The sequence below is a fragment of the Bradyrhizobium sp. SEMIA genome (assembly GCF_014844175.1).
Classification (GTDB): Bacteria; Pseudomonadota; Alphaproteobacteria; order Rhizobiales; family Xanthobacteraceae; genus Bradyrhizobium; species Bradyrhizobium arachidis.
This window is the reverse complement of sequence record NZ_CP046601.1, coordinates 1531883-1589553: the sequence shown is the minus strand read 5'-3', so window position 1 is coordinate 1589553 and position 57671 is coordinate 1531883. Positions and strand designations below refer to the sequence as shown.

Annotated in this window: 44 protein-coding genes and 2 pseudogenes (2 of these 46 running past the window's edge); 20 read left to right on the top strand and 26 right to left on the bottom strand. The window is 63.6% G+C overall.

Annotated features, from left to right (window positions below; all coding sequences use genetic code 11):
* Positions 1-366, top strand: the 3' end of a protein-coding gene (locus FOM02_RS07560; protein WP_265441544.1) for an MFS transporter. It extends 864 nt beyond the left edge of the window; the window shows 366 of its 1230 coding nt (coding positions 865-1230); its start codon lies beyond the left edge, outside the window; the stop codon is at positions 364-366.
* 18 nt (positions 367-384) lie between these two features.
* On the opposite strand, the pseudogene FOM02_RS07555 reads toward FOM02_RS07560, so the two are convergent.
* From FOM02_RS07555 to FOM02_RS07535, 5 genes and pseudogenes are all read right to left on the bottom strand, one after another.
* Positions 385-1850 (bottom strand): annotated as a pseudogene (locus FOM02_RS07555) (flavin-containing monooxygenase).
* A 50-nt stretch (positions 1851-1900) separates the two neighbouring features.
* Entirely contained in the window at positions 1901-2320 is a 420-nt protein-coding gene (locus FOM02_RS07550; protein WP_265441543.1) for a nuclear transport factor 2 family protein, read from the bottom strand.
* Positions 2321-2484: 164 nt separating this feature from the next.
* On the bottom strand, positions 2485-3906 hold the full coding sequence (gene ahcY, locus FOM02_RS07545; protein ID WP_027564898.1) for an adenosylhomocysteinase: 1422 nt from the start codon (positions 3904-3906) through the stop codon (positions 2485-2487).
* 123 nt (positions 3907-4029) lie between these two features.
* Positions 4030-5226: a methionine adenosyltransferase gene (metK, locus tag FOM02_RS07540; RefSeq protein ID WP_027564899.1), complete on the bottom strand. Its 1197-nt coding sequence runs from the start codon at positions 5224-5226 to the stop codon at positions 4030-4032.
* A 65-nt stretch (positions 5227-5291) separates the two neighbouring features.
* A complete protein-coding gene (locus FOM02_RS07535) occupies positions 5292-6647 on the bottom strand; it encodes a hypothetical protein (RefSeq protein ID WP_027564900.1) in 1356 nt (451 codons plus the stop codon).
* Positions 6648-6814: 167 nt separating this feature from the next.
* Between FOM02_RS07535 and FOM02_RS07530 the strand changes: the two genes are divergently transcribed.
* The 3 genes from FOM02_RS07530 to FOM02_RS07520 all read left to right on the top strand — a co-directional run bounded on the left by FOM02_RS07530 (position 6815) and on the right by FOM02_RS07520 (position 10489).
* The gene (locus FOM02_RS07530; protein WP_265441542.1) at positions 6815-8533 is read left to right on the top strand and encodes a caspase family protein; all 1719 of its coding nucleotides are present in this window, start codon (positions 6815-6817) and stop codon (positions 8531-8533) included.
* Between the two features lie 301 nt (positions 8534-8834).
* Positions 8835-9764 (top strand): DUF2167 domain-containing protein, encoded by a 930-nt coding sequence (locus FOM02_RS07525; RefSeq protein WP_265441541.1) that lies wholly within the window; start codon positions 8835-8837, stop codon positions 9762-9764.
* Positions 9761-10489 carry a site-2 protease family protein gene (locus tag FOM02_RS07520; protein ID WP_027564903.1) on the top strand — a complete coding sequence of 243 codons (729 nt, stop codon included), beginning with the start codon at positions 9761-9763 and terminating at the stop codon, positions 10487-10489. Before FOM02_RS07525 ends, FOM02_RS07520 begins: the two co-directional genes overlap by 4 nt.
* Positions 10490-10700: 211 nt before the next feature.
* Here FOM02_RS07520 and FOM02_RS07515 read toward each other — a convergent pair whose 3' ends face one another.
* From FOM02_RS07515 to FOM02_RS07490, 6 genes are all read right to left on the bottom strand, one after another.
* Entirely contained in the window at positions 10701-11819 is a 1119-nt protein-coding gene (locus FOM02_RS07515) for a cobalamin-independent methionine synthase II family protein (protein ID WP_027564904.1), read from the bottom strand.
* A 20-nt stretch (positions 11820-11839) separates the two neighbouring features.
* Positions 11840-12556, bottom strand: coding sequence for an ABC transporter ATP-binding protein (locus FOM02_RS07510; RefSeq protein WP_027564905.1), 717 nt, complete (start codon positions 12554-12556; stop codon positions 11840-11842).
* Entirely contained in the window at positions 12549-13304 is a 756-nt protein-coding gene (locus FOM02_RS07505; RefSeq protein WP_027564906.1) for an ABC transporter ATP-binding protein, read from the bottom strand. The genes FOM02_RS07510 and FOM02_RS07505 overlap by 8 nt, the downstream gene beginning before the upstream one ends.
* Positions 13301-14329 (bottom strand): branched-chain amino acid ABC transporter permease, encoded by a 1029-nt coding sequence (locus FOM02_RS07500; RefSeq protein WP_092213229.1) that lies wholly within the window; start codon positions 14327-14329, stop codon positions 13301-13303. Before FOM02_RS07500 ends, FOM02_RS07505 begins: the two co-directional genes overlap by 4 nt.
* Before the next feature lie 8 nt (positions 14330-14337).
* Positions 14338-15207, bottom strand: a complete 870-nt coding sequence (locus FOM02_RS07495) for a branched-chain amino acid ABC transporter permease (protein ID WP_027564908.1) — start codon at positions 15205-15207, stop codon at positions 14338-14340.
* Between the two features lie 135 nt (positions 15208-15342).
* Positions 15343-16521: an ABC transporter substrate-binding protein gene (locus tag FOM02_RS07490; RefSeq protein ID WP_265441540.1), complete on the bottom strand. Its 1179-nt coding sequence runs from the start codon at positions 16519-16521 to the stop codon at positions 15343-15345.
* 523 nt (positions 16522-17044) lie between these two features.
* Here FOM02_RS07490 and FOM02_RS07485 point away from each other — a divergent pair.
* On the top strand, positions 17045-17329 hold the full coding sequence (locus tag FOM02_RS07485; RefSeq protein ID WP_265441539.1) for a hypothetical protein: 285 nt from the start codon (positions 17045-17047) through the stop codon (positions 17327-17329).
* Positions 17330-17426: 97 nt separating this feature from the next.
* On the opposite strand, the gene purU is transcribed toward FOM02_RS07485, so the two are convergent.
* Entirely contained in the window at positions 17427-18290 is an 864-nt protein-coding gene (purU, locus tag FOM02_RS07480) for a formyltetrahydrofolate deformylase (RefSeq protein WP_027564911.1), read from the bottom strand.
* Positions 18291-18434: 144 nt separating this feature from the next.
* Here purU and FOM02_RS07475 point away from each other — a divergent pair, with 144 nt between their 5' ends.
* On the top strand, positions 18435-19274 hold the full coding sequence (locus FOM02_RS07475; protein WP_265441538.1) for a uroporphyrinogen-III synthase: 840 nt from the start codon (positions 18435-18437) through the stop codon (positions 19272-19274).
* 34 nt (positions 19275-19308) lie between these two features.
* On the opposite strand, the gene FOM02_RS07470 is transcribed toward FOM02_RS07475, so the two are convergent.
* Positions 19309-19989, bottom strand: coding sequence for a redoxin family protein (locus tag FOM02_RS07470; RefSeq protein ID WP_265441537.1), 681 nt, complete (start codon positions 19987-19989; stop codon positions 19309-19311).
* Between the two features lie 21 nt (positions 19990-20010).
* A complete protein-coding gene (locus tag FOM02_RS07465) occupies positions 20011-23319 on the bottom strand; it encodes an adenylate/guanylate cyclase domain-containing protein (RefSeq protein ID WP_265441536.1) in 3309 nt (1102 codons plus the stop codon).
* A gap of 296 nt (positions 23320-23615) precedes the next feature.
* Between FOM02_RS07465 and FOM02_RS07460 the strand changes: the two genes are divergently transcribed.
* Positions 23616-24878: an MFS transporter gene (locus FOM02_RS07460; protein WP_265441535.1), complete on the top strand. Its 1263-nt coding sequence runs from the start codon at positions 23616-23618 to the stop codon at positions 24876-24878.
* On the opposite strand, the gene FOM02_RS07455 is transcribed toward FOM02_RS07460, so the two are convergent.
* Positions 24875-25549: a Crp/Fnr family transcriptional regulator gene (locus tag FOM02_RS07455; RefSeq protein WP_027564916.1), complete on the bottom strand. Its 675-nt coding sequence runs from the start codon at positions 25547-25549 to the stop codon at positions 24875-24877. The two genes, FOM02_RS07460 and FOM02_RS07455, sit on opposite strands and share 4 nt — an antisense overlap.
* 335 nt (positions 25550-25884) lie before the next feature.
* On the opposite strand from FOM02_RS07455, the gene FOM02_RS07450 reads away from it, so the two are divergent.
* The 7 genes and pseudogenes from FOM02_RS07450 to FOM02_RS07420 all read left to right on the top strand — a co-directional run bounded on the left by FOM02_RS07450 (position 25885) and on the right by FOM02_RS07420 (position 33036).
* Positions 25885-26706 carry an ABC transporter ATP-binding protein gene (locus FOM02_RS07450; protein WP_027564917.1) on the top strand — a complete coding sequence of 274 codons (822 nt, stop codon included), beginning with the start codon at positions 25885-25887 and terminating at the stop codon, positions 26704-26706.
* A complete protein-coding gene (locus tag FOM02_RS07445; RefSeq protein ID WP_265441534.1) occupies positions 26703-28634 on the top strand; it encodes a long-chain fatty acid--CoA ligase in 1932 nt (643 codons plus the stop codon). Before FOM02_RS07450 ends, FOM02_RS07445 begins: the two co-directional genes overlap by 4 nt.
* Before the next feature lie 5 nt (positions 28635-28639).
* Positions 28640-28756 carry an ABC transporter gene (locus FOM02_RS07440; RefSeq protein ID WP_156950839.1) on the top strand — a complete coding sequence of 39 codons (117 nt, stop codon included), beginning with the start codon at positions 28640-28642 and terminating at the stop codon, positions 28754-28756.
* A complete protein-coding gene (locus tag FOM02_RS07435; protein ID WP_027564919.1) occupies positions 28753-29646 on the top strand; it encodes a branched-chain amino acid ABC transporter permease in 894 nt (297 codons plus the stop codon). Before FOM02_RS07440 ends, FOM02_RS07435 begins: the two co-directional genes overlap by 4 nt.
* Positions 29647-29649: 3 nt before the next feature.
* Positions 29650-30723, top strand: coding sequence for a branched-chain amino acid ABC transporter permease (locus tag FOM02_RS07430; protein ID WP_027564920.1), 1074 nt, complete (start codon positions 29650-29652; stop codon positions 30721-30723).
* Between the two features lie 45 nt (positions 30724-30768).
* Positions 30769-32051: pseudogene (locus FOM02_RS07425) on the top strand (ABC transporter substrate-binding protein).
* A 145-nt stretch (positions 32052-32196) separates the two neighbouring features.
* Complete coding sequence (locus FOM02_RS07420) at positions 32197-33036, top strand: ABC transporter ATP-binding protein (protein ID WP_265441533.1); 840 nt, start codon at positions 32197-32199, stop codon at positions 33034-33036.
* 3 nt (positions 33037-33039) lie between these two features.
* On the opposite strand, the gene FOM02_RS07415 is transcribed toward FOM02_RS07420, so the two are convergent.
* The gene (locus tag FOM02_RS07415; RefSeq protein ID WP_265441532.1) at positions 33040-34179 is read right to left on the bottom strand and encodes an AGE family epimerase/isomerase; all 1140 of its coding nucleotides are present in this window, start codon (positions 34177-34179) and stop codon (positions 33040-33042) included.
* 86 nt (positions 34180-34265) lie between these two features.
* On the opposite strand from FOM02_RS07415, the gene FOM02_RS07410 reads away from it, so the two are divergent.
* The 3 genes from FOM02_RS07410 to FOM02_RS07400 all read left to right on the top strand — a co-directional run bounded on the left by FOM02_RS07410 (position 34266) and on the right by FOM02_RS07400 (position 37125).
* Entirely contained in the window at positions 34266-35489 is a 1224-nt protein-coding gene (locus tag FOM02_RS07410) for a phenylacetate--CoA ligase family protein (protein WP_265441531.1), read from the top strand.
* Between the two features lie 442 nt (positions 35490-35931).
* A complete protein-coding gene (locus FOM02_RS07405) occupies positions 35932-36513 on the top strand; it encodes a TVP38/TMEM64 family protein (protein ID WP_265441530.1) in 582 nt (193 codons plus the stop codon).
* A 105-nt stretch (positions 36514-36618) separates the two neighbouring features.
* The gene (locus FOM02_RS07400) at positions 36619-37125 is read left to right on the top strand and encodes a D-glycero-alpha-D-manno-heptose-1,7-bisphosphate 7-phosphatase (RefSeq protein WP_265441529.1); all 507 of its coding nucleotides are present in this window, start codon (positions 36619-36621) and stop codon (positions 37123-37125) included.
* 124 nt (positions 37126-37249) lie between these two features.
* Here the strand turns inward: FOM02_RS07400 and FOM02_RS07395 are convergent, their stop codons facing one another.
* From FOM02_RS07395 to FOM02_RS07370, 6 genes are all read right to left on the bottom strand, one after another.
* Positions 37250-38887 carry a carbamoyltransferase gene (locus tag FOM02_RS07395; protein WP_265441528.1) on the bottom strand — a complete coding sequence of 546 codons (1638 nt, stop codon included), beginning with the start codon at positions 38885-38887 and terminating at the stop codon, positions 37250-37252.
* Positions 38888-39215: 328 nt separating this feature from the next.
* The gene (locus tag FOM02_RS07390) at positions 39216-41342 is read right to left on the bottom strand and encodes a bi-domain-containing oxidoreductase (RefSeq protein WP_265441527.1); all 2127 of its coding nucleotides are present in this window, start codon (positions 41340-41342) and stop codon (positions 39216-39218) included.
* A complete protein-coding gene (gene wecC, locus FOM02_RS07385) occupies positions 41339-42604 on the bottom strand; it encodes a UDP-N-acetyl-D-mannosamine dehydrogenase (protein WP_265441526.1) in 1266 nt (421 codons plus the stop codon). Before wecC ends, FOM02_RS07390 begins: the two co-directional genes overlap by 4 nt.
* Positions 42601-43860 carry a non-hydrolyzing UDP-N-acetylglucosamine 2-epimerase gene (gene wecB / locus FOM02_RS07380; RefSeq protein WP_322596953.1) on the bottom strand — a complete coding sequence of 420 codons (1260 nt, stop codon included), beginning with the start codon at positions 43858-43860 and terminating at the stop codon, positions 42601-42603. Before wecB ends, wecC begins: the two co-directional genes overlap by 4 nt.
* Before the next feature lie 56 nt (positions 43861-43916).
* Positions 43917-45191, bottom strand: coding sequence for a glycosyltransferase family 4 protein (locus FOM02_RS07375; protein WP_265441525.1), 1275 nt, complete (start codon positions 45189-45191; stop codon positions 43917-43919).
* A gap of 1 nt (position 45192) precedes the next feature.
* Positions 45193-46656 (bottom strand): heparinase II/III family protein, encoded by a 1464-nt coding sequence (locus tag FOM02_RS07370; RefSeq protein ID WP_265441524.1) that lies wholly within the window; start codon positions 46654-46656, stop codon positions 45193-45195.
* A 396-nt stretch (positions 46657-47052) separates the two neighbouring features.
* On the opposite strand from FOM02_RS07370, the gene FOM02_RS07365 reads away from it, so the two are divergent.
* Positions 47053-47862, top strand: coding sequence for a class I SAM-dependent methyltransferase (locus FOM02_RS07365; protein WP_265441523.1), 810 nt, complete (start codon positions 47053-47055; stop codon positions 47860-47862).
* Between the two features lie 140 nt (positions 47863-48002).
* Entirely contained in the window at positions 48003-48923 is a 921-nt protein-coding gene (locus tag FOM02_RS07360; RefSeq protein WP_265441522.1) for an NAD-dependent epimerase/dehydratase family protein, read from the top strand.
* A 20-nt stretch (positions 48924-48943) separates the two neighbouring features.
* Here FOM02_RS07360 and FOM02_RS07355 read toward each other — a convergent pair whose 3' ends face one another.
* The 4 genes from FOM02_RS07355 to FOM02_RS07340 all read right to left on the bottom strand — a co-directional run bounded on the left by FOM02_RS07355 (position 48944) and on the right by FOM02_RS07340 (position 55928).
* Positions 48944-50134 (bottom strand): oligosaccharide flippase family protein, encoded by a 1191-nt coding sequence (locus tag FOM02_RS07355; protein ID WP_265441521.1) that lies wholly within the window; start codon positions 50132-50134, stop codon positions 48944-48946.
* Between the two features lie 17 nt (positions 50135-50151).
* Complete coding sequence (locus tag FOM02_RS07350) at positions 50152-51834, bottom strand: alginate lyase family protein (RefSeq protein WP_265441520.1); 1683 nt, start codon at positions 51832-51834, stop codon at positions 50152-50154.
* Positions 51835-52159: 325 nt separating this feature from the next.
* The gene (gene asnB / locus FOM02_RS07345; RefSeq protein ID WP_265441519.1) at positions 52160-54190 is read right to left on the bottom strand and encodes an asparagine synthase (glutamine-hydrolyzing); all 2031 of its coding nucleotides are present in this window, start codon (positions 54188-54190) and stop codon (positions 52160-52162) included.
* A 43-nt stretch (positions 54191-54233) separates the two neighbouring features.
* Positions 54234-55928 (bottom strand): glycosyltransferase, encoded by a 1695-nt coding sequence (locus FOM02_RS07340; protein WP_265441518.1) that lies wholly within the window; start codon positions 55926-55928, stop codon positions 54234-54236.
* A gap of 532 nt (positions 55929-56460) precedes the next feature.
* On the opposite strand from FOM02_RS07340, the gene FOM02_RS07335 reads away from it, so the two are divergent.
* Positions 56461-57671, top strand: the 5' portion of a protein-coding gene (locus FOM02_RS07335) for a hypothetical protein (RefSeq protein WP_265441517.1). Its footprint extends 106 nt past the window's final position; 1211 of the gene's 1317 nt are visible here — the first part of the coding sequence; it begins with the start codon at positions 56461-56463; its stop codon lies off the right edge, out of view.

Below are 57671 nucleotides of genomic sequence, written 5' to 3'. Positions count from 1 at the left end.
GGTCCGGCCCTGCGCGCGGCATTCCTGATCGAGGCGGCTGCCGTGCTGCTGCCCACCGTCAGCACCGCGCCGCTCTCGCTGATCGTCTCGAGCGTCGTGGTCGGCGGCTTCACGCCGGGGATCGTACCGCTGGTGCTCGGACGCATCCATGAGCTCGTGCTGCACTCCACCGAGCAGCAGCGCGCGACATGGAGCCATGCCACCACCAGCTTTGCGCTGTTCCAGGCAGCCGCCGCCTACGGCTTCTCCTGGATCTACGCGCAGACCGGCGGCGACTATCTCGTGCTGTTCGCCCTCGGCGGCGGCGCCGTGGTGCTCGCGCTCGCGATCGACCTCGGTCTCGCGCTCATCATGCGCAGGGCATAGAGGCAGGCGTCGGCGTGATCAGGAATACTGCATCACGCCGTCGTCGATCCGGCCGAAACGCAACGAGACGATGTCGAGCGCGTAGTTCTGGTAGAGCCGCCACGGCCGCTTCGAGCCCTGCTTCGGCATTTTTGCGACCGAGCGCTGCACATAGCCCGAGGTGAAATCGAGCGACGGCTGCGCGGTGATATCAGGTCGTCATTGTGCGGCATGCACTGGCGGAAATTGTGCCGGTCCATGTAGTTGATGAGCCGGCAGACATATTCACAGGTGAGATCGCATTTCAGCGTCCAGGACGCGTTGGTATAGCCGAAGGCCGAGGCCATGTTCGGCACGTCGGCATACATCATGCCCTTGTAAGTCAGCGTCTTGGCGAAATCGACGGCGCGGCCGTCGACGCTGACCTCGAGACCGCCGACAACCTGGAGCACCAGCCCGGTCGCCGTGACGATGATGTCAGCGGCAAGCTCGCTGCCGTCCTTCAGGCGGATGCCGTCGCGGGTAAAGGTGTCGATCTCGTTGGTCATGACAGCGGCGCGTTTTTCGCGGATCGCCTTAAAGAGGTCGCCGTCGGGCACGAGGCACAGCCGCTGATCCCAGGGATTGTAGCGCGGCGTGAAATGGGTCGCGACGTCGTAGTCGGGCCCAAGTGCCATTTGCACGCCCTTGAGGATGAGGTCCTTCACCTTGGCGGGCCGGCGCCGGCTGAGCTGGAAGAAGAACATCCCCCACATCACATTGCGCCAGCGGATGACATGATAGGCCAGCCGCGTCGGCAGATTTCGGCGCAGCTTGTTGGCGACGGGATCCTGCGCCGGGCGGGACACCACATAGGTCGGCGAGCGCTGCAGCATCGTGACCTGCGCCGCTTTCTTGGCGAGCTCCGGCACCAGCGTCACCGCGGTCGCACCGGAGCCGATCACAACGATGCGCTTGCCCGGATAGTCGATGTCCTCGGTCCATTTCTGCGGATGCACGATGCGGCCGACGAAATCGGCAACGCCCTTGAATTCCGGGGTGTAGCCCGCCTCATATTTGTAGTAGCCAGAGCACATGAACAGGAAATTGCAGGTGAAGCGCACCAACTCGGTCGCGCCCTCACCCGTGATGTGCTCGGCCTCGATGGTCCAGCGCGCATCCTGCGTCGACCACGCCGCGCGTTTGACGCGATGACGGAAGCGGACGTGCTTCTCGATGCCGTTCTCGCTAGCGGTTTCGCGCACATAGTTCAGGATCTGCGGCCCGTCCGCGATCGCCTTCGAATCGGTCCACGGCTTGAAGGAATAGCCGAGCGTGAACATGTCGCTGTCGGAGCGGATGCCGGGATAGCGAAACAGATCCCAGGTGCCGCCGATGCAGTCGCGTCCCTCCAGGATGACGTAGCTCTTGGCCGGGCATTTGGTCTGAAGGTGATAGCCCGCGCCGATGCCGGATAGCCCGGCGCCGACGATGAGGACGTCGAAATGTTCTTTGGCTTCGGTCATGGCGTTCTCTCTCGCCGTAGCATGGGCAGCATCACGCCAAACTGCAAGCGTCAGGGGACAGTGGCGGTGTAGACCGTGGCCGTGTCGAAGTACTCGTGGAATTCGACCGCCTTGCCGTCCTTGAAGCGCCAGTAGTCGACCTTCGGTGTCTTCGCGACCTTGTTGGTCCTCTTGTTGGTCCACGCGCATTCGCCGCGCGCGACGACCGTGTCGCCCTGCGCGACGAATTCGTTCATCGTGTAGTACTGCATGCTCCAGTCAGCCAGCAGACCATCGAAATAGCCGCGCAGTGCGCTGCGATCGTCATACCGCTTGGCAAACGGCATCGCCGCAGCCCCCTGCGGAATTGAATCGAATTTGATCTGCGGGCCGATGACGTTGTCGAACCAATAGTCAACGTTTAGCCCCTTGCTGTCGTGCCACTGCCGATAGGCTTCTTTTAACAGCTGAACATTGGCTTCGCTGGACATCGCATTCCCTCCATATGCATTCTGACAATGAACGTGGGAAAAGCGGCCGCCCGCTCCAGAAGTGGCAGGCTTGTTTCGGCTCTACCTGCAAGCGTACCACAGGTGGGCCCGACAAAAAAAGCCCCGGATCGCTCCGGGGCCTTTGCGTCGCAACTGCGTGCGGATCAGTACCGATAGTGGTCCGACTTGTACGGGCCTTCCTGCTTCACGCCGATGTAGTCGGCCTGGTCCTTGCGCAGCTCGGTGAGCTTGACGCCGATCTTGGCGAGGTGCAGGCGCGCGACCTTCTCGTCGAGCGACTTCGGCAGCACGTAGACTTCCTTCTTGTACTTGCCGTCCTTGTTGTTGGCGAACAGCTCGATCTGCGCCAGCGTCTGGTTGGTGAAGGATGCCGACATCACGAAGGACGGGTGGCCCATCGCGTTGCCGAGGTTCACGAGACGGCCTTCCGACAGCAGGATGATGCGGTGCTTGTCCGGGAACTCGATCTCGTCGACCTGCGGCTTGATATTGGTCCACTTCAGGTTACGCAGACCCGCAATCTGGATCTCGTTGTCGAAGTGGCCGATGTTGCAGACGATGGCGCGATCCTTCATCGCGCGCATGTGGTCGATGGTGATGATGTCCTTGTTGCCGGTCGCGGTGACGAAGATGTCGGCGCGGGGCGCGGCGTCTTCCATGGTCACGACCTCGTAGCCTTCCATCGCGGCTTGCAGCGCGCAGATCGGATCGACTTCCGACACCATCACGCGGCAGCCGGCCTGGCGCAGCGAGGCGGCCGAGCCCTTGCCGACGTCGCCGAAGCCCGCGACCATCGCGACCTTGCCCGACATCATCACGTCGGTGCCGCGGCGGATGCCGTCGACCAGCGATTCACGGCAGCCATAGAGGTTGTCGAACTTCGACTTGGTGACGCTGTCGTTGACGTTGATGGCGGGCCACAGCAGCGTGCCGGCCTTCTGCATGTCATAGAGACGATGCACGCCCGTGGTGGTCTCTTCGGAAACGCCCTTGATGCTCTTGGCGATCTCGGCGAAGTAGCCCTTCGGCTTTTCCTTGAGCTGCTTCTTCAGCAGCGCGAAGAAGACTTCCTCTTCCTCGGAGCCGGGCTTGTCGAGGAAGGCGGTGTCGCCGTTCTCGGCGCGCAGACCGAGATGGACGTACATCGTGGCATCGCCGCCGTCATCGAGGATCATGTTCGGGTGACCGCCGCCGTGCCAGTCGAACAGCTTTGCGGTGTAGTCCCAGTAATCCTTCAGCGTCTCGCCCTTGACGGCGAAGACGGGAATGCCGGCGGCCGCGATCGCCGCCGCGGCATGGTCCTGCGTCGAATAGATGTTGCAGGAGACCCAGCGGATGTCGGCGCCGAGCGCGGCCAGCGTTTCGATCAGCACGCCGGTCTGAATTGTCATGTGCAGCGAGCCGGCGATGCGCGCGCCCTTCAGCGGCTGCTTCGGGCCGAACTCCTCGCGGGTGGCCATCAGGCCGGGCATCTCGGTCTCGGCGAGCGAGAGCTCCTTGCGGCCGAAATCGGCGAGCGAAATGTCCTTGACGATATAATCGGTGAAGCCGGGCTTCGCGTTCATAGGGGGTTCCTGTTTGTTTGGCTCGTCATTCCGGGGCGCTCGTAAAACGAGCGAACCCGGAATCCGGTGGTTCGAGATTCCGGGTTCGCCGCTGTCGCGGCGCCCCGGAATGACGCAAGTGACTTAGAGCGCGCGCTTGAGCGGCTCGACGAGATCGGTCTTCTCCCAGGAGAAGCCGCCCTCGTTGTCCGGCGTGCGGCCGAAATGGCCGTAGGCCGAGGTGCGCGCGTAGATCGGGCGGTTGAGGTCGAGATGAGTGCGGATACCGCGCGGGGTCAGGTCCATCGCCTTGGCGGCAGCCTTCTCGAGCTGATCCTCCGACACCTTACCGGTGCCGTGGGTGTCGATGTAGATCGACAGCGGACGCGCAACGCCGATGGCGTAGGCGAGCTGCAGCGTGCAGCGGTCGGCAAGACCGGCCGCGACGATGTTCTTGGCGACGTAGCGGGCGGCATAAGCCGCCGAGCGGTCGACCTTGGTCGGGTCCTTGCCGGAGAACGCGCCGCCGCCATGCGGGGCCGCGCCGCCATAGGTGTCGACGATGATCTTGCGGCCGGTCAGGCCGGAGTCGCCGTCGGGACCGCCGATGTAGAACTTGCCGGTCGGGTTGATGTGCCAGATCGTCTTCGGCGTGATCCAGTCCTTCGGCAGCGCTTCGCGCACATAGGGCTCGACGATGTCGCGGATCTGCTTCGACGACAGGTCCTCGACCAGATGCTGATGCGACACCACGATCTCGCGCACGCCGACCGGCTTGCCGTTCTCGTACTGCACGGTGACCTGGCTCTTGGAGTCCGGACCGAGCACCTTCTCCTTGCCGGAGTGGCGGGCTTCGGAGATGAGACGCAGGATCTTGTGGGCGTAGAAGATCGGCGCCGGCATCAGGTCAGGCGTCTCGTTGGTGGCGTAACCGAACATGATGCCCTGGTCGCCAGCGCCCTCTTCCTTGACCTCGCCCGGCTGCAGCGCATCGACGCCCTGCGCGATGTCGGCCGACTGCGGATGCAAGAGGATCTCGATGTCGCAGGTCTTCCAGTGGAAGCCGTCCTGCTCGTAGCCGATGTCCTTGATCGCGTTGCGGACGACGCTTTCGATGTGGTCATTGGTGACCGACTTCGGGCCGCGGGTCTCGCCGGCGATCACGACCTTGTTGGTGGTCGCCAGCGTCTCGCAGGCGGCGCGGATCTGCCAGGGGTCGATGCCAGCCTTCGGCCCTTCGCGGTAGAACAGATCGACGATTTCATCGGAGATCCGGTCGCAGACCTTGTCGGGATGGCCTTCGGACACGGACTCGCTGGTGAAGAGATAGGACGCGCGCATCAGTAACCCCTTGTTCCGCCGCCGCTAAGCTGGCGGGTGTTTGCGATGTTTAGACTTGGATTATGTCAATCACGCCGTCGCGAGATGACGTAGGATTCGTCGAGAAACCAGAGCCCGTTGTACTTGCGCAGCACGTCCCGGGCGGCATCCAGAGTGCGGCCGTTTTGAGTCATTTCTGTCAATCGGTCGTCCTCGATCTGCGCCACATACACCGCCGCATTCCACGCTGCAAAGGCCGTCGAGGTTCCGATGGTACCCGTTACCTCGTTGGGCAGCGCTTCCATATCATACCTGAAGATCGAGCGGTTGTCCGCATAAGCATTAAAATTTAGGTCGCGGCCCAACGACCCGAGCTCATACTTAACCGCGCGCAATATCTCATGCCGGCTGACCGCGAAAGGGTTTTCTCCAGGCCAGATCGCCTGGATCATTTCCATGCCCGGATCCTGGCCATGGGAGTGGATTCCGATCAGTCTCCCGCCGGGCCGAAGCGCCCGCGCCAGGGGCGCGATGATCCGTTTTGCCCGGAAATTAACCGAAGATAGGGCCCGGTATGGCTGGGATGCAATAACGAGGTCGAAATTGGCCTCGGTCTGGCCCGGCCGCGGAATGGTCGAATCCAGCAGGAAACGGTGGTCCTCGCGATAGAGCACGAGGACGACGGGCCGCTCATAGAGTGGCATTGCCGTGCGCGGGCTGATGGCAGCGCGCCAGTTTTGCTCCAGGAACGGCCTGAGCTCGGCGATCTGCTGCTCGAACTCGCCCGATGAGGCGCCGCGCAGCGGGACCTCGTGCCAGACGGTGGCGGCGGCCGCCGCAGGCGACGCCGGCGTGAGCCAGGGCGCCTCCGAGTAGAACATGTTGGTGAAGACGAACACCGACGCCGGATGCTCGAAAATGCGGTCAGGCACCTTCTCCAACGTCAGGCGCAGATCCTCGAGGCTGAGCTCCTTGCCGGCGACATAGAACGGCATGTGCGGATAGCGCTGGTGCGTCGCACGCAGCACCCGCGCCAGCACCGTGCCATCGCCGACGCCTGCGTCGAAGATGCGCAGGGCCGGCGGGCGCGGATGGATGCTGGAGAGTTCCAGCGCCACGCGCTCGGCGATCACCCGCTTCTCGCTGCAGGTGTGGACGAACAGCAAATATTTCTGCCGGTTCTCGAAGAAGCGGAAATTGCCGCGCGGATCGCGCTTTTCGGGGGGCACCTGGAGGCCCCGCGGCGGCGGCAGGCCGCCGGTCGTTGATGCCGCGATATAGGCCTGGATCCGCTCCAGCGTGTCGATGGTGATGCGCTTGCCCTCGCGCAGGCGATGCACGAGCTTCCCATCGTTCACCGCGCGGCGGCCGAAGGTCGATTCCGCCATGTCCGCCTTGCGGCAGAACTCGGTGATCTGGCTCAGGATTTCGTCGTTTTTCATCGGTGGGAAGGCAGTGGGCAGCGGCGTTGGGCTTCCACCTCGTAGCAAATTCTGCCCACCGAGGGAATAGCCCTCCCTGCTGTACTCCACGTCCAATGACGAGAGCGTGAACCCCGGGGCACCGCCGGGCAACAAACAGGCGCCGCTCCTCTTATGGGACCACCGCCATGCGTCGCCTGCTCGCCGCACTCTGCCTGCTCACTGCCGCGCTGTGGGCCGCGCCCGCCCTGGCGCAGACACGCAGCCAGCTTGGCCCGCTCTGCACCACGGAGACCACGCCGGCGGACCAGATGGTCGACGCTTGCACCAAAATCATCGCTCTGAAGGTGTTCAAGGGCGAGCAGCTCGCGACCGTCTATTTCTGGCGCGCGGTGGGCTGGAACAAGAAGGGCGACTACGCCAAGGTCATCGCGGATACCACCGAAGCGATCCGGCTGAAGCCGAGCCAGGCGGTCTACAACTTGCGGGGATCGGCCTATTACGACAAGGGCGACTACGACATCGCGATCGCCGACTTTGACGATGCGCTCAAGCTCGGTCCGCCCAGCGGCATCATCTTCCACAATCGAGGCAATGCCTGGCGCGGCAAGCGCGACTACACCAGGGCGATCGCCGACTACGATGCCGCGATCAAGGCCGATCCAAAATCGGCGTTCTCGTTCCAGAACCGCGGCATCTCGAAGGAAGCGCTCGGCGATCTCGACGGCGCGCTCGCCGACATCAACCAGGCAATCCGGCTCGATCCGACGCTGCCGCAGCCACTGATCAACCGCACATCGATCTGGCGCGCCAAGGGCGAGCTCGATCGCGCCATCGCCGACGGCAGCGAGGCGATCCGGCTCGCCAAGGAGAAGCCGCCGGTCAACATCATGACGCCGCCGAACAGCGTGCTGATCTCCGGCTACACCCATCGCGCGCTGGCCTATGAGGCGAAAGGCGACTACGCCCACGCGCGCGAGGACTACAACGCGACGCTGGCGATCGTGGCTTCCGACGCCATCAGCAAAGCCAACCAGGCCACCGCAAAGGTGCGGCTGTCGCTGGTGACCGACGCCACTGCGCCGATCCCGCGCGATGCACCCTCACCCGCAACGCAGCCGGCGGCGGCCCCTGCTCCGCAGCAAACCGGCACCGCACCCGCGCCTTCGCCTGCTCCGGCTGTTCGCGGCACGCGCGTGGCGCTGATCATCGGCAACGGCGCCTATGCGCATGTCAAGGCGCTGCCCAACCCGCCCAATGACGCGCGCGCCGTCGCCAAGAGCCTGCGCGACATCGGCTTCGCGGTGTCGGAGGGCGTCGATCTCGACCGCGCCGCGATGCAGAAGATGACGCGCGACTTTTTGCGAGACGCGGCACGGGCGCAGGTCGCATTGGTCTACTATGCCGGCCATGGCGTGCAGGTCGATGGCCGCAATTATCTCATTCCCGTCGACGTCGAGCTCAAGCCGGGCGCGAACATGACGGAGGCGATGATCGATATGGACACGATCATGGCCGGTCTCGACGACCAGGTCCGAACCAACATTCTGATCCTCGATGCCTGCCGCAACAATCCGATGGCACAGCAGGTGGCGAGCGCCGGCACCAATCGTGCCATCGAGGGCGCCTCGGGCCTCGCAGCGCCGACGAGCCTCGGCGCTGGCGCGCCGCTCGGCGCCGGCACGCTGATCGCCTTCGCCACCGCGCCGGGCCAAGTCGCGCTCGACGGCGAAGGCGCCAACTCGCCGTTCTCCGCCGCGTTGTCGCGCCATATCGGCACGCCGGGCCTGGAGGTGCAGCAGATGCTAACGCGGGTGCGGGCCGAAGTGGTGTCGAGCACGAAGAACAAGCAGGTGCCGTGGTCGAACTCGTCGCTGCTGGGCGAAGTCTATCTGGCCGAGAAGTGAGTGCGGGCTTACGTCACCACGTCAGGATGGCGGTGCCATCGGCTACACACTCAGTGTCATCGCCCGGCTTGACCGGGGCGATCCAGTATTCCGAGACATCAGTGATTCACCGAGAAGCCGCAGCGTACTGGATTCCCCGCTTTCGCGGGGAATGACGACGGAGGACGAGCCGCCGCGCCTAAATTGCAACAGGCCGCGAGATAGTCGAACGCAACCTGCGGCTGCTCTATTTTGTCGCATATCGTTATCCTACAGTGTCGGCAACACCGATCATCGGTGGACTGGTTGCTGGGGAAATCTTGTGCAAAAATTCATTGCCGCTGTCGGCATTATTCTGTCTGTCATATTTGGGTCGCAGCCCGGCCTCTCGCAAAATGCTCCATCCAGTGAGGCTGCGCGCAAGGCAGAACTCGCGGCTGCGTGGCAGGCGGCCGGCAATGCGGGCACGGCCGGCCCCGCCGACATTCCCCTGATCGACCAAGCGACGCTGAAAATCCCGACCGGCGACTTCTTCGTGCCGAAGGCCGAAGGGGCGCGGGTCATGCGCGCGCTCGGCAACGTCGTCCACGACACGACGTTCGTTGGTCTCGTGCTCGGCACCCGTCAGAACGACCGCTGGCTGGTGGTGATCAACTACATCAAGGAAGGCTACATCAAGGACGATGCGGCCAAGGACTGGAACGCCGACGACCTCCTGAAGAACCTCAAGGAGGGGGCCGACGAGGCCAACAAAGACCGTGTCGCCCGCGGATTTCCCGAGATGGAAGTGATCGGCTGGATCGAGCCGCCGAAATATGATGCCGTGTCGCACCGGCTGGTCTGGTCGATCCTCGGCAAGGACAAAGGCACACCGGACAACTCTCGCAATGACGTCAACTACAATACCTACGCTTTGGGCCGCGAAGGGTATTTCAGCCTGAACCTGCTGTCGGATTCGAGCCGGATCGCGACAGACAAGGGGGCGGCGCACGAACTGCTCGCCAACCTCACCTATCAATCCGGCAAGCGCTACGAGGATTTCAGCGCCTCCACCGACCGCATCGCCGAATACGGCCTGCTCGCGCTGGTCGGCGGCGTCGCCGCCAAGAAGCTCGGCCTGTTTGCCCTTGTGCTCGCATTCGTGCTGAAATTCGCCAAGGCGATCATCTTCGGCCTCGCAGTGGCTGGCGCCGGCGTCATGAAGTTCTTCCGCCGCAAGCCACGTGACGATTCCGCCGGCGGCACGGCATGAAGACGCTCTTCCTGCTGCTGTTCTCCGGCCTCAAATGGGGAAAGCTCGCCACCAGCGGCGGCACCATGCTGCTGTCACTCGCGGTCTACGCAACGATCTGGGGCTGGCGCTACGCGGCAGGCATCATCGCACTCCTGTTCGCGCACGAAATGGGGCACTACGTCGCCGCACGGCAGCGTGGCCTGGACGTCGGCGCGCCCACCTTCGTTCCATTCGTCGGTGCGTGGATCGCGCTCAAGGACAAGCCTGTTGACGTCGAGACAGAAGCCTACGTGGCGATCGCGGGTCCAGTCGTCGGAACGATCGCGGCGCTCGCGGTCTATCTCTGGGCAAGATCAGAGGACAGCGCCCTCCTGCTCGCGATCTCCTATGCCGGGCTGTTCCTCAACCTGTTCAACCTGCTGCCGATCTCGCCGCTCGATGGCGGCCGGGTGACCGCGGTCCTCAGCCCGCGAATCTGGTTCGTCGGCGTGCCGATCCTTGTCGCGGTGATGCTGTATCGGCCGAGCCCGATGCTGCTCATCGTGGCGATCCTGGCGGCCCCGCAGCTCATCAGCGCGTGGCGGTACGATCCGCACGCGCCGGAGAACGTCGCCTATTACGGCGTACCGCTCCAGACCAAGCTCGAATATGGCGGCGCCTATCTGGCACTCGCAGCCCTGCTCGCGGTCATGACGTATGACGTGCATGAGATGCTGGGGCCGATGATGCGGACGGCGCAGTAGCCGAGTTCGGCCCAAAAACGCGATGTCGTCCCGGACAAGCGAAGCGCAGATCCGGGACCCATAACCACAGGACGATGTTTGGCGAAGACTAGTGGTAACGAGCTTCGCGCAACAACTTCTCCCTGCGGTTATGGGTCCCGGCGTTCGCCGGGACGACACCGAGTGTGTGGCGAAGACCTACTGCCACTCACGGGGCCCGCGTGCGCGGGGCTCAGTTGCCCCAAACTTCCTTCGCGATCTCGACCGCAAGGCCGAGCTTGGCCCACTGCTCTTCCTCGGAGAGGATGTTGCCCTCTTCGGTCGATGCAAAACCGCATTGCGGCGAGAGCGCGAGTTGCTCCAGCGGCGCAAACTTGGCGGCTTCTTCCAGACGTCGCTTGATGTCGTCCTTCTTCTCGAGCTCGCCGAACTTCGAGGTGATGACGCCGACCACGACGACCTTGTTGCCCTTGGGCAGGAAACGCAGCGGCTCGAAGCCGCCGGCGCGGTCAGAATCGTATTCGAGGAAGTAGCCGTCGTAATTGGTGCCGGCGAGCATGGTCTCCGCCACCGGCTCGTAGCCGCCCGACGAGATCCAGGTCGAGCGGAAATTGCCGCGGCAGACATGCGTCGTCACCACCATGTCGGCCGGCTTCTCGGCCAGCGCATAGTTGATGATGCGGGCGTAGATCTGCTGGAGACCGTCGGGATTGTCGCCGCGCTCGCGCGCCTTCTGCAACTCGTCCTGCGAGCAGAGATAGGCCCAGACGGTGTCGTCGAACTGGAGATAGCGGCAGCCGGCGTCGTAGAACGCCTTGACCGCCTTGCGGTAGGTCTTGCCGAGGTCCTCGTAGAAGGCGTCGAGATCGGGATAGACGTCCTTGGAGATCGACTTGCGGCCGCCGCGGAAGTGCAGCACCGCCGGCGACGGGATCGTCATCTTGGCGGTGACGTGGGCCTGGTCGGCGACCTTCTTCAGGAAGCGGAAGTGGTCGAGCATCGGGTGGGCGTCGGGGAAATCGAGCTTGCCGATCACACGCACCGCGTCGTGACGGGTCTGCACGCCCGTGAACTGGATGCCGGTGTCGGGGTGGAACAGCTCACAGCCGGTGAGCTTGGCGAGGAAGTCGAAATGCCACCAGGAGCGACGGAATTCGCCGTCGGTCGCGAGCTTCAGGCCGACCGAGGCCTGCTTGTGCACGACCTTCTCGATCTCCATGTCCTCGATCTTGCGCAGATCGTCGGCCGAGATCTCGCCCTTCTCGAGCTTGGCTCGGGCGTCCTTGATCTTGGCGGGACGCAGGAGGCTGCCGACCTCGTCGGCGCGGAAGGGGGCTTTGGTTCGCTGCATTTGGTACTCCCGGGTATTTTCTAGTGGGCCGCCGCCCCTGCGACACCGAGGTGGCGCTCCAGGACCGACGGGTCGGCCTTCAGCGCGGCGCTCGGGGCGTCGTGGACGATCGTTCCGCGCTCCAATATCACAACGCGGTCGGCCAGCCCCAGAATCTTTTGGGCGTTCTGCTCGACGATGATGGAGCAGATGCCGCCGGCCCGGGTGATGGTCCCGATCGCCTTCAGCAGCTCCTCGACAATGATGGGGGCCAGGCCCTCGGTCGGCTCGTCCAGCAGCAGGACCTTTGGGTTGAGGGTCAGCGCACGGCCGATCGCCAGCATCTGCTGCTCGCCGCCGGAGAGCTGGTTGCCAAAGTTGCTCCGCCGCTCCTTCAGCCGCGGGAACATCTCGTAGACCTTCTCGACCGTCCATGGGCCGGGCTGGGCCACCGCGGTCATGTTCTCCTCGACCGTGAGCGAACGGAAGATGTTGCGCTCCTGCGGCACCCAGCCGATGCCGGCGCGCGCCCGCTGATCGGGCCGCAAGGTTGTGACATCGGTGCCGGCGAGCCCAACGGTGCCGGCGAAGCGGCGGGTGACGCCGACAATGGAGTTGATCAGCGTGGTCTTGCCGGTGCCGTTACGGCCGAGCAACGCCAACACCTGCCCCTCTGCGAGGCGCAGGCTCATGTTGGGCAGCACCACCGCCTCGCCATAGCCAGCGCGCAAGGCCTCGATCGCGAGCAGGTCAGACATTGACCGCCTCCTCGCCGAGATAGACCGCCTTCACTTGCGGATCGCGCGCGACCTGCTCGGGCGGCCCTTCGGTCAGCAGAGCGCCGGAGACCAGCACCGAGATGCGGTCGGCAAACGAGAAGACGAGGTCCATGTCGTGCTCGATCAGGAGCACCGTGACATCGCGCGGCAGGCTGCCTACGACGGCAAGAATATCGTGGCGCTCGCTCTCGGGCACGCCGGCAGCGGGCTCGTCCAGCAGCAGCACACGCGGCTTGGCGGCGATCGCGACCGCGATCTCGAGCAGGCGCTGCTTGCCGTAAGGCAGCGTGACGGTCTCTTCGTTCATGACGTCGAGCAGATGGAAGCGCGTCAGCAGGTCGGCGATCTCGTCATTGACGTCGTTGCGCGTGCCCATCCGCCGCCACCAGTCGCCGCCATGGCCGAGACGCTCGGAGACGGCAAGGCCGATGGTCTCCAGCGGCGTCAGGTCGGGATAGAGCTGGTTGATCTGGAAGGTGCGCGACAGGCCGCGCAGCACGCGCTTGTGCACCGGCAAATCGGTGATGTCCTGGCCTTCGAGCAGGATGCGGCCGGAGTTCGGCTTCAGCACGCCGGTGAGTTGGTTGATGACCGTGGTCTTGCCGGCGCCGTTCGGGCCGATCAGCGCGTGACGGGCGCCCTGCTTGACCTTGAGCGACAGGTCGCGCGTCACGCGCAGGCCGCCAAAGGTCTTTTCGAGGTTCTGGGTCTCGAGCGCGATGGTCATGCGTCGCTCTCCGGCACGGCGACGACGGCCTTGCGCCCGGCCACCTGCTTGATGACGAGGTTCGGCACATACAGCACCCAGCGATGCAGGCGCTGGCGGCCGACCAGCACGATCACGACCAGCACGAGGCCGATCCAGAACTGCCAGTATTGCGGGGTGATGGTGGAGAACACTTCCTGGAGCATGCGGAAGATCACCGCGCCGATCAGGCCGCCATAGAGATAGCCGGTGCCGCCGATCACCAGCACCAGCATCAAGTCGGCGGAACGCTCGAAGGCGAACACGTCGAGCGAGGCGATCGCGGTGGTCTGGGTGAACAGCGCACCGGCGATGCCGGCATAGAACGCAGCCAGCGTGTAGATCGCGATCAGTCGACGATTGACAGGGATGCCAATCGCGGCAGCCCGCAGCGGATTGTTCTTGATCGCGCGCAGCGACAGGCCGAACGGGGAATGCACGACGCGGCGGGCGAACAGGAACAGCAGGAACAGGACGGCGAGCGAATAGAAGAAGCCGGCCTTGCCGAACATGTCGAACGGGATCTCGCCGAAGATCGGCTGCATCTCGATCCCCTGGAGACCGTCAGTGCCGCCAGTGATGTTGGAGAAGCGCTCGGCAAGCGCCTCCAGCAGCAGCGCGATACCGAGCGTGACCATCAACCGCGTCAGGTCGACGCCGCGGATCACGAGAAAGCTGGTGGCAAAGCCGAGCACCATCGCGGCAAGGCCGGCAACGATGAGGGCCAGCACGGGCTCCTTGACGATGCCGTGCAGCGCAAGCAGTCCCGCCGCATAGGCGCCGACGCCGAAGAAGGCGGCATGGCCGAGCGAGACGATGCCGGCATAGCCGAGGATCAGATCGAGCGACATCGTGAACAGCGCGAGGCGCAGGATGTCGGTCATGATCAGATAACGCGTGGGGAACAGGAAGCCGCAGGCCAGCACGATCAGCCAGAAGGCGACTTCGCCATAGTGCCAGCGCGCCTGGCGCTGGGCGTGATAACCGACGTCGGAAGAAGCGCTCATCGGCAAACTCAACGCGCGGCCGTGCGGCCGAACAGGCCGTTCGGGCGCCAGATCAGGATCACGATCATCATGGTGTAGATCACGAAGGGGCCCATCTTCGGCACGTAATATTTGCCGGCGACGTCGCCGATGCCGAGCAGAAGCGAGGCCAGGAACGGGCCGGTGATCGAGGACGAGCCGCCGACGGTGACCACGATCAGGAAGTAGATCATGAACTTCAGCGGGAAATACGGATCGAGGCCGAGGATCTCGGCGCTGAGCGCGCCGCCGAGACCGGCGAGGCCGCATCCAAACGCGAAGGTGAAGGCGAACACCTGCGGCACGTTGATGCCGAGGCCGCTGGCGGCGCGGGGATCGTCGACCGCGGCGCGCAGGCGGCTGCCGAAACGGGTCTTCGCCAGCACCATCTGGAGGCCGATGGTGAGCAGGCCGCAGATCACGATGATCATCAGCCGGTAGCGGCCGATGCCGACGCCGAACACGTCGAACTGGCCCTGGAGCGCGGCCGGCAGGTTGATGAAGACGCGCGAGGAGCCCTGGATATAGTCGACGGCCGCGACCGACATGAAGGTCAGGCCGATGGTGAACAGCACCTGGTCGAGATGGCTGCGCGTATAGAGATGACGGTAGAGCGTGCGCTCGAGCAGGATGCCGATCGCGGCCGAGGAGACGAAGGCGAGCGGCAGCGCGGCGAAGAACGGCCAGCCCATCCGGTTGACCAGCACCATGCAGACATAGCCGCCGGCCATGGCGAAGGCGCCGTGCGCGAGATTGACGAAGTTCATCAGGCCGAGCGTGACCGCGAGCCCGCAGGCGAGCACGAACAGCAGCATGCCGTAGGCAACGCCATCGAACAGGTTGGTGAGGATTGCGGTCATCGAGGCTGGACTAATCCTGGTAGTCGTTCGTCATTCCGGGGCAGCGCGTAGCGCTGAACCCGGAATCTCGTTTCAACAATATCGAGATCCCGGGTTCGCGCTAATGCGCGCCCCGGGATGACCCGCTTTCGCGGGTCACTTCTTGGTCTTGCCGAGATCCTTGACGGCTTCGAAGGTCGCGAACTCGACGTTGTAGAGCTCGCCGTCGACCTTCTCGACCTTGCGGATGTAGATGTTCTGCACGATGTCGCGGGTCTCGGGGTCGATCGAGATCGGGCCGCGCGGGCTCTCCCACTTCTGGCCCTTCATCGCCTCGATCAGCTTGTCGCCGTTGGTGTCGCCATTGGTCTTCTTCAGCGCCTCGTAGATGAGGTGGATGCCGTCATAGCCGCTCACCGCCATGAAGCCCGGACGATTGCCGAACGCCTTCTTGTAGGCCGCGACGAAGTCCTTGTTCATCTGCGAGGGATGCGCCGCCGAGTAGAGATGCGCGGTGACCGTGCCGAGCACGGCATCGCCCATGTTGTTGAGCAGATCGTCGTCGGTGACGTCGCCGGGTCCGATCACCTTGATGCCGGCCTTGTCGAGACCACGCTCGGCATATTGCTTCATGAAGTTGCCGCCCTGGCCGGCCGGCACGAACACGAAGATCGCATCGGGCTTGGCGTCCTTCATGCGCTGCAGGAACGGCGCGAAGTCGGGGTTGGCGAGCGGGGTCTTCACCTCTTCGACCACTTCACCGCCGCCCGCGGTGAAGTTCTGCTTGAAGAAGTTCAGCGCGTCATTGCCCGGCGCGTAGTCCGAGGTCAGCGTCGCGACCTTCTTGATGCCGTTCTTCACCGCCCAGTCGCCGATGATGGTCGAGGACTGAGCCAGCGTGAAGCTGGTGCGCACGATATAGGGCGAGCGCTCGGTGATGATGGAGGTACCGGCCGCCATCACGACTTCCGGAATCTTGGCCTGCGTGGCGAGCGGCGCGGCGGCGAGCGCCGCCGGCGTCACGCCGAAGCCGGCGATGAAGTTGACCTTGTCGTTGACGATCAGCTCCTGCGCGGCGGTCTTGGTCTTGTCCGGAATCGCCGCATCGTCCTTGACGATGATCTCGACCTTCTTGCCGGCGACGGTGTCGCCCTTCTGCTGCATGTAGAGCTTGATCGCGTTTTCGATCTGCTTGCCGGTCGAGGCCTGGCCGCCGGTCATCGGCAGGATCAGGCCGACCTTGACGGTGTCCTCGGCCTTGGCCGGCGCGATTGCCGCAAGGCCTGCGATAGCGGCCGCTGCTGCTGTCCGCGAAAACATTTTGCGTTCGAACATCAAATGTCCCTCCCCTTCATTCCTGACCTCTTGTGCGCCGGACCGAGTGCCCGGTCCTTGCCTCAGTTCAGCTCACGCACGCGCGATATCGCGCGCCACATGGCGTCTTTCGCGCCCTCATTGTCAATCGGACGTTTGGCGACCCTTCGGCGCAAGCCGAGCGTTCCGATTTGCCGACGGCGAGGAGCAGTGCCGCGGTTACGTTGGGGTAACCTGAGTTTCCCGCTCGTGCCCGCCTCCATTTGTACGATTGTACAAACAAAATGGACCTGTCAACGAAAAAGCCCTTCCGCTGCCCAAGCCAATTTGTCGCGAGCACGCTGTCGCAGTCTAGGAACGCGAGCGGTGGCGTGGATGGACGATTTCGTCCACCTTTTGCAGAATTCGGACATCGGCGAGGTCGTGGTGGTTAAGGCTCGGTAACGAATTACCTACCTCGAATAAGCCTATTTTACCTTGTTGAAGGCTACTCTCCCGACGTCAGCCTGAGCTGGCGCCCCATGACAGAAACCGCGCCCCCACAATGCTCAAGTCTTTCCGCTCCGTCCTTGCCCTCGTTGCGCTCGCTGCGGGACTGTGCGGCTGCGGCACCGTCAACGAAAAGCTCTCGTCCGGCATGGGCGACTACATCCCGCAATGGGCCGGCGGCCTGCCGGCGGATGCTCCGCCGCGGCCGGGCACGCCGCAATACGACGCCTACATGAAAGAACGCGAACGCAAGCGGCTGTTGCCGGCGGCCGATCGCGAGAAGGAAGAGCAGGCGCAGAAGGGCGCGACGGGGACGACGTCAGGCGGCGCGGTGCGTTGAGAAACAGCCGTCATTCCGGGATGGTCCGAAGGACCAGACCCGGAATCTCGAGATTCCGGGTTCGATGCTCCGCATCGCCCCGGAATGACTCCCACGATCAATCCACGAACACCACGGTCTTACGGCCGTTGAGGATGACGCGATCATCGAGATGATAACGGATCGCGCGGGCGAGCACGCGGCGCTCGATGTCGCGGCCCTTGCGGACGAGATCCTCCGGCGTGTCGCGATGACTGATGCGCTCGACGTCCTGGTCGATGATCGGACCTTCGTCGAGGTCGCGCGTGACGTAGTGGGCGGTCGCACCGATCAGCTTGACGCCGCGCTCATGCGCCTGGTGATAGGGTTTTGCGCCCTTGAAGCCCGGCAGGAACGAGTGGTGGATGTTGATACAGCGCCCGGACAGCTTTGCCGAGAGATCGTCGGACAGGATCTGCATGTAGCGGGCGAGCACGACGAGATCGGACCCGGTCTTGGCAACGAGATCGAGGATCTGCGCCTCCTGCTCGGGCTTGCTCTCCTTCGTGATCGGCAGATGGTGGAACGGGATGCCGCCGAAATCGAGCCCCGCATAGACCTCACGCGGGTGGTTGGACACGATCGCGGCGAGCGTCATCGGCAATTCGCCGGTGCGCCAGCGATAGAGGATGTCGACCAGGCAATGATCCGATTTCGACACCAGCAGCATTACCTTGCGATGCGCGGCGCGGTCGCGCATCTGCCACTCCATGCCGAAACGCTCTGCGATCGCGGCAAAGCCGGTCTGGAGCGCAGACAGTTCCACGGCGAGATCGGCGGCGGTGAACACCACGCGCATGAAGAACTTCTTGGTCTCGACGTCGTCGAACTGCTGGGCGTCGAGAATGTTCTGTCCGGAATTAGCCAGGAAGGTCGACACCGCCGAGACGATGCCGGGGCGATCCGGACAGGACAGGGTCAGCACATATTGATGGTCGGGCATGGCTCTTGATGAAGGTTTGTGCAAGGGCCGCGGAACGGTCCGCGATTTGCGCCCTGCTCTAGCACCGACCCTGCCCTTGCGCCAATCCCGACAGCGGAGTCAGGATGAACGTAACATTGCGATTTGACTGACCGGAGCACGCCCATGGCCGACCGTTTGAACGGCACCCGCATCCTGATCCTGGAAACCCGCGAGGAGGCACAGTTTTCCAAGCTTCTGGCCGAGCAAGGCGCCGAGGTCGTGCAATGTCCGATGTTCACCATCGAGGATGCGCCGGACCCCGCCCCGGTCGAAGCCTGGATCCGCCGCGCGATAGACAAGCCGTTCGACGATCTCGTGCTGATGACCGGCGAAGGCCTGCGGCGGATCATGAAGCTCGCGCGCGCTCGCGGGCTCGACCAAACCCTTGTCACGTCGCTCGCCAAATCGCGAAAATTCACCCGTGGACCGAAGCCCGGCAAGGCGCTGCGCGAGGTCTCGCTCGAGGCGCAGCAGACCACGGAGAAGCCGACCAGCGAGGGCGTGATCGAGATGCTGGGCAAGCTCGACCTGAAGGGGCATCGCCTTGGCCTCCAGCTCTATCCGGACAAGGACCACAGCACGCTGACCGGCGCGCTCGCCGCGCAAGGCGCCGAGGTCGACAGCGTGCTGCCCTATGTCTACGATTCCAAGGCCGCGGATGCCAACATCGTCGCCGCGATCGACGACATGGCGGAGGGACGGATCGATTGCATCGCTCTGACCAATCTCGGCCAGGTCCGCCGCCTGATCGAAGCGGCGCAGGCCCATGGCAGCGAAGCGAAATTGCGCAAAGGCTTCGAGCGGACGCTGATCGCGTCGGTGGGACCCGCGGTATCCGGCGAACTTGCCGGACATGGCTTGCGCGCCGACATCGTTCCGGCGGAGAACGCCTATTTCATGCGGCCACTGATCTCCGCGATGGCGGTCAGGCTTGCCGAGAAGTTGCCGTCACGAGAGACCTGAGAGTCCGACACGCGCAAGACAGGATACGCGACGCCTAGCCTGCTACCTGCGAAGCAGCCGACATCAGCTCCTTCGGGCTCGGCATTCCGAACATGCGCTGCCCGCCTTCGGGTACCTCGGTAAAGCTCCAGCGTACAATTCCCTCCCGATCAAGCAGGAACTGGCCGAACAGCTGGCCATGGCCGGTTGCTGCCATGCGCTGATCGGCTTCCATGATCTCGTAGCCATCCTTGTTGTTGAGCTGCTCGGCAGCAGCCAGGCGATTCATGGGCCCGGGCAATTCTCCGGGAATGTCCACCTGCATGCTCATGATCACGTCCATGCCCACCTTGCGCGGCCACTCGGTTTCGTTCTCGGTGAACTCGAGATTGGGCAAACCGAACGCACGGTGCGACACCCGCTCCGGATCAGACGCGGCGAGCAGATTGGGCAACGGGTGATATCGGAAGTAGAGCCGCGCCCGATCGGTCGGCGTATTGACGACGGTGAGACTTTCGACACCCTTGTCACGCAGGGCTGCGTCAAGCTGCGCCTGTGCCGCAATATGGCGGCGGCAGAACGGGCAATGCAAACCTCGAAACAGGCCTACCAATATCGGACTGTGCCCGCGAAAATCCTCGAGTGCGACCTTCCCTTCGCGCGTGATGGCGTCCAGCACGATGTTGGGCGCGCGATCGCCGGGTTGAAGCGGTCCATCGACATGACGTTCTGACATGGTTGAACTCCTTCACATGACCTAGTCAAGAAATGGCAGTACAATCAGTCCGGCGGGATCAAGCCCGTGCCTGGTGCAGACATCATCGGCCAGCGCGAAATAGCGCTCGGCTTCAGCCATGTCGCCGCGATCAAGGTTCAATGTCGCTAGGCCATCGTAGCATGGAAAGAGCTGTTGCGGCTCGCCGGTTTCGCTTGCGACCTCGATGGCCTCATTGTAGCAGCGGGCAGCCTGATCGGGCCGGAAATGGCATTGATGGATCTGCCCGAGTACGATCAGGGGTACGGGGAGATGCTCGCGCTGATCGAGCGCCCGGTCGATCTCGATCGCCTTTTCGGCGGCGGGCACGCCTTCATCGGTGCATTTGTCCGTGAAGGTGCAACAGGCGACGGCAAAATTGGCAAGAAGGCGCGCCTGGAACCCGAGGTCGCCAATACGATGCGCGACATCCAGCCCGCGCCGGCAAACCTTCATGGCCTGCGCCGGGTCGACAATCGTGTAGAGCACCGCGAGATTGGTGTAGCCGCGGCATGCCACGTTGAGAAGGCCGGCGGCTTCGGCTGCTTCGACACTTTGCTCCACTTCGCGCACCGCATCCTGGTGTCGTCCAAGCCGCGCCAGGGCAACCGCCTTGGTATTGAGGGCCTCGGCAATGGCGCGCGCCGCCTCGAGTCCGGCCTGTTCGTCCGCGGCGGCAGGCGCGGATCGGGCGTAGCCAAGCGCCTGGTCGGCCCATCTCGCGGCGGCCATATGATCGCCCATGCGAAAGGCCAGGCGGCCGCGTTCTTGCGACAGGTGCGCCCGCTCGATGGGCGCTTCGACCCCTCCAAGCCGTTCAGCCGCCTCGGCGTAATGCGTCTCGGCCTTGATCCGCTTGCCGGCGTCCCACAACAACCGGCCAAGCTTGCGAAGAATTCGCGCTTCGCCGATGCAATCCGCTGCGACGCGGCACCCCTCCAGCGCACTCTGGTAGTGCTCCTCGGCCGTGTTGCGACGGCCGGCCGCACCACAGAGATCCGCGATCTGCTCGTACAGAACCAGCCGCTCCGGGTCGCATTCACCACCGGCCAACAGCACGGCGAGGGCCTGTTGGTAGAGACGGATGGCATCGTCATTGGCATAGGTTGCGCGCGCGCGATCGCCGGCCGCGCGCAGATAGCGTGCGCCTTTCGGCTTGCGCGCACTGAGGCTGAAGTGATGTCCGAGCAGGATGAGGTCTTCAAGCCGCTCGGGCTCGTTGCCATAGAGCTGCTCCAGCGCGGCACCAATGCGTCCATGAAGCTCGATCCGCCGCTGCAAGAGCAGGTTTTGATAGATCACGTCCTGAAGCATGGTCTGCGTGAAACGGTAGCATCGCGGCGAAATCGAATTAGCGCCCGCGACTTCCTCGACAATCTCGGCGTCGCACAGAAGCTCTACTCCCACTTCGACCTTCGCCTGCCCGGTTGCTACCGCGCCGAGCAGAGCCACATCGAAGCGGGGGCCGATCACCGCGGCCTCCTGCGCCAACCGACGCACCTCATGCGGCAGCCGATCCAGGCGCGCCAACAACAGAGCTTGAATGCTCGCAGGGATATCGGCGGCGACTTCATCCGACTTGATCCGCCATTGCGAGCCGTCACGTTCCAGGCCGCCAGCTTCGATGAGACCGCGGATGATCTCCTCGAGGAAAAGTGGATTGCCGCTCGCGCGCTCCAGGATCCGACTAAACAGACTTCCGGGCGGCTCACGCCAACCGAGACTGAAAAAAGCCGCGAGCAGCTTTTGTCCGTCGGCGTCACCGAGTGGAGGCAAGCGGATGGTTGTGTGGCTGATCCGACCCGAACCGAACTGATCCAGCTCCAGCATTGGTCGATGCGTAAACAACAGCATCAGCCGCGTGCGCTCCAACCGGTCCATCAGGAATCGCAGCGCTTCGAGGGATACGGCATCCGCCCAGTGCAGATCCTCGACAATGATCAGAAGCGGCGACAAGGCCAGGCGCCGTTCGAAGACGGTCCGGATCGCAAAGAATATCTGGCGCCGGAGCTGTTCGGGCTCGATATGCTGCAATACGGCGTCCGCGCCCCCGAGACCGAGAACGTGGACATAGAGCGGCATCAACCGCTCCGCCTCCTCGGCCGCAAGGCCAAGCTCTGACAGCGCTTCAGTCAGCTTGGCCTCAGTCTCCGCGGCGCTGGCCTTCTGTGCGATGCCATAGGCGCTGCGCAGCACTGCGGCGAGCGTACCGTAGGATTGTTCGCCGAGCGGCGAACAGACCGCCTGCCGGATCGCCACACCCTCGAAGCGCTCTTCATCGCGGATACGGGCGACGAATTCGTTCACGAGGCGCGTTTTGCCGATGCCCGCTTCGCCGACCAGCCGCACCAGTTGCGCCGCCCCGCCGCACGCGCGATCGAGGCTGCCGATCACGCGGGCAAGTTCAGCGTCGCGGCCGATCAGGGGCGCACTGAGGCCCAGCGTGTCGAGGCCTCGTGCCGCGCGCGGCATGTCGAGCAGCCCTTTGAGACGATGGACCAGGACGCTGCCCATCTTGCCTTTGAGCGAGATCTCGCCAAGCGATTCATACGCGAATGCGTGCCGGGTCAGACGGTAAGTCAACGGCCCGACCAGCACCTGGTCCGGCGGCGCCATCGACTGCAACCGCTGAGCGGTATTCACCGTGTCGCCGGTCACCGAGTAGGATTTGGCAACGCCCACACCCAATCCACCCGCGACCACGTGCCCGGTGTTAATCCCGACATGGAGCAGCAGAGGTGAACCGGCAAACGCCCTCACCCGTTCGCTGAGCTGCGCCGTCCGCTTGATCATGTCGATGGCAGCACGGACCGCCCGCTCCGGATCGTCCTCGTGCGCAGCCGGCGCACCGAACAGCGCCAGCAGCGCATCGCCGATAAACTTGTCCACGAAGCCGCCAAAGCCTTGCACGGCCGCCGTCAGCTCCTCGAACAACTCGTTCTGAAGCGTCTGCATGACCTCGGGGTCGAGGCGTTCGCTCATCGCGGTGAAGCCGCTGAGATCGGCAAACAGCACGGTGATGGTGCGGCGATTGGCTTCGCCGTCGATCTGGTCCGGCTGCGGTCGAAATGCCTGTTGAGGGTCTATTGTCGGCGCCAGTGGTGGTGAGGATGCCCTGACCGGCACCGTCGGCCGCGCCTGTGCTCCGGGTTGAGGGACCTCGCCGACCAGGGCGCCGCATTTCGGGCAATACGCGAAATCCGGTGCGCATGGAAAGCCGCAGCCGGGGCACGCGTTCGGCTGCTTCGTGCCGCACTTCGGGCAGAAGGCAAAGCCGCTCTGAACCTCGAAACCGCAGCCGGAGCAGTTCATGGCTCAAGACCTCGCGGAAGCCGCGATGGCGCGATCTGTTGGCCCTATCAAATGGGCCTCAGAATGCGGACCAGAATGGGCTTTGTGCGCCAGAAGAGCAAGCGGTGGCTCGTCTGCCTCTTCGTATCGGCTGGGTAACGAGGCAATGCTGCAGACGCACAGACGCACCGTAGATCATCGGCAAGCATGGCGGCATGCGGTAGCGCCAATTGACAGACGCATCGCCTGGACTACCCTGCCGAACAGAAGAACAAATAATAAGGACCGGGAATCGCCCTGAAACCCGTCAACGCATCTTGAGCACACCCACGAGACCTTCCGCGCTCGCGCCGTTCCGCATCCGCAATTATCGCTTCCAGTGGCCGTCCGACCTGCTCACCTCCTGGGCGTTCGAGGTCGAGACGCTGGTGCTTGGCTGGTACATCATGGTCGAGACCGGCTCGGTGCTGCTGCTGACCGTGCTTGCCTCGCTCCAGTTCGTCGGGACGCTGGTCGCACCGGTGTTCGGCATGATCGGCGACCGCATCGGTCATCGCGATCTCCTGGTCGTGATGCGTCTTGCCTATACCGTGCTCTCGTCGACCATCATGGCCCTGGCACTGACCGGTCATTTGTCGCCGCTGAACGTCATGATCATCGTTGCGATCATGGGTCTGATCCGTCCATCGGATCTCGGCGTGCGCGGCGCGCTGCTCGCTGACATCATGCCGGCCGAGCACCTCGTGGGCGCCATCAGCGTGGCACGTACGACCCAGGACAGCGCCCGCATCGCCGGAGCGCTGACGGGCGCCGGACTGTTCGCCGTGCTCGGCATCGGCCTCGTCTATGTCGCGATCGCCTGCCTCTACTTCGTGGCCGCGCTTCTCATGCTCTGCCTGACCCGGCCCAAAAGGACCGTCACCACGAGCGATCTTCCGGCAAACAGCCACGCGGTGTCACGATTGCTGGACGATCTGAAGGAAGGGATCGTCTACGCCTGGAATGGCCCGGGAATGCGCGCTGCGCTCTGCGTTGCCTTCCTGGCCAATCTCACCGCGTTTCCCTTCACCGGTGGACTGTTGCCCTACATTGCGCGGGAGATCTTTCACACCGACCAGACCGGCCTCGGTTACCTCTCGGCGAGCTTCGCTGTCGGCTCGCTGATCGGCTCGATCACGCTCAGCCTCATCAGCGGATTGCGCATCGCCCGGCTGCTGATTGGGGCGACGCTGGCTTGGTACGCCATGCTGCTGGTGTTCGTCGAGATCAGGACCATGCCGGTGGCGATGGCCTGTCTCGTGCTCGCCGGCATCGCCCAGAGCATGTCGATGATCTCGGCGGCCGTGATCCTGATGCGCACCGCGAGCGCGCATCTGCGCGGCCGCGTAATGGGCGTACGCATGATGGTGATCTACGGCCTGCCGATCGGCTTGCTCGCGGCCGGCAGCCTGATCGACGTCATCGGCTATTCTGCGACCGGGTCGCTCTACGCCGCCGCCGGCTTCGTCGCGATGCTGGCGATCGCGATCCGCTGGCGCGCCGACCTCTGGCCTGTCCACGCTCCCGCCAACGCGCGCTAATCCCCATACCCGCGCAGCCGCTCGATATCGAGGATGGTGACGCCACCATATTCGAGCCGCAGCAGACCTTCTTTCTCCAGCCGGTTCAGCGCGCGATTGGCGTTCTGGCGCGACATGCCCGAGAGCGCGCCGATCTCCTCTTGGGTGATCTCCAGATGCCGGGTCGATTCCGGATACAGGATCGGATTGAACAGCGAGGCGATGCTGCGAGCGAGACGCGCGGTGGCGTCCAGCGTGCGATTGACCTCGAGCATGCCGATGAACTGGCCGAGCCGCTCGTTGAGCTGGCGCACCAGGAAGCGGTTGAAGCCGACGCTGTTCTCGAACAGCCACATAAAAGCGCTGCGCTCCATCAACGCGACGCGGCTGTTGCGCAGCGCGACCACGTCGTAGCGGCGCGGCTCATTCTTGAGCACGCTGCCCTCGCCGAACCAGGCCCCCGCCGTCAGCCCGGCAAGGCTGGTCTCCTTGCCATCGCGCGAGACCCCGCCCATCCGCGCGAGCCCGCTGACCATGCCGGCCCAATAGGCAAACGTGTCGCCACGCATGAACACGGTCTCGCCGGTGCCGTAGGACCGCTCCGTGATCCCGGCGCGAGCGACCTCGATCTCCGCTGGCGTGAGCTCGCGCGACCAGGCGGCGACGCGCTTCAGATGATCCTCTGAAATCATGATCCCCGGGCCAGCCGCACCGTCTTGTCACTCCGCCCTTCTGTTGCATTGCAACATGATTAATTCCGCTGCCATCCGACGAAAGATGGAGGCCGCCTCGGTCCGAAAAACTTTGTCGCAGAATTGTCAGGCCGGAGACATTTCAAAATAGCGCTTTCCCCTATTGAGAGCCACCTTGGGCGATGCGGCTTTTGATCCCGTTCGGGATCAAAGTGGCGCGGCTCCGGTCGGGACCAATCGCTGCATGGCCTCGCCGGCTCGGCCGTACTAGGATCGCACCGACGAACGGACGAAGAGCGCCACTGAATGCGCCATCACCGGGAGGGATTTGTTTGGTGGCTACCAGTCTCGAAGTGCGCGGCGTGTCCTTGCGATTCGGCGGCGTCCGTGCGCTGACCGATGTCAGCTTCGCCATCAGGGAGGGCGAGCTGTTCTCGATCATCGGCCCCAACGGGGCCGGCAAGACCTCGATCGTGAACTGTATTTCCGGTCGCTACAAGCCGACCGAAGGCCAGCTGTTCTACCAGGGCCGCGACATCACCGGCCTGACGCCGAACGCGCGTCCGACGCTCGGCATCGGCCGCACCTTCCAGAATCTGGCGTTGTTCCACCACATGAGCGTGCTCGACAACATCATGGTCGGGCGCCATCACCTCCTGAAGAACAATTTCCTCACGGGATCGCTGTACTGGCTCACCGGCGCGCGCAAGGAAGAGCTCGAGCATCGCCGCAAGGTGGAAGAGATCATCGATTTCCTCGACCTCCAGTCGGTGCGCAAGGCGACCGCCGGCACCCTGCCCTACGGCCTGCGCAAGCGCGTGGAACTCGCCCGCGCCATGGCGCTGGAGCCGCGCCTCATCCTCCTCGACGAGCCGATGGCCGGCATGAACTTCGAGGAAAAGGAGGACATGGCTCGCTACATCGTCGACCTCAACGAGGAGTTCGGGATGACGGTGGTGATGATCGAGCACGACATGGGGGTGGTGATGGACATCTCCCACCGCGTCATGGTGCTGGATTTCGGCCGCAAGATCGCCGAGGGCGATCCGGCCACCGTGCTCGCCGATCCCCACGTCAAGCGCGCCTATCTTGGTGAAGAAGACGAGGCGCTGGTCGATCCCGACGATGCCCCGCCCGCACAGGAGAGCGCGGCATGATGGATTATGCAGGCCGCGTCGCGAAGGCCGACACCTATCCGAAGATGCTCCGGCTCAACGCGAAGGAGCATGGCAACGAGATCGCGCTGCGCGAGAAGGATCTCGGGCTCTGGCGCCTGTTCACCTGGAACGACTACCAGACGCGGGTGCGCGATTTCGCGCTCGGCCTCATCGAGCTCGGCCTCGGCCGGAGTGACGTGATCGGCATCATCGGCGACAACCGGCCGGACTGGGTGGCGGCGGAAGTCGCCACGCACGCGATCGGTGGATTGAGCCTCGGGCTCTATCGCGACGTGCTGGATGAGGAAGCCTCCTATCTCCTGAACTACGGCGAGGCGCAGCTCGTCTTCGCCGAGGACGAGGAGCAGGTCGACAAGCTGCTGACGCTGGCCGACCGCGTGCCGAAGCTGAAGCACATCATCTATTCCGATCCTCGTGGAATGCGGAAGTACGACGACCCGCGGCTGATGTCGGCGGAGAAATTTGCCGAGCTCGGCCGCGCGCGGGCCGCACGGGAGCCGGAGCTTTACGACCGTCTGGTGGACGCGACCAAGGGTGAGGACGTCGCCATCCTCTGCACGACGTCAGGCACCACCTCGCATCCAAAACTCGCGATGCTCGCCGCCGGCCGCGTGCTCGGCCATTGCGCGACCTATCTCGCCTTCGATCCGAAGGGGCCGGACGACGAATACGTCTCGGTGCTGCCGTTGCCCTGGATCATGGAGCAGGTCTACGTGCTCGGCAAAGGTCTGCTCTGCCGGATGAAGATCAACTTCGTCGAAGAGCCCGACACGATGATGAACGATCTGCGCGAGATCGCGCCGACCTTCGTGCTCTTTGCCCCACGGGTCTGGGAATCGATCGCCGCCGACGTCCGCGCCAAGGTGATGGACGCGACGCCCTTCAAGCAGCGGCTGTTCGACATCGGCATGAAGTCGGGTCTTGCCGCGCTCGAACAGGGCAAGCGGTCCGGCTTGGCCGACGCGATCCTGTTTCGCGCGCTGCGCGACCGCCTCGGCTTCACCCGGTTGCGCTCGGCCGCCACCGGCGGCGCGGCGCTCGGGCCTGATACGTTCAAGTTCTTTCAGGCCATGGGCGTGCCGCTGCGCACGCTCTACGGCCAGACCGAGCTATTGGGCGCCTACACGCTGCACCCCGAGGGCAAGGTCGATCCTGACACGACCGGCGTGCCGATGGCCGACAGCGTCGAGATCCGCATCGACAATGCCGATGTCCACGGCGTCGGCGAGATCGTGGTGCGGCATCCCAACATGTTCCTCGGCTATTACAAGAATCCCGAGGCGAGCGTTGCCGACATCAAGGACGGCTGGATGCTGTCGGGCGATGCCGGCTATTTCAACGCCAACCAGCAGCTCGTCGTCATCGACCGCATCAAGGATCTCGCCGAGACCTCGCGCGGCGAGCGCTTCTCGCCGCAGTTCATCGAGAACAAGCTGAAGTTCTCGCCCTATATCGCGGAGGCCGTGGTGCTCGGCGCCGGCCGCGACGCGCTCGCGGCGATGATCTGCATCCGCTACTCCATCATCTCGAAATGGGCTGAGAAGAACCGCCTCTCCTTTACCACCTACAGCGACCTCGCCTCGCGGCCCGAGGTCTATAAGCTGCTGCAGAGGGAGGTCGAGACCGTCAACGCCACGCTGCCGCCGGCCCAGCGCATCTCGCGCTTCCTCTTGCTCTATAAGGAACTGGACGCCGACGACGGCGAGCTCACCCGCACCAGGAAAGTGCGCCGCGGCGTCATCAACGAGAAATACGAAGGCATCATCGACGCCATCTATCGCGGCGATGCCGACATCCCCGTCGACACCGTGATCCGCTTCCAGGACGGCACCACGCAGAGGGTGCGCACCACGCTGCGCGTGGTGGATCTCGGCGGCCACGGGCAGATCGCGGAGGCCGCGGAGTGACACAAATGGCCGTCATGCGCGGGCTTGACCCGCGCATCCATCCTCTTCCGAACAATCTTCTTTCCGCATCGATGGATTGCCGGGTCAAGCCCGGCAATGACGAGCTGGGTCAACCGACATGAACAGCGCCTTCCTCATCCAACTCCTGGTCAACGGCCTCGTCGTCGGCACGCTCTACGGTGTGGTCGCGATGTCGTTCGTGCTGATCTACAAGGCGACGCAGGTCGTCAATTTCGCGCAAGGTGAATTGCTGCTGGTCGGCGCCTGGGTGTGCTGGGCGCTGCTCGCCAAATACCAGGTGCCGTTCTGGATCGGCATGCCGATCACGCTGGTGTTCATGTTCGTGTTCGGCATCGCGGTCCAGGTGCTGATCCTGCGGCCGATGATCGGCGAGCCCATCATCTCGGTAATCATGGTGACGATCGGCCTCTCCACCGTGCTCCAGGCGACGCTGAAATGGATGTTCGGCGTCAACCCGCAGCCGTTCCCGCGCGTCTTCGAGAGCCAGTCGGTGAGCCTGTTCGGCCTCCAGATCCAGACCGTCTATGTCATGAGCCTCGTGGTCTCGGTCGCGATGATGATCGGCATGGCCTGGTTCTTCCGCGCCTCGAAATACGGCCTGGCGATGCGCGCCACCGCGTTCAACCAGCAGGTCGCGCAGTCGCTCGGCATTTCCGTCAAGAGCGTGTTCGCGATGGCCTGGGCGATCTCGGCGACGGTCTCTGCCGTCGCGGGCGTGGTCGTCGCCGTCGTCAACGGCGTATCCTCGGGGCTCGCCGCCTACGGCATCAAGGTGTTTCCGGCGGCGATCCTCGGCGGGCTCGATTCGGTCGGCGGTGCCGTGCTCGGCGGCATCATCATCGGCCTGCTCGAAAACGTCGCCCAATATGTCGACAGCCAATATCTGCATTGGGGCAATCTCTACGAGATCGCGCCGTTCTACGTCCTCATCATCGTGCTGATGATCAAGCCTTACGGCCTGTTCGGCACCCACGACATCGAGCGGATCTGACCTATGGCCGGCCCTGCCCTCATCCCCGCTGGTGATTTCCGCACCTCCTATGCCGCGGACACCACGATCTTCCCGACCACGACCAGCCGCAACTTCGCGATCGCCGGCGTGTTGCTGCTCTGCCTCGTGCCGCAATTCCTTGGCGGATACTGGCTCAGCATCCTGATCCAGATTGGTATCTTCTCGATCGCAGCACTCGGCCTCAACATCCTGGTCGGCTTCACCGGCCAGATCTCGATCGGGCATGCCGCCTTCTTCCTGCTCGGCGCCTTCACCTCGGCCTACATCTCCAACAATGCGCCGATCCCGGTGTTCTTCGCGATCCCGCTCGCAGGAATCGTCACCGCGCTGGTCGGGCTGATCTTCGGCATTCCGGCCGCGCGGCTGAAGGGCCTCTATCTCGTCATCGCGACCCTGGCCGCGCAATACATCCTGCTCGACTTCTTCTCCCGCGCCGAATGGTTCTCCGGCGGCTCGGTGCCGGCGAGCGCCGAGCCATTCTCGATCTTCGGCTACACGCTGCGCGGGGATAAGCAGTATTTCTACGTCGTGCTGGCCTATGTGCTCGTGAGCTACATCCTCGTCACCAATCTGATGCGCACGCGCGATGGCCGCGCGCTGGTGGCGATCCGCGACCATTATCTCTCCGCCGAGATCATGGGCATCAACCTCACCAAATACCGCACGCTGTCGTTCGGCCTCGCCGCCTTCTTCGCCGGCATCGCCGGCGCGCTCTATGCGCACTATCAGCTCGTGGTCTCGCAGGAGGGTTTCGGCATCGAACGCTCGATCCTGTTCCTGGCCATGATCATCATCGGCGGCACCGGCTCGATCATGGGCACGCTGATGGGCACCGCCTTCGTGGTGCTGCTGCCGGAGACGATGGAGTTCATCAGCCTCTATCTGAAGGGCGGCGCGATCGACAAGGCGCTGTCGCTCAACAACAACATCACCTTCCTGCGCGAGATCGCGATCGGGGTGATCATCATCGCATTCCTGATGTTCGAACCCGACGGGCTTGCGCATCGCTGGCGGCAGATCAAGGCGTATTGGAAACTCTACCCGTTCTCGCACTGAGCACGGAAACTGACGAACCAACGAATAAACAGGAGGAGGCAACCAATGAAGACAAAATCCCTTTTGAGCACCGCATCGCTCGCGATCGCGATTGCCGCATTCTCGGCGGGCGCGCAGGCGCAGATCGCGATCGGCCACCTCGCCGATTACTCGGGTGGCACCTCCGACGTCGGCACGCCCTACGGCCAGGCCGTCGCCGACACCTTTGCCTGGGTCAACAAGAATGGCGGCGTCAACGGCAAGCAGCTCAATGTCGACACCAACGACTATGGCTACCAGGTGCCGCGCGCGATCGCGCTGTACAAGAAATGGTCGGCGCCGGACAGCAAGGTCGCGGCGATCATGGGCTGGGGCACGGCCGATACCGAGGCGCTGACCGGCTTCCTCGCACAGGACAAGATTCCCGACATGTCCGGCTCCTATGCCGCCGCGCTCACCGATCCCGAAGGGGTCAGCGGCAAGGCCAAGCCCGCGCCTTACAATTTCTTCTACGGCCCGAGCTATTCGGACTCGCTGCGCGCGATGCTGATGTGGGCCGCCGAGGACTGGAAGGCCAAGGGCAAGTCCGGCAAGCCGAAATTCGTGCACATGGGCGCCAACCATCCCTATCCGAACGCGCCGAAGGCGCCGGCGAAGCCATGGCGCAGGAGCTCGGCTTCGAAGTGCTGCCGCCGCTGGTGTTCGCGCTCTCCCCGGGTGACTACAGCGCGCAGTGCCTCAGCCTGAAATCCTCGGGCGCCAACTACGCCTATCTCGGCAACACCGCGGCCTCCAACATCTCGGTGATGAAGGCCTGCAAGACCGCCGGCGTCGACATCCAATTCCTCGGCAATGTCTGGGGCATGGACGAGAACGCCGCCAAGACCGCGGGCGATGCCGCCAACGGCGTCATCTTCCCACTGCGCACCGCGGTGAGCTGGGGCGGCGATGCGCCCGGCATGAAGACGGTGATGGAGATCTCCAAGATGTCGGACCCCACCGGCAAGGTCTATCGCCCGGTGCACTACATCGCCGCGGTCTGTTCGGCGCTGTACATGAAGGAGGCGCTCGACTGGGCCGCCAAGAACGGCGGCGCCACCGGCGAGAACGTCGCCAAGGGGTTCTATCAGAAGAAGGACTGGGTGCCGGCCGGCATGGAGGGCGTCTGCAATCCCTCGACCTGGACCGACAAGGACCACCGCGGCACGCTGAAGGTCGACCTCTACCGCACCAAGGTGTCGGGCGCGACCGACGGCGACCTCAACGACCTCATGGCCAAGGGCACGATCAAGCTCGAGAAGGTCAAGACCGTCGAGTTGCCGCGCAAGCCGGAGCTGCTGGGCTGGTGAGCCACGCCGTTTCCCCACACACAACTGTCATCCCCCGCGAAGGCGGGGGATCCAGTACGCCGCGACTTCTCCGTGAATCTCAGGCGTCTCTGGAATACTGGGTCGCCCGGTCAAGCCGGGCGACGACAGCAGAGAGTTATGAAACATGACCGAGACCGCAGAAGCCGTTCGCACCTCCCCCAGCGTCGTCCCCGCGCCTCCCCTCCTCGCCGTGCGCAACATCGAGGTCGTCTATGACGACGTCATCCTGGTGCTGCGCGGCCTCAGCCTCGACGTCCCCAAGGGCGCGATCGTGGCGCTGCTGGGCGCGAACGGCGCCGGCAAGTCGACGACACTGAAGGCGATCTCGGGGCTGCTCAAGACCGAGGACGGCGAGGTTACGCGCGGCGAGATCCTGTTCGAGGGCGAGCGCATCAACGGCATCGATCCCGACAAGATCGTCCGCCGCGGCATTTTCCAGGTGATGGAGGGCCGGCGCATCGTCGCCGACATGACCTCGCTTGAAAACCTCAAGCTCGGCGCCTTCACCCGCAGGGACCGCGAGGTCGATGCCGATCTCGACATGGTCTTCAACTATTTTCCGCGCCTGAAGGAGCGCACCGGCCTTGCCGGCTATCTCTCCGGCGGCGAGCAGCAGATGCTCGCGATCGGCCGCGCGTTGATGGCGCGCCCGAAGATGATCCTGATGGACGAGCCGTCGATGGGCCTGTCGCCGCTGCTGGTGAAAGAGGTGTTCTCCATCATCCAGAAGATCAACCGCGACCTCGGCGTCACCATCCTGCTGGTCGAGCAGAACGCGCGCGCCGCGCTGTCGGTGGCGAGCCACGGCTACATCATGGAGCAGGGCAAGGTCGTGCTCGACGGCACCGCCGACGAGCTGCGCGACAACGAAGATGTCAAGGAGTTCTACCTCGGCGGCGCCGGCGACCAGCGCAAAAGCTTCAAGAACCTCAAGAGTTTCAAGCGCCGCAAGCGATGGCTCTGAAACTCACTCGAGCACCTGCTCCGCTTCGGTGACTGCGCAGAGAACATGATAGAACGACGACGCAGGAATGGTGTCGACCAGCGATTTGCCGTCGCGATCGAACTGGTCGTACCAGCCGCCCTTGACGGGATGGCTGAGGTAATGCCGTTCGAGCAGCACCAGCGTCGCACGCGCTTCGTCCGCGGCGCCCGCCTCGCCGGACTCGGCCTGCGCGATCCACGCCTTCGCCATCTCGGTCTGCGGCCACAGCCGGCGCGTCGCACGGCGGATGTTGCCGACAGCATCGCCCTCGTCGGTGAGGCAGCCGGTCGCCTCGTCGCGATAGCGCAGCGCGGTCGCGAGCAGCTCGGCGCGGCGCTGCCCGGTCGGGCATCCCGTGATGCGTTCGAAACCCTTCAGCAGCCAGACCCATTCCGCCTGATGGCCGGCCTCGACGCTGACCGGCTCGATCTTCGACCAGTCCTCCTCAAAATACTCGGTCAGGATGTGCTTCTGCTTGTCGTAGAGATTGGCGAGAAACAGCGCGAAGAATTCGCCGGCGCGGTTCTGGAACGACAGATCGTGGGTCGCGTCGAAGCACGCGATCATCGCCTCGAACAGGTGCATGTGCGGGTTCTGCCGGCGCGGCAGCGAGACCGGCAGGCTTTCGTGGAAGCCGCCATGCGGCGAGCGCAGGTGGCCATCGAGGAAGGCGAGCAGCGCGTCGATCTCGGCGCGCACCTGGGCGTCCTGGTCGAGGGTGTAGACGGTCGCGAGCGCAAACAGGATGAAGGCGTGGTCATAGGCATCGCGCCGCGCGTCCTGCACCGCCCCCTCCGGCGTCAGTCGGTGCACATAGCCAGGCTTGCCGTCGGGCGCCTTCGCCTTAGCCAGGAGGTGCTCCAGCCCCTTCAGCGCGATGGCGCGCCCTTGCGGGTACCAGCCCATCTGCGCCGCCTTGGCGTAGCACCAGATCTGGCGGGCCTGGACGAACACGCGCCGCGGCGCGGCGGTGTCTGCCGTGCCGTCGCGGTGCAGCCGGTCGATGAAGCCGCCTGCGGCGTCATCCCAGCCGGTCGTCGACCACAGTGGCAGCGCGTCCTCGATCATGCGGCGCTTCAGGCGCGCGACGACGCCCGCCGCAATCATTCCTTCGTCCGCCATCGCGTCCTCTTCAAGCCGAGCCAATGGCCGTCTGATACCCATGCCGGCGGCGGCGCGCAACGGATGCCAACCCGGAAAGACCCGTCATGACCGCCCATTACGACGCCCGTGAGACGCGCGAACCGGCCGCGCGCGAGACCGAGCTGTTTTCCCGCCTGCCGGAGGTCCTACGCAGCGCGATAGCAGCGCCAGCCTATGCCGAGCGGCTGAAGGACATTGCCCCCACCGCCGTGACCTCCCGGGCGGCGCTGGCGGGCTTGCCGGTGCTGCGCAAGTCGGAGCTGCCGGCCCTGCACAAGGCCTCCCAGCCCTTTGGCGGCTTCGTCGCGGCGGCGCCGGGCTCGTTCGCCCGCCTCTTCACCTCGCCGGGCCCGATCTTCGAGCCGGAGGGGCGGCAGGCCGACCCTTGGCGCGGCGCGAGGGCGCTGTTTGCGGCCGGATTCCGCCCCGATGACGTCGTGCTCAACACATTCAGCTATCACCTCACCCCTGGCGGCTTCATCTTCGACGCCTCGGCGCGCGCGCTCGGCTGCGCGGTGATCCCCGCCGGCCCCGGCAATACCGAGCAGCAATTCGAGCTGATCGAAGCCTATCGTCCGGTCGGCTACAGCGGCACACCGGATTTTCTGAAGATATTGCTCGATGCAGCCGCATCTGCGGGGCGCGACGTCTCCTCGATCAAGCGCGCGCTGGTCTCGGGCGCGGCCTTCCCGCCCTCGCTCCAGGCCGAGATCAAGGCGCGCGGCATCGACGCCTACCAGGCCTTCGGCACCGCAGATCTCGGCCTCATCGCCTTCGAGACCGAAGCGCGCGAGGGCATGGTCGTGAACGAGGATCTGATCCTGGAGATCGTCAAGCCCGGCACCGGCGATCCCGTGGCTCCGGGCGATGTCGGCGAGATCGTCGTCACCTCGCTCGACCCGCACCACCCCTGGATTCGGCTTGCGCTCGGCGATCTCACCGCCGCGCTGCCGGGCACCAGTCCCTGCGGTCGCACCAACATGCGCATCAAGGGCTGGATGGGCCGCGCCGACCAGACCACCAAGGTCAAGGGCATGTTCGTCCGGCCCGAGCAGGTCGCCGAGATCGGCAAGCGCCATTCCGCGCTCGGCCGCCTGCGGCTCATCGTCACGCGCGAGGGCGAGACCGACGCCATGACGCTTAAAGCGGAAACGGCCGTCGCGAGCGACAGCTTACGCGATGAGATCGCCGCCACCCTGCGCGCGGTGACGAAGCTCGGCGGCGGTATCGAGCTGGTCAGTCCGGGCGCGCTCCCGAACGACGGCAAGGTGATCGCGGACGAGCGATAAGCGCTCCCTTGGCGGCACGGACGCGCATCGGTCGATTTTGGTAGCAGGAAATCAAGGCACGTAAGATCTGAGCCGTGATCCGCGCTCCTCGGTCTGGCAGAGGAGCGGCCTGTCCGGGTGAGCCGTCAGGCAATTCCTGAACATTCGCTTCTCAAGCGCATCATCAAGAAGGCCGAAAAACACGATTAGCGCGAGCACTACGCCGCCCGCTATCCCAACCGAATAGACTGTCGCGCGTCGCATCTTCGACGCAGGGGAAACGTCCTTGCCCACGGATATTTCGCGACTATTAAAAAAATGAACTACCGTAAGTTGCTACTACTGCCCTAAGCCACGAGGCGGGTCAATCAAGAAATAGGCCTCCGCAAAGGTCCGGATACACTCTCTTGTGGGTCTCGGGACGGGTTGATTGGTCTGGCCAGATGGCGCAAAGCAAACGCCCATGACGGACTACATCATCGAGGCATTCCAGGGCTTGGGGCATCTTTCGGTCACATCGGGTGCTGCTCTCGCGCTATTCTTCGGGTTGGCGGCGCTGATCGTCTTTCCCAGGACGATCCTGATCGTTGCGGCCGGCGCGTCGTTTGGGATTGGTGCGGCTCCCATCATCCTGGTGGCCGGCACGGCAGGAGGAACGCTGGCGTTCCTGCTGGCGCGTCATGTCGCGTCCGAGTGGTTTCGACGAAAGCTCGAACAACGATCCAAATTGGAAGCGATAGCCGAAGCTGTCGACAAGGAAGGATGGCGCATCGTCGCTCTCATGCGGCTGGGTGCCCCGGTGCCCAGTGCGCTGCAAAACTATCTCTTCGGACTTACACGAATCCATCTGGTGTCGTTCATTCTGGCCACCCTGGTGTTCAGCGCCCCGCAGGTCTTCCTGTTCACCTTCCTCGGCGCCACCGGACGAGCGTCATTGCTCGATGACAAGCCCGTCGAGCTCACGGTCGTGCCGATCTTGGTGACGGTTGCAATCATCACCCTCATATCGTGGCGTGTCCAAAAGCTGCTGAGATCGCGCGTCTGATCCGGCGACCACTGCGGCTGGCAATCGGCTTCGGGTCCTTGACAAACCACTTGAAGAGCTGTGAGGAGAGTTCACAACGATCAGGGACGGCAGATGACTGCGGCAATGGTGCGCCCGGCGGTCTTTTTCGACCGCGATGGCGTGCTCAATCACGATCACGGCTACGTCTTCGAGACGAGCAAGTTCGAGTGGAGAGACGGCGCCCGTGAGGCGGTCAAGCTCGTCAACGACGCGGGCTATTTTGCCTTTGTCGTCACCAACCAGTCGGGTGTTGCCCGCGGGCTCTTCGAGGAGAGCGACGTCCAGGCTCTCCACCGCTGGATCTCGAAGGAGCTGGCGACGATCGGCGCGCACATCGATGCGTTCGAATATTGTCCCGACCATCCCGAAGCCATCATCGAGCGTTATCGGCGCGTGAGCGACCGTCGCAAGCCCGGGCCTGGCATGATCACCGACCTCCTCAAGCGCTTCCCGGTAGCAGCCGACAGAAGCATCCTGATCGGCGATAAGCCAAGTGACCTGGAGGCGGCCGAGGCTGCGGGCATTCAGGGCCTCTTGTTTCAGGACGGAAATCTCGAAGCCTTCGTGCGGCAAGCGCTCTCCTTGCGCTGAACCTGCACGATTCAACCCAAATGAGCCTGCCAACCTGGCTCATCGAGGTGACGGAGATCGAGCAGCCTCCGAGGTGAGGCGGCTCACTTCACGAGACGCCCCAGCCACAAGGGACGAACTTCACCTAGCGCGGCTTCGACAGCCGGTAGGGCCCGAGATACAGCACGTCCAGACCAGAGCAAAAATAGGTATGCAGCGCCTCCAACGGCGCGTTCACCGTCGGCTGCTCGTTGATGTTGAGGCTGGTGTTGATCAGGACCGGCAGCGAGGTCGCCTTCGCGAACTCGCCGATCAGACGGCTGTAGAGCGGATTGCTGTCCGCATGGACGCTCTGGATACGTGCGGTGTTGTCGACGTGGACCACCGCCGGCATGGTCTCGGCGACCTTCTCGTTGACCGGGAACGTCACCACCATGAAGGGCGCATCGAACGTGTCCTCGAAATATTCGGCCTGGCGCTCGTACAGCACCGACGGGCAGAACGGACGGAACTCCTCGCGATACTTGATGGTGAGGTTGATCCGGTCCTTCATGCCCGCATGGCGCGGATCGGCCAGGATCGAGCGGTTGCCGAGCGCGCGCGGACCGTATTCCATCCGCCCCTGGAACCAGCCCACCGTCTTCTGTTCCGTGAGGTCGCTGACGCAGCGCGAGACGGGATCGTCGAGCAGCTCGAACTTCGCGCCGATCTTGTCCAGCGTTTCCCGGATCGTGTCGTTGGAATATTCCGGTCCCCAATAGGCGTGGGTCAACGGCGCGATCGCGTGGCCCGCCTCCGCGCACTTCATCATCGCGGCGCCCAGCGCCACGCCCGCATCATGCGGCACCGGCGGGACGTAGAGACGCTTCACCGACGGCTCGGCCGCGATCTCCATGTTCATCTTGCAGTTCAGCCCGACGCCGCCGGCGATGCAGACGTCGCCACAGCCCGTCTCGGCGATCGCGGAGCGGATCACCTCGGTGGTGACGATCTCGAGTTGCTTCTGGCCGCTCGCGGCGATGTTGGTCAGCCGCTGGTCGAGCGGCGCGCCGCGCAGCCGCCGCGGGCCCAATATCTCCTCCATCTTCTCGGTGAAGATGCGCTCCTGCCGCGTCGAGAAATCGCTGGTGAAGATTTCGGCGTCGCGCCTGCGCTTGTCGAGCTCGGGATCGAGCTCGTAATTGATGCCGGCCGGTCGCAGCAGCTTGGCGAACTTGTCGAGATATTCGGGGCTGCCATACGACGACAGGCCCATGACCTTGTACTCGTCGTTGGTCATCTGATAGCCGAGATACTGCGTCAGCATCCCGTAATAGAGTCCGAGACTGTTGTGACGGCCGAACCGCGTCAGCACGCGGAAGTCGTTGCCACGTGCGTGGGCAACGAGACCGGAGCTGGAATCTCCGGAGAAGTCGAAACAGGCAACGGTCGCCTCGGAGAAACCGGAGCCATAGAATGAGCTCGCGGCGTGACAGAGGTGATGATCGTAGAGCTCGATCTTCGGGCAGTGCCCGAACTGGTACTTGAAATATTCGGTGAGGCGCTGCGTGTAGTTCGTATAGGTCTTCAGCGGCGAGCAGATCCAGTCGACGTCGCGCATGGTGATGCCGGCCTGCTTCAGGCAGTAGCCGATGGCACCGCGCGGCAGCTCGCCGCGCGCATGCTTGGCCAGCGTGAACCGTTCCTCCTCCGCGGCGGCAATCAGCTCACCGTCGCGCAACAACACGGCAGCGCCATCATGGTGGCCATGTTTGATTCCGGAGCTGATTCCAATCGCGTACATTCGTTCACACCTCGAAAACGCTTCTCAAGAAGTCCCGTGCAAAGCAGACCCACAAGAAACCCGGACCCGGCGGATGCTATGGTCGAGCTTGACCGCGACGTGCTCGCCTTCCCGCCAGAGTAGGGCGAGAACCGATCGTGCCCGGGTGGACAGCGCACGTGTAGATGGGACGGAAACGCCCCTGCTGGCTGCATAGTTACCAACGAGGCTTTGCGCCTGCAAGGGCGACGGTGGCGCGCGCTGACTTCGACACTTCCGAATTTGAGAGGGGCCGGACATACATCGATCGCTCGACTATGTCCCGAGCGCCTCGACCGAAAGCACCGCGCTACTCCGAGAGCTGTTTCTCGACCGCGAAACTGACCCGCGTCGCAGACAGCTGATCGGCGAGCGAGATCGGCCATTTGCCGCCCGGCTTGAAGGCTTCGACGAGCGCCACCAGCTCTTCGAACTGCCCCTTCTCGATGGTCAGGCCCTTCCAGCCGCCCTTCGCGCCGGTGACTTCCAAGCGCTTGTAGTCGTCGAGGACGAGCACCTTGCCGTCCACGAAAATATCAAAGCGCTCCTTGGGGAATTCCTTCGAGCCTAGCGACGTATAAGTCAGGGTGCACAGCGAGCCATCGGCGTAGCGAACGGTGGCGACGAAATTGTCGTCGCGACGCCAATGGCCACTGGCGGGCACGATCGAACGGGCCTGGACCTCGACCGGCTGGCTGCCGGTGAGCGCATTGAAAAGATCGTAGATGTGGCAGGCTTCGCCGATGTTGCGGCCTCCCCCATGTGGGCCATGCACCCAATGGTCGGAGGGAATGTACCCCGCATTCATGCGGTAATTCACGATCATCGGCGACAAACGGGCCTTGAGCACTTCGCGCGCCGCACTGACAGCCGGCGCGAACCGCCGGTTGAACCCCGTCATCAGAAGCGGTCCGTTCGGGTTTGCCGCGTAGAATGCCTCGATCGCGTCCAGACCCTCTTCGGTCATCGACGTCGGCTTCTCGACGAAGACGTGCTTGCCGGCCTTCAGCGCCGCCAGTGTCATCTCGGCGTGCAGGTCATGCCGGGTAGCGATGAGGACGAGGTCGATCTGCGGGTCGTCGAGAACGGCCTGGAAATCGGTGCTCGCGGTGCCGAAGCCGAAACGCTCGGCGGCCGTGCGCGCAGACAGACCGGTGCGGCTCACGACGCTGCGAAGGTCGAACTTGTCGCCGAGCTTCTTCAGGTTCGGCAGGTGCATGCCCTGTGCAAAGCTGCCGGCGCCGACAACCGCGATCTTGATGCGGCCGTCGACCGGCTTCGGAGGCGCGATCTGCAGCACGGACCGCACGGCCTCTTCGCGGTGCGGATACTGCAACAGGACCAGCAGCGGCTTCTCGCCCTCGCCCGCCAGCCGGCCATACGCCTCTTCCGCGTGGTCGATCGGATAGGGCTCCTGCAGCATGTTATCGAGCCGAATGCGGCCAGCCGCGAGCAGGCGAAGATACTCGCCCATGTTGCGGTTCTCGGTCCAACGGACATAGGCAAGCGGATAATCTCCGCCCTCCTCCTCGTAGACGGGATCGTAGCGCCCGGGTCCGTAGGAGCAGGAGATCAGGACATCGAGCTCCTTGGTGTAGATGTCCGATCGCGCCATGTTCAGGCCGACGTCGCCGACAATCACGACGCGCGCCTTCTTGCGGCAGGACTGAAACGCCTGAGCGAGAATGTCGCTGGACGCGGACGCCGCCGTGATGATCGCCGCGTCGGCGCCGAAACCATCGGTCAGCTTGACGATGCTGTCGACCAGATTGCCGTCGTTCGGATTGATGCCGTGATCGAGGCCATTTTCCAGCGCGGTCGCAATGCGCCTGTTGTCCACGTCGGTGCCGATGACGCGACAGCCGTTGGCGGTCAGGAGCTGCGCCGTGATCTGCCCGAGAATTCCGAGTCCGATCACGACGACCGTCTCGCCAAGCGTCGGCTGCGCGCGGCGCACGCCCTGCATCGCGATGGCGCCGAGCGTCACTGTGGCTGCGACGTCGAACGAGACCTGCTGCGGGATGGGAACGCACAGATTGACCGGAACGTCGATGACTTCGGCGTGGTTGGCGACGCCCGCGCCGGCGCAGGCAACGCGATCGCCGACCGCGATCCCGTCGACCTCCGATCCGACGGCGATGACGGTGCCGGCGGCCGAGTACCCGGTCGGCAGTCCCGCATCGAGCTTGCCCTTGACCTGCTTGTAGACGCGCGCCACGCCCTGATCGCGCATCAGCTGAAGCACCCGCTTGACATGGTGCGGCTGCTTGAGGGCGCGGCGATACAATGGGAGGCCCGACATCTTGACGCCGGCCATCTCGGTGCCGACGCTCACGCATGAACGCTCCACCCGGACCAGCACGTTCTTCGGACCGGCGACGGGCGCCGGGACGTCCTGCAAAAAGACCTTACCCGACCGGACCAGAAGCTGCTTCACGACCATACTCCACGCGTGTCGATCACCGCCTTGCCGTTCAGCTCGGCCGGCGCGATGTCATTGTAGGCACGATGATTGACCAGCATCACGACGATATGCGCCTCGGCGATCGCCTCGGTGACGTCATGCACCATGCGGACGTTCTTGTGCGTAGCGAGCTTCCCCGGCAACCGCTCGGCGAAGGGCTCCGACACCAGCAGCTCGCAGCTGTTCCACTCAGCCACCTGTTGGGCGATCTCGAGCGCCGGGCTTTCGCGGAAATCGTCGACGTCGGGCTTGAAGGCAAGGCCGAGCGTCAGCACCTTCGGGTAGGCGCCGACTGACCGAGCGCCGGCGATGGCGGTCTTGATCTTCTCGAGAACATAGGACGGCTTGCCGTCGTTGACTTCGCGCGCGGTGCGGATCAGGCGGGTCTCCTGAGGGGCCGCCTCGACAATGAACCAAGGGTCCACCGCGATACAATGGCCGCCGACGCCCGGTCCCGGCTGGAGGATGTTGACGCGCGGATGATGGTTGGCGAGCCGGATCAGCTCCCAGACATTGATGTCGAGCTTGTCGCAAACGATCGATAGCTCGTTTGCGAAGGCAATACCGACGTCGCGGAACGAGTTTTCGGTCAGCTTGCACATTTCCGCCGTGCGGACGTTGGTCTTGAGCAGGCTGCCGGTGCAGAAGATGCGATAAAGCTCCTCGGCGCGCGCCGAGCATTTGGCCGTGATGCCGCCGATCACACGATCGTTCTCGACCAGCTCGACCAGCACGCGTCCGGGCAATACGCGCTCGGGGCAATAGGCGACGTGAACGTCGCAATCGTCGCCCCCCGAGAGAGGCATGCGCAGATCGGGCCGCAGAGCCGCAAGCTGAGCCGCCATCCGTTCCGTCGTTCCCGGCGGCGAGGTCGATTCCAGCACGACGAGATCGCCGTGCTTCAGGACCGGGGCGATGGATGCCGCCGCGGCCTCGACATAGCTGAGCTCCGCCTTCCCATCATGAAATGGCGTGGGGACGGCGATGATGAAGGCATCCGCCGGTGCAGGCTTCGTGGCCGCCCGCAACTTTCCGACCTGGACGGCGCGCGCGGTCACCGCATCGAGGTCGGGCTCCACGATATGAATCTGCCCACGGTTGATCTTGGCGACGACCGCCTCGCTGACGTCGACACCCACGATCGAAACGCCTCGCGAGGCGAGCACGACCGCGGTGGGGAGCCCGATATAGCCGAGGCCGACGACACAAATCGTTTTTAGCTTTACGTCGCTCACAGTTGATCCTCGATCACCTTGCGAATTCGCTTTGCGGCCATGCCGTCGCCGTATGGATTGATCGCTTGCGCCATCCGCCCGTAGTGATCGCGATCGGTCAACAACCTGCTCGCCTCTTCGACAATACGCTCGCGGAATGTACCCACGAGAATCACGGTGCCCGCATCGACGGCCTCGGGCCGCTCGGTGGTTTCGCGCATCACCAGGACCGGCTTGCCCAACGACGGCGCCTCTTCCTGCACACCGCCGGAGTCCGTGATGATGAGGTATGAGCGCTCCATCAGGTAGACGAATGGCTCGTAGTCGAGCGGGTCGATCAGATGGATCCGCTTCTGGGCTCCGAGCAGGCGTTGGACCGGCGCCAGGACGTTGGGGTTGGGATGGACAGGATAGACGATCTGCACATTGTGCCGAGTGACGATGTCGAGCAGCGCGCTGCAGATATTTTCGAACCCGTCACCGAAATTCTCTCGCCGGTGTCCGGTCACGAGGATCAGCGGAAGATCGGGATCGAGGTAGCTGAATCGCTTCTGCATCTGGGCGCGTGCGGACGGCGCCACCTTCATTCGTTCCACGGTTTCCATCAACGCGTCGATGACGGTGTTGCCGGTGACATGGACATGTGAGGGATCGACCGCCTCGTCGAGCAGATTTTGCCGTGAGCGCTCGGTCGGCGCGAAATGAAAGCGGGTTGCCAAGGTGGCGACCCGGCGGTTCATCTCTTCCGGCCATGGTGCGCTGAGGGATCCGGACCGCAGTCCCGCCTCGACGTGACCGACGGGCAGCTTGCGATAGAATGCGGCAAGCGACGCCGCCAACGTGGTCGAGGTATCGCCGTGGACCAGGACGAGGTCCGGTTTCTCCTGATCCAGGACCTGCCCGATGCCGGTCAAGAGCTTTGCCGTCAGCTGATCCAGAACCTGGTTTGGCACCATCAGATTGAGATCATAGTCCGGCTTGATCGCGAACAGGTCCAGGACCTGATCCAACATGCCCCGGTGCTGCCCAGTCACGCAGACCCGCAGATCGAGAGTCGCGCTCCGCCGCAGTTCGGTCACAACGGGGGCCATCTTGATGGCTTCAGGACGCGTCCCGAATATCGCTATCGCTTTCCGCATGCTGGATTTTGCGTTCCGCTTCAACCTCAGCCGGGGCCCCAGCCCCGGCGGAGCCGCTGTGTAGCCACTGGCGCGGAAATATACAAACTCAAATAACACTCGGGTCAGGCGAAAAGCAGGACGTGAATCCTGCGTCAAAAAACTGTCAAATTACAGGCGTTTAGACGGCATTGGGAAGGTGACCGAGCAGACGATTAGCGCATTGTCGGCGACGTGCCTCGATCCGGCTTGTCCGAATCTCCGGGTTCCCGCGCACAACACCGCTGCAGGGCTTCCAGCATGCTGTCTGCAAGGGCCATGCGGTCGTAACGGTTGGCGCCGCTGGCCGCTTTCTCTGCCAATTCGTGCCTGCGGGCCGGATCTCTCGCCAGCTTCTCGATCGCGTTCACGAGGGCCTCGACGCTATCCGGCTCAATGACCTCCGCCGCTCCAATCGGCTCGAGCAATCGTTCCAGTTCGCCGCGGACGTTGGTGATTATCGGCGTGCCGGTCGCCAGCGCCTCGAAGACCTTCGACGGAATGACCGTTTTGAACAGAGGCGTGTTCTTCAGGAGGATCAGCGTGACGTCGCTCAGATGCCAATAATCGATGACTTCCGCGTGTGACATGCGGCCGGCAAACAGCACGTTCCGCAGGCCACGACGTTCGGCCTGTTGCTCCAGCTCCTCGCGGTTCGCACCGGACCCCACGATGACGAACTGTACCTCCGGAACTCGAGTCAGGCATTTATCCGCGGCGTCGAGGATGAGTTGCAGCCCGTGTGCCATCCCCACCGTACCGATGTAGGAAACGACGACCTTGTTCTCGGCTCCGAGCTTTTGGCGCAGTGATGGCGGCGCGCATCCCGGCGCGAGCTTCGCGAGGTCGGCTCCGTTTGTCACGACAACGATCTTGTCGGGATGTATGCCGAGCGCAATCAGCACGTCGCGGGTCGAGTAGGTGACCACAACGATGAGATCCGACTGCCGGTAGAGGAAATGTTCCAGCCGCCGAACCAGCTCGACCAGCAAGCCCTCTTTCATGGCGCCGACAGCGACGATGGAATCGGGCCACAGGTCGCGTATTTCGAGCACGAAACGCCTGCGATAGACCCGGCTGACGAACCAGCCCGCGACGGCCGTAAAGATGTGCGGCGACGTCGCAACGACGATGTCCGGCCGCTTCACGAAGAATGAGGCAACGGTGGCCGTCACCATGTAGCTCAGGAAATCCAGGATTCGCAGAAAAAGGCCGCGGTTGGGAAACACGAGCGTGGGAACGCGCAATACGTCGATGGAATCCATGGTCTCGCGCTTGTAGAGCGATTGCCGATAACCTCCGAAGACCTTGCCGTCTGGATAGTTCGGAAAATTTGTCACAACGTCGACTTGATGCCCGCGCGCGACCCAGCGCCGCGCATGCGTGCTGCAGCGAATTGCCGGCGCGCTCGCCTCGGGCGGGTAATGGTCGGTCAACAAAAGAATGCGCAAGTCACAGCTCAAAGCGGGTTTCGACTCTCATAGGTATCCTCCCCGTATACCTCCACGCAAGGACGGGCCGCAAGATTCGCTGGCCGAAGGTCGGAGAGTAATATCCCTCGCTCACGAAGCACTCCGGGGCACCCTGCATTGAAACCCTCAAGGCCGGCCTGTCGGGGAGTTCTATCCTCCAACCCTGCCCATCCGGTTCGACACGGCTGACGGACGGGTGCAGTGGAAAGCGGCCAATAACGGCGTGACTGCCCTCCCCCGTCACATCGTCACGAACCACCAGCGAGGTCGTGGAAACCGCGACCTCGCGGCGGTGAACGGGCCTGCCGGGCAGCCAACGGTAGCCATCATGGCTTGCCCACGCCTTGTCGCCGCACGCGGATACCGATTTGTCGAAGGTATGCGCACGTCGTCCGACTCGAAAGCTGGCCCAGACCTCGCTGGAACTCTCTGCGTCGACCTCAACGGTCGCATGAGCGGCAGTGGACCGCTCCTCGTTCCGAATTGCGCCGTCGGCATAGGTCGACGTGCCGGAATTGACGATCAGGCGCTGACCGGCGAAAGATACTTCAAGGCACAGCGTGTCCGCATGTGCGTGTCCCGGCAGGTAAGAAGGCCCAACCTCTGCAGCGTCAAAGATCGCGAGCCATGGACCAGACGCGAGTCGTATGTAGCCGCTCTCGGCCACACGACCGACCGCAACGTCGGCAATAACCGGAATATTCAGCGATCTCGCATAAGCGGCGAGCTGAGCACCGGTCCTTGCGATACCGAATGCCGCATCATTGAAAAAGGCGATTTCGCCGTCCGGATGGCTCATCTTGTTGAGCCAGGTGAGCATGCGCTGGGCCAATTCTGGCCAGCCGACCGATTCTGCGGCAAGCGCCTGTGGATAGATCTTTGCAAGCTGAACCAGATCCAGCACGTCCTCGAGCAGGATCGCATGGTACATCGGACTAAGCTCGAAGTGCCCGCCATCGCCGAGGACCTGCTCGCGCCATTCCCTCTCAAGCAGGTCAAGTCCCATGCGCAACCAACCTTCCGCTTCCCTTCCCGAGAAGTAGCAGCCGGCGAATACCAGCGCCTTGGCATTTGCCAGCAGATGGTTGCCGAGTAGGTGATACTCGAGCAAGCGGCTGAGCGTCCGCGCCTGGAGAGCGAGACTGTCGCGCGCCGCGACATCGAGTTCGTTGCCCGCGAGCGCCCAGGCAATCCAGTTCACGATCCGCAGGGACATCGGATATGGCTCCCAGCCATTCCCCGTCCCAGGCGGATTTTCGGCGATCCACGCTTTGATCAATTCGCGGTGCCATGACGCACGGCCCTCGCATGCCTCGGCGCGCAAGTCGTCGAAATAGTGCAGGTTGTAGAGCCACAACTTCGGCATTGCCGAATTGTTCCAGCCAGCGCCCTCCAACAGCTCCGCCGCCTGCCCCAGGAACCCGAAGCGCCGGGGCGACAGCATGGTGGCCGGTCGTCCCGCGGCGTTCCGCCACGTCTCAATCTGGGGGCGCAAGCCCAATGCAGGTCGGTGCACGACGCCCGGCGGAAAAAGCCGTCGCGTGACACGATTGACAACCTGTCCGGAACGCAAGTGGCGCACTGTACGGACTAGGCGCGCGGCATCGCCCCATCGTTTCCCGAACATTCCGCATTCCGGCCGTATGTTTCGCCCACGTGCTGATAACACTTTCAGAGCCGAGTTCAATAGCTTCGCCTGCAAGCAAGGTGCCTGCGCCATCTGCGTCGAGCCGCTGAGTTTCGACAAAAGAGACCTGAGAACACGGCAAGGGGCCCGCGCCGCTATTGTTGCGCCTATCCAACCGGGGGCGTAGAGTTGTGAGATGATGCGAGTGGTTCCATGAACAATTCAGCTGTCCACGACTACTGGAACGAGGCTGCCTGCGGCGAGGCCGCCTATGCCGTCGGCATCGAGGCCTCGGAGCGCTTCTCCAGCCAACGCGAGACGAGGTACGAGCTCGAGCCATTCATCAGGCCATTCGCCCGTTTCGAAGAAGGACATCGGCAGGATGTGCTCGAAATCGGCGTTGGCATGGGTGCGGATCATGAGCAATGGGCACGCAGCGGCCCTGCCCGGCTTTGCGGCATTGACCTCACTCCACGCGCCGTCGACCTGACGCGCGAACGTCTCGCCCTCGCCAATCTTCAATCCGAGCTCCAGGTCGCCGACGCAGAACGGCTTCCCTTCCCGGACGCAACGTTTGATATCGTCTACAGTTGGGGCGTTCTGCACCACAGCGCCGAAACACCGCAGGCCTTTAAGGAGGTTGCCCGCGTGCTGAAGCCCGGAGGCATTGCGCGGGTGATGATTTACCACAAGTGGTCGCTCGTCGGTGTGATGCTTTGGCTGCGCTACGGAGGCTTTTCGTCGAACTTCGCCTCGATCTACGCGAAGCATCTTGAGAGCCCCGGCACCAAGGCCTACTCGACGCGGGAGGCAGCGGCGATGGTCGAAGCCTGCGGCCTGCGCGTTGCCAAGATGGAAGTCCAGCTAAGTCCAGGAGACTTGCTGTCCGGCGCGACGGGCCAGCGTCATCGCGGCCGCCTCTTGTCGATCGCCCGACGCCTTTGGCCGAGACGGATCCTGCGCAGTGTGGCGCGCCCGCTCGGCCTCTACCTCATGATCGAAGCAATCCGTCCCTCAGAATAATAGGCCTTCCCGCTGCGTATCCTGCTCATCCGCAGTTCGGCCGCGGACCTTGGCGGTCACGGCACATGGCGACGGCAAGCGCCGTCTCATCAGGTGATGTACAGATCGCAGTCCGAAGCACCATCCACGATTGTCCCATAATGGCCGACCAAAAAAGCTGTATCGTCCTAGGCGCCTCGAGCCAGCCGGGCTCGTGGCTAGTCCCCTCTCTCCTGCAGGACGGTTGGACCGTCCATCTGATATCCCGCGGGGTGAAGCCCCAGCTCGAATACGGCGCGAACGCGAGATGGCACAGCCTTGATCTGCGAGACCCGACCTTACGATTTCCCGAGGTCAAAGCGCGGGTCGTCTTTGACACGCTGGGCGCGAGCCCCGCTTGGCTCGGAGCGATGCGCAGCGTGGGCGCCGAGCGCGCTATCCTGTTTAGCAGCAGCAGCGTTCTGACAAAGGTCGACTCCACCGATCTCGTCGATGCCCAAGGGATCGCAAATATCGTGATGAGCGAAAGGACCTTTGCCGAAAGCTGCGACCAACAGCACATTGCATGGACGATTTTCCGCCCGACGCTCATCTATGGTGGCAAGTTCGGAGATCGTACCGTACAGGACATCGCGCGCGTCATCCGTCTGCTCGGATTTTTTCCTGTCTTCGGCAAGGCGAGTGGATTGCGGCAGCCCGTCCATGCGGACGACCTTGCCATCGCCTGTCGACAGGTTTGCGATAATAGCGCGACTTTCGGCAAGACCTACCAGCTCGCCGGAGACGAAATTCTTTCCTACCGCGACATGGTCCGGAGGATCTTCCAGGCGATGGGAAAGACGCCACGCTTCCTGCGCATCCCGCTTCCCGTCTTCGAACTGGCCGCCAAGGTGCTTCGGCTGCACCCCCGCTACGCGCATATCCGCTCGTCGATGGCCGAACGGATGCAAAAGGACATGACTTTCTCCAATGACGCGGCGACGCTGGATTTCGGCTACGAGCCCCGGCGATTCAAGCCCGTCGTCGGAGCCGGAGCGCCCGTCCTCGCTGGCCATCCGGAAGCCGAGCGGGCGGCGAAGTGATCTCGCTCCAAGTTGCGGCGTCAGCGCTCGGCGGGAACTCCAAACCTTAGGCTGTCTAGGAGCAGCCAGGCACAGACGAAGCCAGCGCAGGCACTTTGAATCCACGCCAGGCCGACGGCGCCCAACTGCCCGAACAGCGCAACGGAAAGCACTGCCTGCAGAGCCGCCGCGCACAGCCAGGCCAGGACCTGCGACCAGGGAAATCCGCTCGCCGACAGGAACTGGGAGGCTGCGGAGGCAATGCCGATGAAGAACACGCCCGGAAGCAGCGCGAGGATGATGACTACGGCGGGCTCGTAGGCCACACCGAAAACAACTGTGACGATTGGCTTTGCCAGCGCGGCACACGCCGCGCAGACCACCGCCATCAGCAAGGTCATCTGAAGCAACGCGACCTTGTACTGCTGCATGCGCGCCGCGCCCTTGGCGCGCACGAGCGCGGGGAACAGAACAAGGCCGATCGTCGCGGGCAGGATCAGCAACGCGTCGGAGATCTGTGCCGCGATCGACCAGTAACCTATGTCCACAAACTCACCGAATTGCCTGAGCACCATGACGCTCATGCGGCCCATCAGGAAGCCCAGCAGAGTCGCGACATGAGCCCGCAGCGCAAATGCGATACCGTCCCGAAACAGCGCAAAGTCAAAGCGCCGTGGAATGTCGGCGCCCTTCGCCAGGACGACCCAGGCGACGACGCAGGTGACGAGCGAGGCAATGAGGGCGGCAACCAGGAACCCACCTAGCTGTGGAGTGGGATAGGATGCAAGCAGCGCCGCACCGATGGCAGCGACGCCGTTGAGGATGATCAGAGCGTTGAAGGTCCTGGGCCGATTGAGAGCGACTGCGATGTTGGACAGGTAAAGGAATAGGAGCAGCGACGGCGTCAGCGTCAGCACGATTGCGACGAATACGAAGTTTTGCTCGGGACCGCCGATCGCCAGATCGAACACGAGAACGCCCGTCGCGGCCGCAAGTCCGGCCAAGCCGGCAAGCCACAAGGAGTTCGCCATGATCCGGGTGAACAAGGCCGGCGTCCGCGCAATCAGGTAGGTATTGCTCGACTGAATGCCCAAGGAGGCAATCTGCACGGCAATCGCAGCGAGCGTCACGGTGTAGTAATAGCGCCCACGCTCGGCGGGACCGAGCATGCGCGCCGTCAGGATCGCCACGCCAAGCTGACCCAGGATGGCAAGGCCCCGCGCCAGCAGCATCTCGGCATAAGTGTAAATCAAGGAGCGCACGCGGTGTCGTTCCCGTCCGGCTCGATCGTTACCGCCAGCCTCGCCGGCAAGGCTCCCTGCCTCCGCCACACCAGCCGATGCGACGGCTCGACAACGCCGTAGCTCGGCGAGATCGACGTGGGCTCGATCGTCAGCTCCCAACCGTCACCCGATGCCGAAAGGGAGAACAGACGTCCCGCTGACGAGAGGCGGACTGCAGCTCCGCTGCGGTCCACTTGGACGGAAGACGCCAGATGCAAGGGTACGGCGATCTCGTGCTCGCCTTCGCCGTCGATGGTATCGACGATCTCGAGCCGGCCCGATCGCCTGTCCAACCTGATTTCCCGCGCAACGTCGACGCCGAGGCGCCGGTAGCCCCGATGCCTGCCGGCAAACAGGTCCTGCTCATCGCCGGTCCGCCAGGTCGTGCATTCGGCCTGCGCATCGTCCTGCAGGCTCCAGAGATTGCCAGGGTCGAAGCGGTTCATCTCCGCATCATCGATTCCCGGCGTGTTGTGGGACGAGGTCGACCGAAACTCGTTTCGCTTCTCGAACGAGGCGGTATAGACGAACGAGCCGCGGTCGATGACGAGCGGCGCGCCGACGAGCCAGGCTTCGAACGACAACGCGTCGTTGTGGCCATGACCGCCGCGGCCGGCGAGGCCGACCGGGCCGCAATCGATGAACACGTGATGATCCCCGGCGCGCATGACATACGCGCCGCCGTGCGGGAAAGCCATGGACGGCACCGGGCGAACGGCCGGCGCGAATGATGCAGCCAGTTCGGGCCCTGCCACCCAGACGAGTTCGGAGCGGGGCCCTTCCGCTTGCGCCGCGAGATCGGTATCGGGGAATGCGAATGCGACCAGGCCGACCAGATAGCGATGGTCGCCGAGTTTCTGCCCGCCAAATGGCAGGGCTCTTGCGTCGTCGGCATCGCCCCACAGGGGGCTGGTGCCGTCGGGGCGCGAATAGGCGGCTGTAAATCGCGCCATCGCGCGCAGCCGCTCGATGTAACCGTCCGGCAGGCTCGCGCCGCAGGCCTTGCGATACAGTGCCGGCCACAGGAAGAGCTCGAAGACCAGCCGGTGGTAGGGCACCGACGCCTCGAAATCCATCCCATCGGGAAAGACCTGCGTTTCGATTTCCTCTTGCAGCCCCCTCCAGCCGACATCCTGCCAGCGACCGGCATTGCCCACGCCGCCGAAAAAGTGGCCGGCCATCACCAGGCCGGCAAGATCCGCCGTGTAGTGGTTGCCGTTGATATCGGCTTTCTCGATGTGCCTGAGCGTGAAGTCGCCGTGAAGGTAAAGGCTGGCCAGAAACTTCGCGCGAAAGTCCTCGTCGTGCCACGAGGGACTGTTCGCGAACACATGAAACAGCCAGGTCCAGGTGAAGAGCCGCATCGCGGCTTCCATCGTGCAGGACCAGTTCACGGTGTAACCGAGCGGATTGCGGTCGATCCACTCCTGCAGGATATCGCGCGCAGCGAGCGCATATTGCTCGTCGGCATCCAGCAGGTAGGCCTGTCCTGCCGGGATCAGCCATTGCAGCCGCGAGATCTCCCAGGGCACCTTGACGTCGCTGGGACGATCGCGGTTCACGTAATCGATCGATCGCGCGAAGCCTCCCGGCCACCCCATCCCCACCCGGTAGTCGCGGGCCCAGTCGACCGGCTTGCCCAGCGCCACCGGTCCGGTCCCCAGGAGGTCGACCGTTCGTGCGCAAGCGAGGCGTGCGGCGTCGCGAATCCGCGCGCTCTCGCCGGGCTCGATGCGGTCGAGCGCCGCGGGATCCATCGCCGATGTCCAGGCGGGATACGGGCGCTGACGCAGCCGCGTCCACAATTCATCGATGGAGGAGGCCCGCGCCATCGCAAGCAGCCGCCCGCGAGAGACGCTGCGCTCCCGCATCGGCGCGAGCCACCGGTCGAGCTCGCGCTCCCCCTCCTGAATGGCGCGCTTGGCGACGTACGCCGGAGATTTGCCGAGAATCCTCCTGGCGCGGCGCGCCGCGTCAAGCAACCGCATCGGACAACTGCGACGTATCGACCGCCTTGCGATCGATCCACAAATCATACCAGGCGGTCAAATTGTAGATCGCCCAGAGATACAGGCTGGTATCGGTCCGCCCCGTGAAGTGCCAGTCGAACAACTTCTCGATATAAGAGGCCTTCAGGAAGCCGCGCCGCATCAACCCCGACGAGAACACCGACGCCCGGACCGCGCGGCCGAAATCGCTGCGCATCCAATCGCTCATCGGCGCGCCAAAGCCCATCTTCTTCCGATAGATGATGTTGTCCGGGATCAGACCCTCGACGGCCTTCTTCAGAAGGTATTTCGGCTCGCCGCCCTTGGTCTTCCATTCCTCGGGGATGTCCATCGAGAACTCGACGAGCTTGTGGTCGAGGAAGGGCACGCGCGCCTCCAGGGATTCGGACATGCCGATCTTGTCAACCCGCATCAGCAGCAGCTCGGGCAAGCGCAGCCTGAGCTCGCTGTGGATCATGCGGGTCAGCGGATCCAGGTTGGAGAACTTGGCATCCAGCGGATCCATGAAGCTGCGGACGATGTTGAAGCTGTCGAGCTTCAGGTATTCGGGGTCGAGCAACCCCGCCGCGTCCGCATGATCGTCGTTGGCGGCAGCGATGGCGGCGGCGTCGACGAGCTGGCTCTTCATGAGGTCGGGGAACACCATCGCGCCAGACCAGAAATGCTCGCGGCTTCGGGCCGCGCGATCGATGACGTCCGCATAGACGGGCAGCCTCGGGTGAATTCCCGACAGCAGACTGGCCGTGCCGGCTGCAAGGCGCTGCGCCGGCTGTGGCAGGTACTTGCGGAACGGCGTCCAGTACTTGTGATACATTTTCAGGTACGCCATGTAGCCCGAATAGCCGCAGAACTGCTCATCGGAGCCCTCGCCGACCTGGACCACCTTCATGCCGTTGTCATGGGCGAGCTTGGAGACGAAATACAGGGGAATGCAAACCCAGTCGGCAATCGGCTCGTCCTGCGAATGGAGCATCTTCGGCAGGTAGTCGATCATATCCTTCTTGCGGATTCCGATCTCATGATGATTGGTGCCGAACCGGGTCGCGATCTGATTGGCCTGCTCGTACTCGTTCAGATGCTTGTAGTCGGTGAATCCGATCGTGAAGGTCTCGACCGGACGGCTGGAGAATTCGCTCATCAGCGCCACGTTGGTCGATGAATCGACGCCGCCCGACAGGAACACGCCCATCGGCACGTCGGACATCATCCGCTTCTCCACGCTGGCGCGGAGGCGGTTGCGGATGCCGTCGACATAGAACTCCTCGAGCGCCGCGTCTGAAAGATTGGCGGTCTCGCCCGGCTCGATGCCGCGTCCAGGCACAGCGTCCCAGTATCGCAACATCGTCGCCTTGCCGGAGCGATCAATCGTCATGCTGCATCCGGCCGGCAGCTTGTAAATGCCGCGCATCATCGTCAGCGGCGCCGGCGTCGTCAGGAACGACAGGTAGTGATACATCGCGGCGGTGTCGATCTCGCGGACAAAGTCGGGATGCTCGACCAGCGCCTTCATCTCCGAGGCGAAGGCGAAGCAACCCTTGATCCGGGCGAAATAGAGCGGCTTGACGCCGATGCGGTCCCGCGCCAGCGACAGCAGCCCCTTGCGCTCGTCCCAGATCCCGAACGCGTAATCGCCTTCGATCCGTTCGAGCAGGCCGTCGAGTCCCCACTCCTCGTAGCCGTGGACCAGCACTTCGGTGTCGCTGTGATCGGTGCGGAACTTGTGCCCGCGGGCGACGAGCTCGGGTCTGAGCCTGGCGTGATTGTAGATCTCACCGTTGAAGGTGATGATGACAGCGCCGTCCTCGTTGCGCATCGGCTGCGTCGCGGCGACGTTGAGGTCGACGATCGAGAGACGGCGGTGACCGAGGCCGATCCTACGGTCGTCCGAAACCCAGCCGTCTCCGCCGTCCGGCCCGCGATGCGCCATGGCGTCGCGCATACGATCCAGGACGGAGCGATCGACCTTGCCGGCGTCGCTGTAAGATAGCAAACCCACTATTCCGCACATTCAGAACAATCCCCTTCGTTCGGAGACGAAATCATGCCGCGTCGCGATCCGGCTGACGCATGAGCAACCCGTTACGAGCCATCGCGCCAAGAATAGCATCGACATGCCGCCTCCAGGTATAGCGATTCAGGACCTCGGCGCGGGCCGCCTTCGCCGCCCCGGCTGCGGCCGGCATGTCGTCCACGACCCGCCGCAGCGTGTCCTTGAACGCCTGCGCATTGCCTGGCTCGTAAAGGAAGCCGCAAGGCGTCCCCGCCCCCGGCGGCAATGAACCCAGGCGCGTGGCGCCGCGTCCGGCGATGACATCCTCGATCTGGCCGAGCGCCGATGCGACGATCGGCTTTTCCATCGCCATATACTCGAACAATTTGGTTGGCGATCCGAAAAATCCGGAGCCATCCGCGTTCGGCACGTGTGGCGAGAGCAGCAGGTCCGCGCAGGCCAGATATCTGGGCGCCTCCGATTGGGCCACTAGGCCCGTCAGCGTGACAAAGCGCGCGACCTCCGGCGGTTCGACCAGCCGACGCACCTCGGGCATCTTCAGGCCGTCGCCCACCAACATGAAATGCAACTTGCTTTGCTCGAGCCAGGCGACGTCGTTGCGGGCCAAGTCGCTGATGATTTCGGCAAGGAACTCGATACCATGCCACTGTCCGAACGTTCCGATGAACCCGGCGACCAGCGCGTCTTTCGGAATACCATACTGCCGCTTCAGAGCGGCCAGATCATCCGCCGAGAATCTCGTGGAATCGAAAGCGGACGGATCGACACAGTTGGGATAGACGAGAATCCGGTTATCCGGAATTCCTCGCCGCTTCAGCTCATCCCCCAACTCGTCCGACACGGTGACGATCAAATCCGCAGCGCCCAGCGCAACCGCTTCTGCCTTCTCTGCTGCCGTATGGAGGCTGAGCCGCGTCCCCCAATTTGCTGATGCCCAGGCCTCGGATCCGTTGAATTCGACCACGACCGGCACATTCAAGCGGCGCCCCAAGTGAGGCCCGGTGAAATCGTGCAGAGAAAACCGTTGATAGATGAACGACCATGGATTGGAGCTGTGCAGCGGAACGATCCTGTCCTCGATCACCTCCGCATACGAATAGAAATTCAGCTCCGCGGGCATCGCAAGCAGTCCGCCAGGCTGCAACTTCAGCCAGCGCGCACCTGCGCGATCCGTGGGCAGCGGTTTGAGGCTTGCGTAGTCCACTTCGAAGGCATTGTCGAGAAAACCACCGATGACGCCCGCAGTGTGCCCGACCGATCCGCCGACGGGCGCGCCAAGCGAAATGTTGGCATCGAGATAGAGAATGCGCGCGCCGCGGCTGGGTGGGACCTGACGGGGCATCGGCAACCGTCTCATTGCCTCTCCCTTGCGCAAACGGCTGACAAGCGCGCGGCGGGAGGACAGGGTATCGAGCGCAAGCTGCAGCAAGTTCTGCAGCCCGCCAAGCCGCCCCAGAGCCTCGACCCGCAAATCGGGCCAGACAACCGCAAGTGAGCCGACCCGGGTCAATGCAGCCGCGATCGAGAGCGGTGCAATCAGTGCGGTAGAAGCCTCGCTTTCCAGCGCGATGACGAGCTTATCGGCACGGAGACCGCGCAACTGCCGAAGTGCAGCGACTGGCGACAGTTTACGCAGGTTCGCCGCATCATAGTAGCTATCCACCGGCCCACAGACCTGCGCGATTCGATCGGCAAACGATCTCGTCACGGGGTGAAAGCTCATGACGATTAGCTTGGGCCTCGTGGAGATGTCGGGACGCATTAGCTTCAAGGACGAGTTGGACATATCGGTGAGGCTATACTAGCAATACAGCGTCAAGACCAGCGCCCAGGAGCCTCCAGCAAGGCTCGTGCGCCGCCGACCAGGGGCATTTCAGTTCCCGCCATTTTGCCGGAACTCCGAAGACCCGGCCGGCCAGCGCACCACCAAAGCAGTCCATGTGCGTGCCGGCACCGCCGGTCGTCGAGAATTGCTGTTTCACGCCATGGCTGCTGTGTGCGGAACGGCATATCAGACTGTCGGGCGAACGGCCGGGGCCATCAAGTCGACCCGCTATCGCTTGGACATCGTGACTCACGCCGAACGCAATTGATCATGCTGTTCGCCAGGTCATGACCGCCGCAATCCCGGCGGGCACTTTGCGTGGGCTGCCGTCGACGCCTCGAGCAGACCGACTTCATCCAGGCGCATGCGTTGAACTTCCCCTGCTCTCAGGATACGTTGCTCCGGGGATGTTCAAATGAGATCAGGAGTAATGGCCGAGTCCGTCAATTCAGTGTATCGCGGGCTTGCTGCCCTGTTCGATCGGGAGCCAAAGCGTCCGCTACTGCTCGGACTCCTGATCTGTCTTCATCTCGTCATCTGCGCCGCCTCGCTTCGCGTGTCATTTCCGTACTATCGATCGGAATACGTGATGTACGACCCCGCGGGCCTCGCAAGCGCGATAGTGGCGACCGCGATCTTCTCCCTTATTGCTCCGCTTTTCGTGTTTGCCCGCTTCAGCTTCGGCTATCTCTGCGGATTCTACCTGTTCACCATGGTGGCCGGTTTTCTCTGGCTGACCGCGTACTCGAAGCTTCAGTACGACCATGTCGCGGCAAGTATCTCTGCGGGCTTGTCTTGCCTGACTTTCCTGCTGCCTGCCCTGTTCATCACCTCCAGGATCGGCCGGTCCACGGAAATCTCGGAGCGCAGCTTCGAACGCATCCTCTACCTCATCGTCGCGTTCTGCCTCGCAACGTCGATAGTAGCGGCCACATACGGCTTCCGCATCACCGCGATCAACGACATCTACCGATATCGCAGCGAGCTGCAATTTCCCACGGCGCTGAACTACGCCATTGCGTCGACGATGACCGTGCTGTTGCCGTTCGCCTATGCGTGCTTCGCCCTGCGACGTCGATACTGGCTGGCGGCGGCGATGCTCGCCATCTCGATCTCATTTTATCCGAGCACGCTGAGCAAGATCGCGCTGTTCACACCGGCGTGGCTGCTTTTCATGACGCTGCTTTCGATATTGCTCGGACGGTTCGCGACGATCCTGTCCCTGTTTCTGCCGGTTCTCACGGGCGTGCTTTTCATCAGCACGATCGGTGAGCCGTTGAGGCGCTATTTCGATATCGTCAATGCTAGGATGCTGAGCGTTCCGTCGGTGGCGCTGGACGTCTACAACGAGTACTTCGCCCAGCACGAACTCACTCATTTCTGCCAGATCTGGCTGCTGAAGCCTTTCATGAGCTGTGTACTGAAACAACCGCTCTCGGTCGAAATGAACAGCATCTACCCCTTGGGCTTCCTCAATGCTTCCCTGTTCGCCACGGAGGGGATCGCATCCGTCGGCGTTTGGGGGGCTCCCCTTGCGACGCTCGCCTGCGGGCTGGTCGTTGGTTTCGGCAACCGGCTCTCGGCGGGCCTGTCGGAGCGCTTCGTCCTGATATCTGCGGCCATCGTGCCGCAGGTCATCAC

Coding starts and splice junctions, on each gene's coding strand:
- FOM02_RS07470 (WP_265441537.1), bottom strand. CDS start 19,989: ATGTCAGAACGTCATGTCGATGGACCGCTTCAACCCGGCGATCGCGCG.
- FOM02_RS07355 (WP_265441521.1), bottom strand. CDS start 50,134: ATGCTGCTGGCGCGGGGCCTTGCCATCCTGGGTCAGCTTGGCGTGGCG.
- FOM02_RS07490 (WP_265441540.1), bottom strand. CDS start 16,521: ATGTTCGAACGCAAAATGTTTTCGCGGACAGCAGCAGCGGCCGCTATC.
- FOM02_RS07360 (WP_265441522.1), top strand. CDS start 48,003: ATGGCCGACCAAAAAAGCTGTATCGTCCTAGGCGCCTCGAGCCAGCCG.
- FOM02_RS07520 (WP_027564903.1), top strand. CDS start 9,761: ATGAAGACGCTCTTCCTGCTGCTGTTCTCCGGCCTCAAATGGGGAAAG.
- FOM02_RS07400 (WP_265441529.1), top strand. CDS start 36,619: ATGGTGCGCCCGGCGGTCTTTTTCGACCGCGATGGCGTGCTCAATCAC.
- FOM02_RS07455 (WP_027564916.1), bottom strand. CDS start 25,549: ATGATTTCAGAGGATCATCTGAAGCGCGTCGCCGCCTGGTCGCGCGAG.
- FOM02_RS07505 (WP_027564906.1), bottom strand. CDS start 13,304: ATGACCATCGCGCTCGAGACCCAGAACCTCGAAAAGACCTTTGGCGGC.
- FOM02_RS07395 (WP_265441528.1), bottom strand. CDS start 38,887: ATGTACGCGATTGGAATCAGCTCCGGAATCAAACATGGCCACCATGAT.
- FOM02_RS07405 (WP_265441530.1), top strand. CDS start 35,932: ATGACGGACTACATCATCGAGGCATTCCAGGGCTTGGGGCATCTTTCG.
- FOM02_RS07465 (WP_265441536.1), bottom strand. CDS start 23,319: ATGAACTGCTCCGGCTGCGGTTTCGAGGTTCAGAGCGGCTTTGCCTTC.
- FOM02_RS07485 (WP_265441539.1), top strand. CDS start 17,045: ATGCTCAAGTCTTTCCGCTCCGTCCTTGCCCTCGTTGCGCTCGCTGCG.
- FOM02_RS07440 (WP_156950839.1), top strand. CDS start 28,640: ATGGCCGTCATGCGCGGGCTTGACCCGCGCATCCATCCTCTTCCGAAC.
- FOM02_RS07515 (WP_027564904.1), bottom strand. CDS start 11,819: ATGCAGCGAACCAAAGCCCCCTTCCGCGCCGACGAGGTCGGCAGCCTC.
- FOM02_RS07370 (WP_265441524.1), bottom strand. CDS start 46,656: ATGCTGTCGCCCCGGCGCTTCGGGTTCCTGGGGCAGGCGGCGGAGCTG.
- FOM02_RS07475 (WP_265441538.1), top strand. CDS start 18,435: ATGGCCGACCGTTTGAACGGCACCCGCATCCTGATCCTGGAAACCCGC.
- FOM02_RS07435 (WP_027564919.1), top strand. CDS start 28,753: ATGAACAGCGCCTTCCTCATCCAACTCCTGGTCAACGGCCTCGTCGTC.
- FOM02_RS07535 (WP_027564900.1), bottom strand. CDS start 6,647: ATGAAAAACGACGAAATCCTGAGCCAGATCACCGAGTTCTGCCGCAAG.
- FOM02_RS07420 (WP_265441533.1), top strand. CDS start 32,197: ATGACCGAGACCGCAGAAGCCGTTCGCACCTCCCCCAGCGTCGTCCCC.
- FOM02_RS07500 (WP_092213229.1), bottom strand. CDS start 14,329: ATGAGCGCTTCTTCCGACGTCGGTTATCACGCCCAGCGCCAGGCGCGC.
- FOM02_RS07430 (WP_027564920.1), top strand. CDS start 29,650: ATGGCCGGCCCTGCCCTCATCCCCGCTGGTGATTTCCGCACCTCCTAT.
- FOM02_RS07445 (WP_265441534.1), top strand. CDS start 26,703: ATGATGGATTATGCAGGCCGCGTCGCGAAGGCCGACACCTATCCGAAG.
- FOM02_RS07415 (WP_265441532.1), bottom strand. CDS start 34,179: ATGGCGGACGAAGGAATGATTGCGGCGGGCGTCGTCGCGCGCCTGAAG.
- purU (WP_027564911.1), bottom strand. CDS start 18,290: ATGCCCGACCATCAATATGTGCTGACCCTGTCCTGTCCGGATCGCCCC.
- FOM02_RS07410 (WP_265441531.1), top strand. CDS start 34,266: ATGACCGCCCATTACGACGCCCGTGAGACGCGCGAACCGGCCGCGCGC.
- FOM02_RS07550 (WP_265441543.1), bottom strand. CDS start 2,320: ATGTCCAGCGAAGCCAATGTTCAGCTGTTAAAAGAAGCCTATCGGCAG.
- ahcY (WP_027564898.1), bottom strand. CDS start 3,906: ATGAACGCGAAGCCCGGCTTCACCGATTATATCGTCAAGGACATTTCG.
- metK (WP_027564899.1), bottom strand. CDS start 5,226: ATGCGCGCGTCCTATCTCTTCACCAGCGAGTCCGTGTCCGAAGGCCAT.
- FOM02_RS07495 (WP_027564908.1), bottom strand. CDS start 15,207: ATGACCGCAATCCTCACCAACCTGTTCGATGGCGTTGCCTACGGCATG.
- FOM02_RS07530 (WP_265441542.1), top strand. CDS start 6,815: ATGCGTCGCCTGCTCGCCGCACTCTGCCTGCTCACTGCCGCGCTGTGG.
- FOM02_RS07510 (WP_027564905.1), bottom strand. CDS start 12,556: ATGTCTGACCTGCTCGCGATCGAGGCCTTGCGCGCTGGCTATGGCGAG.
- FOM02_RS07365 (WP_265441523.1), top strand. CDS start 47,053: ATGAACAATTCAGCTGTCCACGACTACTGGAACGAGGCTGCCTGCGGC.
- FOM02_RS07340 (WP_265441518.1), bottom strand. CDS start 55,928: ATGAGCTTTCACCCCGTGACGAGATCGTTTGCCGATCGAATCGCGCAG.